This is a genomic window from Streptomyces speibonae (genome assembly GCF_984686075.1).
In genome coordinates, this window is record NZ_OZ480260.1 from 7430370 (window position 1) to 7486046 (window position 55677).

Sequence of the window (55677 nt, forward strand, 5' to 3'; positions counted from 1 at the left end):
CACCCGACTTGAAGCTCTTCAGCGTGAACGACTGAGAGATCGTGGCCTCCGGGAAGACGCCGACGATCTCACCCGACCGCAGCGACCGCAGCGCGTGCTCGTACGCCGCCTCGCCCTGCTCACGGTCCACCGGGATGTGCTTCATGCCGCGCATCAGCGGACCGGAGACGCGGTGGCGGAAGACCGACTCCTTCGCCATGAAGCGCACGAGCCGCTTCTGGGGGAGAGCGGCCAGGCCGTTGAAGACGAAGTCCAGGTAGCTGATGTGGTTGCTCACCAGCACGGCGCCGCCCGTGCGCGGGATGTTCTCCGAACCGCGGCAGTCGATCTTGAGGTCCCACACCTTGAACAGGGCGCGGGCGAAACCGACGACGGGCCGGTAGACGAGTTCTGCCATGGGCGGGTAGGGACCCTTCCTTACTCTGCCTGGGAAGGGGGCTCCCAGTCGAAGTTACGGAGCCGTAGGTTTTACGGCTTGTCGCAGATGCTGCCCCAAGAACGGCCGGTGAACCAGTCCTGACGCCCCTCGACGGCGAGATTCTCGTCACGTCCGCCCCCGCCCACCTCGCTCTTTGTGCGGACCCCGGGAATGCGCGAGGCCCTTCAGGCGCTGGAAACGGCTGACGGGACAGCCAGGACGGGAGAGATCGAGTGCGGAGTCCGAGCGGAGCGGAACGGCCCGGGGCGAGTGCGCCGCCGGCGGAACTGCGAGCCGAACTGGGTGACCGGCTGGGCGAGCGCGCCACCCTGGTGCAGTTCTCCAGCGCCTTCTGCGCACCGTGCAGGGCGACCCGCCGTGTGCTCGACGAGGTGGCCGGCCTGGTGCCCGGCGTGGCCCACGTGGAGATCGACGCCGAGGCAAGCCTGGACCTCGTGCGCCGCCTGGGGATCGTCAGGACGCCGACCGTACTGGTCCTCGACGCGGCCGGCCGGGTCGTACGGCGCGCGACCGGGCAGCCGCGCAAGGCGGACGTCATCGCCGCCCTCGGGGAGGCGGTGTGAGCGCGGCCGGGACCACGGTGAGGCATCTCCCACATCACGGGACCGACTTGACGGTGCATGCCGCCCGTCGTCAGCCTGACCCCATGCCCACGGAACTCCTTCGCCCCCGGCGGGTACCCGGCCGCCCGGCGGCCGCCGCCCCTGCCGCGCGCGTGCGCCGGCCGGGACGGTGAGCAGCCGCGAACCCGCTCGACGTCTCCCGCGGAAGGACAGTTCCATGACGGCCCCGTCCGGCCTCGGCACCGCCCTGCCCGCCTCGCCCGACCTGTTGCGCTCCGTCTTCCGCAGGCATGCCGCCGGTGTGGCGGTGATCACGGCGCGCGGCCACCGGGGCCCGGTCGGCTTCACCGCCACCTCGCTCGCCTCGGTCTCCGCCGAGCCCCCGATGCTGTCCTTCGGGATCGGTACGGGCGGCTCCAGCTGGCCCGTGATCGCCACGAGCGACCACGTCGGCGTGCACCTTCTCGGGGAGCACCAGCAGGAGCTGGCGGCGACCTTCGCGCGCAGCGGCGCCGACCGGTTCGGCCCGGCCACCGCCTGGCGGGAGGGGCCAGAGGGCGTCCCCGTCCTGGACGGCGTTCCGGCCTGGATGGTGTGCGAGGTCGTGGCGCGCGTGCCCGCCGGCGACCACCGGATCGTGGTCGCCGAGGTTTTGCTGGGCGACCCCTCAGGACACGGCCGTCCGCTCGTCTACCACCAGGGACGTTTCCGCGCGCTGCGCGACTGAGCCGGAGCCCTCCCTGGTCGCGGACCCGTCGAGTTCCGGTTACGCTGCGTTGCGAAGGTCACAGTTCAAAGCGCTTGCTTAGCGGGAAAGAACTGGGTGTACTGACGAGTAATGTTCGTTCGGAGCGTGGGCCGCCCCGACCGGGATCGCCCGCTTCAGGCGCCTATGCTGCCTGAAGGCAGGCAGCCAGAAATGACGATGCAGTAGGAGAGCCGGCGTGAGCTTGAGGATCGTTGTCACTGTGAAGTACGTGCCCGACGCCACTGGCGACCGGCACTTCGCCGATGACCTGACCGTCGACCGTGACGATGTGGACGGTCTGCTCTCCGAGCTGGACGAGTACGCGGTGGAACAGGCGCTGCAGATCTCGGAGAACTCCGACGACGACGTGGAGATCACCGTGCTCACGGTGGGCCCGGAGGACGCCAAGGACGCGCTGCGCAAGGCGCTGTCCATGGGCGCCGACAAGGCCATCCACGTCGAGGACGACGATCTGCACGGCACCGACGCCATCGGCACCTCCCTGGTCCTGGCCAAGGCCGTCGAGAAGGCCGGGTACGACCTGGTCATCTCCGGCATGGCCTCCACCGACGGCACCATGGGTGTTGTGCCGGCGCTGCTCGCCGAGCGTCTGGGCGTGCCGCAGGTGACCCTGCTGTCCGAGGTGTCCGTCGCGGACGGCACGGTCAAGGGCCGCCGGGACGGAGACGTCGCCTCCGAGCAGCTCGAGGCCTCCCTCCCCGCGGTGGTGTCGGTCACCGACCAGTCGGGCGAGGCCCGTTACCCGTCCTTCAAGGGCATCATGGCGGCCAAGAAGAAGCCGGTTCAGTCCTGGGACCTGTCCGACCTCGACATCGACGAGGACGAGGTCGGCCTGGAGAACGCCTACACGGCTGTCGAGTCGGCGGCCGAGCGTCCGGCCCGCACCGCGGGCACGATCGTCAAGGACGAGGGCGAGGGCGGCAAGCAGCTCGCCGAGTTCCTCGCGAGCCAGAAGTTCATCTGAGCCGCACGGCTCGGCTCGCTTCCCGCCCCCTCACCCTTCGCAAGCAGGAGAGAAGAAGTCCCATGGCTGAAGTTCTCGTCTACGTCGACCACGTGGACGGCGCCGTCCGCAAGCCGACCCTGGAGCTGCTGACCCTGGCCCGCCGCATCGGCGAGCCGGTCGCCGTCGCGCTGGGCAACGGCGCCGCCGACACCGCCGCCACGCTCGCCGAGCACGGCGCGGTCAAGGTCCTCACCCACGAGGCCGCCGAGTACGCCGACTACCTGGTCGTCCCGAAGGTCGACGCCCTCCAGGCCGCCCACGAGGCGGTCTCCCCGGCCGCCGTGCTGTTCTCGTCCTCCGCCGAGGGCAAGGAGATCGCCGCCCGCCTGGCGCTGCGCATCGGCTCCGGCATCATCACCGACGCCGTCGACCTGGAAGCCGGCGACGAGGGCCCGGTGGCCACGCAGTCGGTGTTCGCCGCGAGCTACACCACCAAGTCCCGTGTCTCCAAGGGCACCCCGGTCATCACGGTCAAGCCGAACTCGGCCGCCGTGGAGCCGGCCCCGGCGGCGGGCACGGTCGAGGCCCTGTCGGTGACCTTCTCCGACCAGGCGACCGGCACCAAGATCACCGGCCGCACGCCGCGCGAGTCGACCGGCCGCCCGGAGCTGACCGAGGCCGCGATCGTGGTCTCCGGCGGCCGCGGTGTCAACGGCGCGGAGAACTTCGCGATCATCGAGGCCCTCGCCGACTCGCTCGGCGCGGCCGTCGGTGCCTCGCGTGCCGCCGTCGACGCCGGCTGGTACCCGCACACCAACCAGGTCGGCCAGACCGGCAAGTCGGTCTCGCCGCAGCTGTACATCGCCTCCGGCATCTCCGGCGCGATCCAGCACCGGGCCGGTATGCAGACCTCGAAGACCATCGTGGCCATCAACAAGGACGCCGAGGCCCCGATCTTCGACCTGGTCGACTACGGCATCGTCGGCGACCTCTTCGACGTCGTCCCGCAGCTGACCGAGGAGATCAAGTCCCGCAAGGGCTGATCACCCCCCGTGTCCCGTCCGGGCCCCCGCGACCGCTCCGGTCGCGGGGGCCCGGCGTGTCACACGGTCAGCGTCGCCCGGACCGGGAGATGGTCGCTGGGGAACCGGCCGTCCACCGCGAAGGTGCTGACGGACGCCCGGTGCACCGTGACGCCCTCGGTGGCCAGGATCCAGTCGATGCGCTCACCGTCCGGCACCGGCGGCCGGTAGCCGTGGTACGTCCCGTACGCCGGCCCGCGTTCCGCGGCCGCGTCCCAGGTGTCGACGAGCCCGGCGCCGAGCAGCGTGTCGTACACCGGGTTGCCGTGCGCGGCGGCGTTGAAGTCCCCCGTCACCACGACCGGCAGCGAGCGGGCCGGCGTGGCGACGCGCTCGGCGATGAGGGCGCCGGCCCGCTCCCGCGCGTACTGGCTCGCGTTGTCCAGGTGGGTGTTGAGGACGTACAGCTCCCGGCCGTCCCGCCGCAGATCGCGGAAGCGCACGCAGGTGGCCATGCGGACGGAGGCGCCGCCCCAGGTGTTCGAGCCGATCACGTCCGGGGTGCCGGACAGCCAGAAGTGGTCGTACTCCAGCGGTGCGAGCCGCCCGGTGTCGTAGAAGACGGCCATGAACTCGCTCCGGCTGCCGCCGGCCCGTCCGGTGCCGATCCAGTCGTAGGACGGCCCGAGGTCGGCCTCGATGTCGCGCAGCTGCTGGTACAGGCCCTCCTGGGTGCCCAGGACGTGCGGGCGTTCGCGGCGCAGCAGCCGCCGCATCACGGGTCTGCGGGCGGCCCAGCTGTGCGGCTCGGCCGTGCTCGCGTACCGCAGGTTGAACGACATGACGTCCAGGGAGCGGTCCGGGCGCTCGTCCGCCGAGGCGGGAGGGGCGGACAGTGCTGTACTGGACAGCGGAAGGGCGGCCGCGGCGGCGAGCGCGCCCATCAGCACCGGACGGCGTGTGACACGGCGGTGAGTCGGCACGGACAAACGGTCCCAGACAGACGTGAACATGACCAGAGGGCGTGCGGGCCGGACCACGGGACGGTGTTGACCGGCGAGGGGTCCCCCGCTAGCTTCATTTCAACGAATTGTTGAATCCGTAGCGCGGAACTCCGGGAGGATGTCGCATGGGCCAGGGCCGGCAGGAGCGGGTGTCGACGAGTCTCCCGGAGGCCGTCACCGAGGAGATCGGCGCCCTCCTCGCGCCGGCCGACGCCGAACTCGAGCGCCGCTACCCCGGGGACCCCGGCACCCGCCAGCCCGTCCACACCGTGTACGTCCCCGCCGACACCTTCGCCGCCGACACCCTGCGCACCTGGGGTGACCGGGCCCTCGCCGCGCTCGACGAGCACGCCCCCGACGCCGCCTCCTTCGCCGCCGTGCTGGGGCTGGACGACGCCCTGGCCGAGGACGTTTACGGACGGGTCCGGGTCAAACTCGAGCGCGAGCCCGTCGAGGACCTGCGGATCGACTTCGAGGACGGGTACGGCAGCCGCCCCGGCGCGGAGGAGGACGCGGACGCGGCCCGCGCGGCCCGGCTCGTCGTCGAGGCGGACGCGGCGGGCACCGCCGCTCCGTACACAGGCATCCGCATGAAGTGTCTGGAGGCCGCCGTCCGCGACCGGGGCATCCGCACCCTCGACATCTTCCTCACCGGCCTGCTGGAGGCCGGGCGCCTGCCGGACGGGCTGGTCCTGACCCTGCCCAAGGTCACCTCCCCCGAGCAGGCCGCCGCCCTGGCCCGGCTCCTCGACGCGTTCGAGAAGGCGCGCGGTCTCGAGCCCGGCCGGATCGGCTTCGAGATCCAGATCGAGACCAGCCAGGCGATCCTCGCCGCCGACGGCACCGCCACCGTCGCCCGCATGATCCAGGCCGCCGACGGGCGCGCCACCGGCCTGCACTACGGGACCTTCGACTACAGCGCCTGTCTCGGCGTCTCCGCCGCGTACCAGGCGAGCGACCATCCGGCCGCCGACCACGCCAAGGCCGTCATGCAGGTCGCCGCCGCGGGCACCGGCGTACGTCTTTCGGACGGCTCCACCAACGTCCTGCCCGTCGGCCCCACCGCCCAGGTCCACGACGCCTGGCGCCTGCACTACCACCTCACCCGCCGCGCCCTGGTCCGCGCCTATTACCAGGGCTGGGACATGCACCCCGGCCACCTCCCCACCCGGTACGCGGCCGTCTTCGCCTTCTACCGCGAGGGCTTCGAACGGGCCGCCGCCCGCCTCGCCCGGTACGCCGGCCACGCCGGCGGCGACGTCATGGACGAGCCGGCCACCGCCAAGGCCCTCGCCGGTTACCTGCTCCGCGGCCTGGACTGCGGCGCCCTGGACCTCGCGGAGGTCGCGCGGGAGACAGGGCTGACCCGCGCCGCCCTGGAAGGCTTCGCCTCGCCCCGGCGGGGCGGCCTGACCGCTTCGGCGCAGTAGCCGGCGCACCCCCGCCCATTTGCCTCACCTATCGAATCTCGATAGATTTCCATCGTGGTTCGAGTGAAGGAGAGGCGATGGGACGGCTGACCGTACTCGCGCTGCGTGCCGTGATCGTGACGCTGCTGGCGGGTTCGCTGGGCGTGCAGGCGGTGATGCTCCCGCTGCTCGCGAGCGACCTCGAGGGACTGGACCCCGAGTACCGCCACCTGCGCACCCCGCTCGTCCTCATCGTGTTCCTCGGGCTGGTGACGGCACAGACCGTCCTCGTCTGCGTCTGGCGCCTGGTGACGATGGCACGGCGGGGAACCGTCTTCTCCCACGCCGCCTTCCGCTACGTGCACATCGTGATCGGCGCGTTCGCCGCCGCGGCCCTGCTGGTGTTCGCCCTCGGCGCGGTCCTGGCGCCGGGCGAGGCCGTGGCCCCGGGCATCGTACTCCTGCTCGGCGGTGCAGGCCTCGGGGTCCTGGGCATCGCGCTCATCGTGCTGGTCCTGCGGATGCTGCTCGCCCAGGCCGTCGCGCGCGACGTCGAGGCCTCCCGGATGCAGGCCGAACTGGCCGAGGTGATCTGATGCCGATCGCCGTCGACATCGACGTGATGCTGGCCAGGCGGAAGATGTCCGTGGGCGAACTCGCCGAACGCGTCGGCATCACGCCGGCCAACCTGGCGGTGCTCAAGAACGGCCGCGCCAAGGCGGTGCGCTTCGCGACCCTCGCCGCCCTCTGCGAAGCGCTCGACTGCCAGCCCGGCGACCTGCTGCGCTTCGTACCCGAGGAGACTCCGGCACCGGCACCCGTCCGTTCCCCCTAGGCTGTACGCCACGCACAGTAGGCGGTTCGGAGAACGGGGCGGCAGTGTCAACGGGGGAGTACGGACAGGAGTATGGACAGCCGGACGGGATCGGCCGGCTGCTGGCGGGCCGGTACCGGGTCACCGCCCGGCTCGGCCGCGGCGGCATGGGCGTGGTGTGGAAGGCGGCCGACGAAGTCCTCGGCCGCGAGGTGGCGGTCAAGGAACTGCGCACCTACAGCGACGCCGCCGGACCCGAACTGGCCGACCTCGGACTGCGAATGCAGCGCGAGGCGCGGGCCGCGGCCCGGGTGCGCCACCCCGGTGTGATCGCCGTCCACGACATCGCCGAGGTGGACGGCCGCCCGCTGATCGTGATGGAGCTCATCGACGGACCGTCCCTGGACGACGTGCTCCGCGACCGCGGCACCCTCGATCCGCGCGAGGCGGCCCGGATCGGCGCCGAGGTGATGGACGCACTCGCCGCCGCCCACCGGGCCGGTGTGCTGCACCGTGACGTGAAGCCCGGCAACATCCTGCTCGACCGCTCGGGCCGGATCGTGCTCACCGACTTCGGCATCGCCACCATGGACGACCCCGGCGACGGCGCGGCCACCCAGCTCACCCGCAGCGGGGAGATCGTCGGCTCCCTCGACTACCTGGCGCCCGAACGCGCACAGGGCGCCGTGCCCGGACCGGCCTCCGACGTATGGGCCCTGGGCGCCACGCTCTACGCGGCCGTGGAGGGCGCCTCGCCCTTCCGCCGCACCTCGACGTTCTCCACGCTCACCGCCATCGTGACCGAGCCGCTGCCCGAGGCACGCCGGGCCGGTCCGCTCGCCCCCGTCCTCGGGCAGCTGATGGACAAGCGGCCCGAGGCCCGGCCGGAGGCAGCGGAGGCAGGTGAACTCCTGGCGGCCGTCGCCACCGGAGCGGATGTGCCGACGGCCGCGCTGCGCCCCTCGGCACCCGCGCCCGCGGCCGGACGGACCGAGACGGAATTCGCCGTCCCCGCGGTGCCCCCGGGCTTCGGCCCGCCCGCGCCGGGAAGCCCCGCACCCGCTGCCGGCGCCGCGCACCCGGTCCCGGAAACCTCCTCCGCGCCCACGAGCCCCATGAGCGCCCCCTCGGCCCCCCGCCGCAGGCGCCGCGTCCTGCTCGCCGCCCTGGCCGTCACCCTCGTCGTCACCGCGGCCGGCGTCACGGCCGCCGTCGTCAACTCCTCGGGCGACGACACGCGCGAGGACGCGCGCGGCGGCTCCGCCCGCACCGACGCCCCGGCCACCCCCACCACGTCCGGCGACACGGACGCCGGTGAACCCCTGGAGCCCGGAGCGGACGCGGAGCGGAGCACGGAACCGGGCACGGAGCCGTCGAAGAAGCCGGGCGCGCAGGACGGTGCCGCCGACCGCACCGGCGGCCCCGCCACCCCCGACGCCGGGGAGAAGACCCCGGAGCGCGGCGGATCCGGCGAGAAGGACGACACCGGGGACGGCGCCGGCGCACCGGGCGGCGACGGCGGCAACGACATGCAGGAGCCGGTCTGCCACCCCATCGGCGGCGGCAAGTACAACTGCCACGTCTGGCGCACCGCCACGTCCCACACCGCCTCCGGCACCGAGGTCGGCGTCCTCAACACGGGCACCAACTACTTCTACTGCCAGCAGAACCTGGGCCGCCGGCAGAGCGAGGGCGAGTGGACCAACATCTGGTGGGCCAGGACCGACGACGACAGCGGCAACACCGACGTCTGGGTCAACGACGTCTACATCAGGGGCGGCGCCAACGACGCACCGGTGCCCGGACTTCCGTACTGCTGATTCCCCGCGTACCGCTCCAGGCCGCAGGCGGTCACCATCTTCTGCTCGGCGAACAGGCGGGTGCCCCGCGCACACAGCTCCCGGTCCGCGCGGGCCCGCGCGGAGAACTCCTCGGGCGAGGCACCGAACAGTTCCCGCAGGCCGGGGACGTCCGCCAGCAGTTCGGTGAGCAGCGGCCGCTGGCCCGGATGGGCGCGCGGGGCGCCGGTGCCGTCGCGCAGCACACCGTGGCGGTTGACGTACGCGTGCGCGCCGGGCAGCACCGAGCCGTCGGCGAGCTCGATCCGCACGTCCGGCGCGGGCAGCCAGGCGCGCCGGAAGTTGCCGTCCGGCCGTGGCACGCCCTCGCTGGCGTCGATCACCCCGAGCTGCCGGGCGTCGAGCCAGAGGACGAACAGCTCGCACACCGCTCCGGGAGCGGCGACCGGCGAGTTGGACACATAGCCCATGCGGCTGACGTGCGCGGAGACGCCGATGCCGACCCCCGTCACCCGGGCGCGCACCATCGGCAGCGGCGTGATGATCCCCGACTCGGCCATCTTGTGCCGCAGCTGACCGGGGCTGGCGTTGGAACCGACCGCCAGCACCGGGACACGGTCCTCGTACACCAGCCGGTCCAGCGGCAGCAGCCGGGGCCCGTCGAGCAGCCCCGAATCGCGCGGCCAGGCCCCCGGGTACAGCAGCGGATGCTCACGCGGCACCTTGTCCAGGCCCAGCGCCACCAGCGTGCGGTCCTCCTCCACCGGCACCGCCCGCTCAGTCCGCGGGGGGCAGCTCGCCGGAGCCGCGGGTGATCAGCCGGGTGGGCAGCTCGATGCGCTCCGGGGCGATGAGGGCACCGTCCAGCTGGCGGAACAGCCGCTCGGCGGCGGTCCGGCCGAGGGCGGCCGCGTCCTGGGCGACGACCGTGACGCCCGGGCTGAGCAGATCGGCCAGCTCGATGTCGTCGAAGCCGACCAGGGCGACCGGCCGGGTGTGCTCGGCCAGCACCCGGATCACGGTGACCGTCACCCGGTTGTTGCCCGTGAAGATCGCGGTGACCGGTTCCGGGCCGGAGAGCATCTCCCGGGCGGCCCGGCGGACCCGCTCCGGGGCGGTGACGCCCAGCGACATCCAGGAGTCCGCCACCGTTATCCCCGCGTCCTCCATGGCGGTCCGGTAGCCGCGCAGACGCTCGGCCGCGGTGTGGATCCGGGGCATGTCGCCGATGAAGCCGATCCTGCGGTGGCCGTGCGCGATCAAGTGGCTCACCCCGTCGCGGGCACCGCCGTAGTTGTCCGACACGACGACGTCCGCGTCGATGTGCCCGGCCGGGCGGTCGACGAAGACCGTGGCGACGCCCGCCTTGATCTCCGGCTCCAGATAGCGGTGGTCGTCGCCGGCCGGGATCACCACCAGCCCGTCCACCCGCCGGGCGCACAGCGCCAGCACCAGCTCCTGCTCGCGGTCGGCGTCCTCCGCGCTGGAACCGTTGATCAGCAGCGCGCCGTGGGCGCGGGCCACCTCCTCCACCGCACGGCTCAGCGGCCCGTAGAAGGGGTCCGCGAGGTCCTCCAGGACCAGGCCGATGCTGGCGGTGCGGCCCTTGCGCAGCACCCGGGCGCTGTCGTTGCGGCGGAAGCCCAGCGCCTCGATCGCCTCCTGGACGCGGCGCTCGGTCTCCGGCGTGACCCCCGGCTCGCCGTTGACCACCCGGGAGACCGTCTTGAGCCCGACGCCGGCTCGGGCCGCCACGTCCTTCATCGTCGGACGGTTGCCGTAACGGGTCCCTGGGATGCGTTCGGTGCGGCGGGTCGTCTCCGGCACGGTGTCCTGTCCTGTCCTGTCGGCTACGGGGATGCGTAGGGCCATGGGGTTGTATGAGGATGTGGCGTCGAGCATAGAGCCTGGACAACGTTGTCAGGCTCGTAGACACTGTCCCACGCACACTCCGGCCCGCACATCACCGCAGGACGGGCCGCCGCCGGTGCTCCATGTGTTGCCTCCTGGTCGCGCATGGTCGTTCTCAGGATTTCAGATGTTCTTCTATGTTTGACGGGGAGATCCGACACTGATGCACACCGACCTCGTGGCTGCGCTCGACATCGGCGGTACCAAGATCGCCGGCGCTCTGGTGGACCGCCAGGGCCGGATCCTGGTCCGCGCCCAGCAGCCGACGCCCGCGCGCGAGGACGGTGAGACCGTGATGGGCGCGGTCGGGACGGTGCTCGGCGAACTCACCGCCTCCCCGCTGTGGGGGCGCGCCGGCGCCGTCGGCATCGGCAGCGCCGGACCCGTGGACGCCTCCGCGGGCACGGTGAGCCCGGTGAACGTCCCCGGCTGGCGCGACTACCCGCTGGTCGCCCGGGTCCGGGAAGCGGCCGGGGGCCTGCCGGTGGAGCTGATCGGTGACGGGGTCGCGATCACGGCCGCCGAACACTGGCAGGGCGCCGCCCGCGGTCACGACAACGCCCTGTGCATGGTCGTCTCCACCGGCGTCGGCGGCGGCCTGGTCCTCGGCGGCCGGCTGCACCCCGGGCCCACCGGCAACGCCGGCCACATCGGACACATCAGCGTGGACCTCGACGGCGACCTGTGCCCCTGCGGCTCGCGCGGCTGTGTGGAGCGGATCGCCAGCGGCCCCAACATCGCCCGCCGCGCCCTGGAGAACGGCTGGCGGCCCGGCCCCGACGGCGACCCCTCGGCAGCCGCGGTCGCGGCGGCCGCCCGTGCCGGGGACCGGGTGGCCGTCGCCTCCTTCGAACGGGCGGCCAGGGCGCTGGCCGCCGGCATCGCGGCCACCGCGACGCTCGTGGAGATCGACATCGCCGTCATCGGCGGAGGCGTGGGCAAGGCGGGCGAGATCCTCCTCGCCCCCCTGCGCAAGGCCCTCACCGAGTACGCCACCCTGTCCTTCGTCCAGCGCCTGGCGGTGGCGCCCGCGCAGATGGGCACCGACGCGGGTCTGGTGGGCGCCGCGGCGGCCGCCCTCAGCAGGGCGGACACGGCGGTCGCGGAACTGGGAGCGGCGGCCGGCACCGTTTCGTGAGGGCCTTCGCGGCCCCGCGCGAAGCCGTGCGTGACCCCGGGGCGGTATCCGCAGTTGAGCCGGGTATGAAGAAGCGCAGCATGCTGGCCATCGCCTCCCTCGCCACCGGTTTCGTCGTCGCGGCCGTCACCCCGTCGCACGCGCTGGGCGACAGCCTCGGGGGGATCGACGTCGAGGACACCCTCAGCACCCTCGACAAGACCGTCGCGGAGGACAACACCCTGGACCTGGACCTCGACCCCGGCCGGGACTGACGCTCCCGCCGCGCGGGCGTACGGCGCCGGCACCCCTCGGCGGGAGGGGTGCCGGCGCCGCTCCATGCCTTCTCAACTGGATCTGGTTTCCGTGGCAGGGTGGAGCGGGCAAGCCACAGGGGGCCAACAGAAGAGGGGGAAACGTGATCGTCTGGATCAACGGCGCGTTCGGTGCGGGCAAGACCACCACCGCGCGTGAACTGATCGAGCTGATCCCGAACAGCACGCTCTTCGACCCCGAGGTCATCGGCGGAGCGCTGGACCGGCTGCTCCCGCCCAAACGCCTCGCCGAGGTCGGCGACTTCCAGGACCTCCCGATCTGGCGACGTCTCGTGATCGACACCGCGGCCGCGATGCTCGCCGAGCTCGGCGGGACCCTCGTGATCCCCATGACCCTGCTGCGTCAGGAGTACCGCGACGAGATCTTCGGCGGCCTCGCCGCCCGCCGGATACCCGTCAGACATGTCCTGCTCGCCCCGGCGGAAACGATCCTGCGCGAGCGTATAGCCGGCCGGGAGGTCCCCGCGGACCTCCCCGACGGCGAGGTGCGTGTCCGCCAGTGGGCCTACGACCACATCGAGCCGTACAAGGCGGCCCTCGCCGCCTGGCTGACGGCCGACGCCTACCCGGTCGACAGCGGCAGCCTGACCCCGTACGTCACGGCCCTGCGGATCGCCGAGGCGGTCGGCAGCGGGGCCGTTCCCCCCTGCGACATCGTGCAGACACCCGAGCCCACCGCCGAGACGGTCGCCGCCGGGGTGCTGCTCTTCGACGAACACGACCGGGTACTGCTCGTCGACCCGACCTACAAGCCCGGCTGGGAGTTCCCCGGCGGCGTCGTCGAACGCGGCGAGGCGCCCGCGCGCGCGGGGATGCGCGAGGTCGCGGAGGAGACCGGGATCCAACTCGACGAGGTGCCCGCGCTGCTGGTCGTGGACTGGGAGCCGCCGACACCGCCCGGGTTCGGGGGGCTGCGGCTGCTCTTCGACGGCGGGCGGCTCGACTCCGCCGAGGCCGGACGGCTGCTGCTGCCCGGGCCGGAGCTGCGCGCCTGGCGCTTCGTCTCCGAGGCCGAGGCCGCGGACCTGCTGCCGCCGGTCCGCTACGAACGGCTGCGCAGGGCCCTGCGGGCACGCGAACGCGGCAGAGCGATGTATCTGGAGGCGGGAGTCCCGGTCGGCTGACCGCCGCCCCGCCCAGGCCCATTCGCCCTCCGCCCTCTGGGGCCGGTGGCCCGGCCCGGTCTCTGTGCCCGGCCCGGTCTCTGTGCCCGGTCTGGCTTCTGTCGCTCGGTCTGGCTTGTGTGGCTCGGCCTGGTCTCTGTGCCCGGTCTGGCTTCCGTGGCCCGGTCCTGTCTCTTTGCCCGGCCTGGCTTCCGTGGCTCGGCTCGGCCTCCGCGGTCCGGCCCAGCCCCAATCGGATTGTGCCGCGCACCGGCGACGGCCCGGCCGCCCCGGTGTCAGGCGCGCGAGCGAGGCCCTTGTCCCCGTCCCGCACGGACGGGGACAAGGGCCTCGCCCGTGCGACGGGTCAGTGCGCGCCGGACGCGTACGTGCGCAGGAACAGGGCCTCCGCGACCGACAGCCGCTCCAGCTCGTCCGGCGACACGCTCTCGTTCACCGCGTGGATCTGCGCCTCGGGCTCGCTCAGGCCGATGAGCAGGATCTCCGCCTTCGGGTAGAGGGCGGCGAGGGTGTTGCACAGCGGGATCGAGCCGCCCTGACCGGCGTACTGCAACTCCTGGCCCGGGTAGGCCACCGCCATCGCCTCGGACATGGCCCGGTAGGCGGGGCTGGTGGTGTCCGCGCGGAACGCCTGCCCCTGCCCGATGTGTTCGGTGCGCACCCGGGCACCCCACGGCGTGTGCGACTCCAGGTGCGCCCGGAGCAGCGCGGTCGCCTCGCCCGCGTCGACGCCCGGCGGCACCCGCAGGCTGACCAGCGCGCGGGCGCTCGCCTGCACCGAGGGCGTGGCGCCGACCACCGGCGGGCAGTCGATGCCCAGCACGGTGACCGCCGGACGCGCCCAGATGCGGTCGGCGACCGTGCCGGAACCGATCAGCTCCACACCGTCGAGCACCTTGGCGTCCTCGCGGAACTGCTCGTCGTCGTACTGCAGTCCGTCCCACGCGCTGTCGGCGTCCAGCCCGTCCACGGTCGTGCTGCCGTCCTCGCCGCGCAGCGAGTCCAGTACGCGCACCAGCGCCGCCAGCGCGTCCGGCGCGGCACCGCCGAACTGGCCGGAGTGCAGATTGCCCTCGAGGGTGTCCACGGACACCCGCACCAGCGTCATGCCGCGCAGCGTGGTGGTGACCGTCGGCAGGCCGGCCCGGAAGTTGCCCGTGTCGCCGATCACCACGGTGTCGGCCGCCAGCAGGTCGGGGTGTTCCTCGGCGTACCGCTCCAGACCTCCGGTGCCCTGCTCCTCGGATCCCTCCACGATCACCTTGACGTGCACGGGGACGCCGCCGTCGGCCTTCAGGGCGCGCAGCGCCAGCAGATGCATGATGACGCCGCCCTTGCAGTCCGCGCTCCCGCGCCCGTACCAGCGGCCGTCGCGCTCGGTCAGCTCGAACGGCGGAGTGGTCCAGGCGGATTCGTCCAGCGGCGGCTGCACGTCGTAGTGCGCGTAGAGCAGCACGGTCCGTGCGCCCTCCGGGCCGGGCAGGTACCCGTACACCGACTGTGTGCCGTCCGGGGTGTCCAGCAGCGCCACGTCCTGGAAGCCCTCGGCGGTCAGCGCGTCGGCGATCCAGCGGGCGGCGCCCTCGCTCTCGCTGCGCGGGAACTGGTCGAAGTCCGCCACCGACTTGAAGGCCACCAGTTCGCTGAGCTCCTCCTTGGCCCTGGGCATCAGCGAGGCGACGGTCGCGGCGACCGGATTCGACGACATGGGCACGCTCCTTGTGGGTGCGACGTTGTCCTACTGCGTACTTCTTCGGTACTGACATGATCGTGCGGTGTGCGTGAGGACCCGTGTACGGGGCATTCACGACGCCGATCCTCCCACAGTGGCCCCAGTCGATCGCCGCCGTAGGATGCGGGGGGACAGAGCGGCAGGCGGCTGGATCGGGAGCAGTAGACCATCGTGAGCAGCGAGAACTCTTCAGCGGACGACGTGCGGCAGGTGTGGGACGTCGTCGTGGTGGGCGCGGGACCCGCGGGGGCCTCGGCCGCCTACGCGGCGGCGGTCGCGGGACGGCGCGTGCTGTTGCTGGAGAAGGCGGAACTGCCCCGCTACAAAACGTGCGGCGGCGGCATCATCGGCCCCTCGCGCGACTCCCTACCGCCCGGCTTCGACCTGCCGTTGAAGGACCGGGTGCACGCGGTGACGTTTTCCAACAACGGCCGCTTCGGCCGCACCCGCAGGTCCCGCCAGATGCTGTTCGGGCTGATCAACCGGCCCGAGTTCGACCAGCAGCTCGTCGAGCACGCGCAGAAGGCGGGCGCCGAACTGCGCACGGGTGTCGCCGTGCAGCGGGTGGAGCAGCACGGCTCGGCCGTACCGGACCGGCGCACGGTCGCCGTCGTCCTGCAGGGCGGCGAGACGGTGCTGGCGCGGGCCGTGGTCGGCGCGGACGGCAGCGCGGGCCGCATAGGAGCCCATGTCGGGGTCAAGGTGGACCAGGTGGACCTGGGACTGGAGGCGGAGATCCCGGTGCCGGAGACCGTCGCCGAGGACTGGAAGGGGCGGGTGCTCATCGACTGGGGCCCCATGCCGGGCAGTTACGGCTGGGTCTTCCCCAAGGGCGACACGCTCACCGTCGGTGTGATCTCGCGGCGCGGTGAAGGCGCCGCGACCAAGCGGTACTTGGAGGACTTCATCGGGCGGCTCGGCCTCGCCGGCTTCGAACCGAGCATCTCCTCGGGCCACTTGACCCGCTGCCGGGCCGACGACTCGCCGCTGTCGCGCGGCCGGGTGCTGGTGTGCGGGGACGCCGCCGGGCTGCTGGAGCCGTGGACCCGCGAGGGTATCTCCTTCGCGCTGCGCTCGGGCCGGCTGGCGGGGGAGTGGGCGGTGCGGATCGCCGAGGCCCACGACGCGGTGGACACGCGCCGCCAGGCACTCAACTACGCCTTCGCCGTCAAGGCGGGGCTGGGCGTGGAGATGAGCGTCGGCAAGCGGATGCTGGCCGCGTTCGAACGGCGCCCCGGGGTGTTCCACGCGGTCCTCACCGGGTTCCGCCCGGCCTGGAAGGCGTTCAAGGACATCACGCAGGGCTCGACGACGCTCGGCGAGCTGGTCAGGACCCATCCGATGGCCCACCGCGCCCTGCTGGCGCTGGACCGGCGTCCGGCGCAGGAGGAGTCCGGCTCCTGACGGTGGGGCGGAGCGGCCCTTCCCTCCGGGGAGGGGCTCAGCTCCCGGCCGTGATCCGGAAGACCGGGTGGTCGGGGGCGATGCGGCGCAGTTCGGCGTCGGAGGAGTCGGGGCCGACCCCCTTGAAGAAGATCCCGACCTCCGCCTTCCACCGCTTGAGGTAGGCGCGCAGCAGCGGCGGCTTGTCGTCGTCGGCCACCTCCGTGGCGGTGAAGACCTCGGCGTGCTTGCCGAGGCGCAGTTCGCCGCCGCCGGCCGCGCGCATGTTGTGCGTCCACTGGACGTGGCCGCGCGGCGCCACGAGGTAGCGCTCGCCGTCGACGGTGAGCACATTGACCGGGGTCGTCCGCCACTGGCCGCTCTTGCGGCCGCGGACGGCGAGGACGCGCGAGCCCCAGACGCTCAGTCCGCGGCGGGTCAGCCAGGCGACGAGCCGGTTGATGACGTTGTTGGTGAACCAGCCCGGCTTCTGCACGTGCGTGGACATGGGGACTCCCGTGGGTGTGGATGGAGAGCACTGCTCGGTTTCGAGAGCAGTGATCTCGTTCGATGGTGCCAGTCTGCCGGAGAACGGTGCTCCAAAGCAAGAGCGGTGCTCTCTTTCGTGTGCGTTGCTCTCCATTGTGTGCAGTGCTCTCACGCTGTGGAACACTGCCCTCATGAGCAGCACACACGGGGCCCGCGCCCGGGCCAGGATCGAAGTGACCGCGGCCATCAAGGAAGAGGCCCGCAGACAGCTGGCGAAGGAGGGAGCCACCAAGCTCTCCCTGCGGGCCGTGGCACGCGAACTCGGCATGGCGTCCTCCGCCCTCTATCGCTACTTCCCCAGCCGTGACGACCTGCTCACCGCCCTCATCATCGACTCCTACGAGTCCCTCGGCGAGGCGGCCGAAGCGGCACGCGACGCGGCCGCCGACGCCGGGCCCGTCCGGCGCTGGACCGTCCTGTGCGAGGGCGTACGCACCTGGGCGCTCACGCATCCCCACGAGTACGCGCTGATCTACGGCACGCCCGTGCCCGGCTACAGCGCCCCCGAGACGACCGTCCCGGCCGCCGCCCGCGCCGTCCTCGTCGCCCTCGGCATCCTCCGGGACGCGCAGTCGGGGCCCGGTCTGGCCCCGCCCTCGCTGCCGCCCGAGCTGAAGCCCGAGGCCGCGCGGATGGCCGCCGACATCGCTCCCGACCTGCCGCCCGAGGTGGTGATGACGGCGCTCGCGGCCTGGGCCCAGATGTTCGGGCTGATCGGGTTCGAGCTGTTCGGGCAGTTCAACCGGGTCGTGGAGGACCGCGACACGTTCTTCCGCCATGTGGTGGGGCAGCTCGCCCGGACGGTGGGTCTGGTGGATCCGCGGCAGGAAGCCGCGACCTGAGGGACCACACGCCGGCCCGCGGTCGTAGAGGGCCTACGGCCGGGATGTACTTCGCCGGGAGTACGTGTGATCACCACGCCGGGTTGACGCCGCCCGGGGTGTCCGGCGTCTAGCGTGGCGGACATGGACGAGCAGCGTGGACCCGGCGCCGGCCCGCCGGGGCGGTGGCGCCACGGGCGGCCGCCCCGCTGGTGGCGGCACGGCCCGCCCGGGTGGACCCGCTGGGTCGACGAGCAGGACGGGTACGGCGAGGCCGAAGGCGACGGCGGCGGCCGCCGTCGCCCCCGGTGGCCCTGGCGCTCCACCTTGCTGGTCACGGTGTTCGTGCTGGTCGGTTCCAACTTCGCGGCCCATGCCCAGGAGGGCGAGCGGGTCGCTCTGGACCTCGGCGGGCGGATCCTGCTGTTCGTGGCGGGCGCGCTGCTGCTGTGGCGCAAGCGTCACGCCGTGCTCGTCCTGTTCAGCACGGTGGCCGCGGTCCTGGGCTACGTGGCGGCCGGATACCCGCACGGGCCGGTGTTCTTCACCGTCGCCGTGGCCTGCTTCAGCGCCATCGTCTCGGGGCACCGGCACGCGGCCTGGGCGGCGATGGCGACGTTCTGGGCGGGGCACCTCCTGATCACCCACGTCCTGTACCGCCACCTGCCGCCCCCCGGTGACGGGGCCGCCTCCTGGACCCAGGGGCTCGTGATCGCCACCTGGCTGGTGGCACTCGTGGCGGTGTCGGAGCTGGCCCGGACCCGCCGTGAGCAATGGGTACGGGAGCGGGCCGAACGGGCCCAGGCGGCACGGCGCCGCGCCGACGAGGAACGGCTGCGGATCGCCCGGGAACTGCACGACGTGCTCGCGCACAGCATCTCCGTGATCAATGTGCAGGCGGGCGTGGGTCTCGCGCTGCTGGACAGCGACCCGGAGCAGGCCCGCAACGCGCTCGGCACCATCAAGGCCAAGAGCAAGGAGGCGCTCGGGGAGGTGCGCCAGGTGCTCGACACGCTGCGCGCCCCCGGCGCCGCCCCCCGCGCCCCCGCCCCCGGCCTCGACCGGCTGCCCGAACTGGTGGAACAGGCACGCGGCGCGGGACTCACCGTGACCGTCGAGGGGGAGATCCCGGAACTGCCCCCGGGCGCGGACCTGGCCGCCTTCCGGATCGTCCAGGAGGCCCTCACCAACGTCGTACGGCACTCGGGCTCGCGCGAGGCGCGGGTGTGCGTCGAACGGGACGGGGGCCGGCTGCGGCTGCGCATCGACGACGACGGGCCCGCCACCGGCGCCGACGCGGGAGGCAGCGGGAACGGACTGGCCGGGATGCGGGAGCGGGCCGCCGCGCTGGATGGCACCATCGAGGCGGGCCCGCGCCCCGACGGCGGATTCCGGGTGCTCGCCGTACTGCCGCTCGAGGTCAAGGAGGACCGTTGATCCGCGTACTGCTCGCCGACGACCAGTCACTGGTCCGGGCAGGGTTCCGCGCGCTGCTGGACGCGCAGCCGGACATCGAGGTCGCCGGGGAGGCGTCGGACGGCGAGGAGGCCCTGCGGCTGATCCGCGAACTGCGGCCCGATGTGGTGCTGATGGACATCCGCATGCCCGCGCTCGACGGTCTGGCCGCCACCCGGCGCGTGACGGAGGACCCGGACCTGGCCGGGGTGAAGGTGGTCATGCTCACCACCTTCGAGCTGGACGAGTACGTCTTCGAGGCCATCCGCTCGGGAGCCTCGGGCTTCCTGGTCAAGGACACCGAGCCGGAGGAACTGCTGCGGGCGGTGCGGGCGGTGGTGGACGGGGACGCCTTGCTGTCGCCCGGGGTGACCCGCCGGCTCATCGCGGAGTTCGCGGCCCGGTCCAAGGAACCGGCGGCCGCCGACGCCCTGGCCGAGCTCACCGAGCGGGAGCGGGAGGTCATGGCGCTGGTGGGCATCGGCCTGACCAACGAGGAGATCGCCCGGCGGCTGGTCGTCAGTCCGCTCACGGCCAAGACCCACGTCAGCCGCACCATGGTGAAACTCGGCGCCCGCGACCGGGCCCAACTGGTCGTGCTGGCCTATGAGTCGGGGCTGGTGCGGCCGGGCTGGCTGGGCTGAGCCGCGCGGCGGAACCGGACCAGCACGGCGACCGTGCGGACCGCGAACAAGGCCGTGGCGAGCACCAGGCCGGCGCCCGTCAGCGACACCTCGACGGCCTCGGGCAGGGCGAAGAGCAGTGCCGGTCCCGCCACGGCGCCCAGGACGACCGCCGCGGCGAACGCCGCGCTGCACAGCGCGTACCCGATCTCGACGGTGATCGCGTCCCGTTCCGCCTGGGTCCGCCGTCCCCCGTGAACCGTCATGCCCGCCCCCTGGTGTCGCTCACCCGCGGAGTCAACCAGGCGTGCCCCCGACGGACAAGCGACCCGCCGGACACACGGTGGAGACGGACCGCCGGATGCCCAGGACCGGGCGTCGCAGCGTTCCTCCTCCGCCCACCGCACCGCGGACTTGGCCCCGATCAGGGACCCGCCCCGGCGGCGGGTGCCGCGCAGGCCCAAGAGCGGGATCAGGAGGTCGGTGAGGGCGAAGCCGGAGCCGACGAGCGGCATGGTCGGGTTCAGACGACGGCGGACGTCTCCCGCCAGAGCGCGGCGAGCTCAGGGTCCCCGGACAGCGCGGGGACCGGCCGCCGATTCCACAGCGCGAGATACAACTCCTCGGCCTGACCGGTCAGCTCACAGTCCGCTTCCTCGGCCGCGTCCCGTGTGGTCACGGGCGGTTCCGGCGACAGCCGCACCGTCCACACCGCGTCGGCGTCGGTGGTGCGCACCCTCAGGACCTTCGGCTTCTCGCTGCGCACCCGGCTCTTGCGCCGCGCGTGGAAGCCGCGCAGCAGCTCGTCGATCCCGTCCACCGCGAACCGGATGCCGAACGGCGTCGGAGCGCCGCCGCGGGCGGACTCCGCGTCGAACCGGTGCACCGCCGTCTCGTGCGCCTGGCGGCGGGCCCAGAAGGCGAGCGCCGACGGCGGCCCGGGCAGGAAGGTGAAGCACTCCACGTCGGGCGCGGCACCGGTCAGGGTGTCCACCAGCCGGCGGTGCGCGGCGCGGTACCAGGCCACGAGCTCGGCGCCGTCCAGGTCCGGATGCTCGCCCATCGGCCGGGGCGCGAGGTGGCCCTCGGCCACGAAGGCCGCGGCCCACCGGTGCACCACGCCGGTGTGCCGGAGCAGGTCCCGTATCTCCCACCCGGGGCAGGCCGGAACGGAGGCGCTCGTGCCCGCCTCCTCCGCCGCGGCGGCCAGCAGCCGGCCCTCTTCCTCCAGGACGTCCACGAACCAGGCAGTATCCATGGGAGGAGTCTGCCGTACGGCCCGGGATCTACGGCAGCGGCGTCCCGCCCGTCGCATTGACGACCTCGGCCGTGATGTACGAGGCCTCCTGCGAGGCGAGGAAGACATACGCGGGGGCCATCTCGGACGGCTGGGCCGGCCTGCCGATGGGCGCCTGCTTGCCGAACTCCCGGGTGTCCGGCAGCGTCGCCGGGATCAGCGGCGTCCACACCGGACCCGGCGCCACGGCGTTGACCCGGATGCCCCGCTCGATCAGCATCTGCGCCAGCCCCTGCGTGAACGTGACGATGGCACCCTTCGTGGTCGCGTAGTCCAGCAGGTGCGGGCTCGGCTTGTACGCCTGCACGGGGCCGAGTTGATGATGCTGCTGCCCTCCCGCATGTGCGGCAGGGCCATCTTGCACAGCCAGAACATGCCGTACAGGTTGGTCCGCAGCACGCGGTCGAACTGCTCCGTGGAGATCGCCTCGATGCCGTCGGGCTGCGACATCTGGTACGCCGCGTTGTTCACCAGGATGTCGATGCCGCCGAACTCCGACACCGCGCGGTCGATCAGTGCCCGGCAGTTCTCCTCGTCCCGCACGTCGCAGACGACGGGCACGGCCCGCCGGCCGGCCTCCTCCACCCACCGCGCGGTCTCGGCGGCGTCGTCCTTCTCGCTGTCCAGATACGTGAAGAGCACGTCCGCGCCCTCGCGGGCGAACGCCAGGGCCACCGCCCGGCCGATCCCGGAGTCCCCGCCCGTGATCACGGCCCTGCGGCCCGTCAGCCGGCCGCTGCCCCGGTAGGAGTCCTCGCCGTGGTCCGGCGGCGGGTCCATCGGACCGGTCCAGCCGGGATGAGGCTGGTCCTGGGAGGGAAAATCGGGCGTCGGGTGCTGCTCGGCGGGGTGCTGCTGTTCGGTCACAATCTCTCCCGTCTCCGTGGGGCGGTCACGCGGTCGGCGCCCGCGACGGAGGGCCGGCGGACGCGGAACACCGGGTACCCCGGCACCGGCATCCGATCCGTGCGCCACCGGTCCGCGTCGCTGCCCGGACGGCCGTACGGGGCGGCCGGTCAGCCCGGGCTCACGCGGCGGGTGGCGAAACCGATGGCGGTGGCCACCGCGGCCAGCAGCGCCACGCTGGTCAGGGCCGCCGGAAGGCTGAACCAGTCGGCCATGAAACCGATCGCGGGCGGGCCGAGGAGCATGCCGCCGTAGCCCAGGGTGGAGGCGGTGGCCACCCCGCTGGGGCCCGCCAGGGCACCCGCCCGTTCGATGGCCACGGGGAAGAGGTTCGCCAGCCCGAGGCCGGTGACCGCATAGCCGAGCAGGGCCGCCCACAGAGACGGGGCGAGCGCGCCGAGCAGCATGCCGGCCGCGGCCGTCGACCCGCCCGCGAGGATCGTACGGGTACGGCCCAGCCGTTCGAGGAGTGTCGTCCCGGACAGGCGTCCGATCGTCATGGCGAGCGCGAAGAGGGAGTACCCGACGGCGGCCGCGCCCGGTGAGGCATCGAGGTCCTCCTCGAGATGGAGCGCACCCCAGTCGGCCAGCGCGCCTTCCCCGTAGGCGGTGCACAGCGCGATCAGTCCGAAGACCACCACCAGCGCGCGGGTGCGCCGGTCCGGCCTGCGCGGGGCCGACGGCTCGGGCCGTCCGGCGTCCGCCGGGGTGAGCGGCTCGCACCGCAGCAGCGCCCGCCCCGCGACCGCCGTCACCAGCAGGCCGACCAGGCCGAGCCCCCACAGGTGCCGGGTCGGTGACAGGGAGCCCGCGACCAGCGCGCCCAGGCCGGCCCCGGTCATGCCGCCCAGACTGAAGGCGGCGTGGAAGCTGGGCATGATCGGCCGCCGCAGCGCGGCCACCAGATCGACGGCGGCGCTGTTGAAGGCGACGTTGATCCCGCCGTAGGCCGCGCCGAACAGCAGCAGCACGGTGCCGAGGGCGAGGGCGGAATGGGTCAGCGGCGGCAGGCCGACGCTGAGGCAGAGCACCACCGCGCAGATGACGGTGACCAGGTGGCTGCCGTACCGGCGGCACAGCCGGCCGGTGAGCGTCATGGTGACGACCGCCCCGGCGGAGACGCCGAGGAGGGCGAGGCCCAGCGCGCTGGCCGAGGCGCCGGTCTGTTCCTTGATGGCGGGGATGCGCACGACCCAGCCGGCGAAGACGAAGCCGTCGAGGGCGAAGAAGGCGGTCAGGGCGAGACGGAGACGTACGAGGTCGGTACCCGGCACCACGCTGTGCGAACGGGTTTTGTTTATTAGCGGCACAAAGTCAGGCTAGGCGGCGACCGGGCCGGGAGCAAGGAGCGCGGGGAAGCGGAGTGCGGGGAAGCGGAGTGCGGGGAGCGGAGTGTCGGGGAGCGGACCGGACCGCGAGCGTGGCGGGCGCGCGCCGGTGAAGCCGTACGGGTGGGGGTCGTTAACCCGTGTGATCGTCCCGGATGGTGGGACCGGGTGGCATGGCCAACCGTGGATCTTGCCGGAGACGGGATATCCGTGCTGACGCGGAGTCAGCTGCCCGGCCTCCCGCGGAAGGACTGATCGATGCGCTCTGCCCGCATGGTGTTCGCCGCTGCCACGGCCACGGCGGCACTCGCCCTCGCCGCGCCCGCGGCCCACGCCGACTACGCCGGTGACGAAGGCCACGACAAGTCTTCTTACAGCAAGGAGCACGACAAGGAGAGCAAGCACGACAAGCCGCACGGCGGTATGCACACGGGCGGCGGGGCCCTCGCCGTCGTGGCCGAGGACGACTGGGGCACCGCCAAGGACCCGAAGTACGACCCCGAGACGTACAAGAACAAGGGCGACTCCCAGAGCGAGGACTCCTGGAGCGGCAAGCACAAGGAGGGGAACCACGAGAAGCCGCGCGGCGGCATGCACACCGGTGGCGGCGGTCTCGCCCAGCCCGGTGTCACCGCGGGCGGTCTGGCCGCCCTCGCGGTCCTCGGCACCGGCGCCTACGCGCTGCGCCGTAAGAAGATCACCGGCGACGTGGCCTGAGCCGTGCCCGGCGGCATAGCGGCCGGGGCCGTCGTACGCGCCGCGCGCGTCATGACGGCCCCGCTCGCTGCGCCGCGTGCCGTGGTGCCGCACCGCATGTCGTCAGATCCCGCTGCCCGTCATGTCGTGACAGTCCCGTTGCTCGGCCCTTCGCGTGTCGTCCCCGCCGTCCTGCCCGAACGAGGTGGTTCCCCCGATGCCGGCCACTCCCCCCACGCCCCCCGAAACCGATCCGGCGTCACCGGTGCGGCGGAGACTGCGCGCCGTCATGACGGCCGTCTTCTGGAGCGGGGCCAGCCTGGTGCTGGCCACGACGCTGATGGGCGGCGGTGAGAGTCCCCCCGACGACGCCCACGGCCGGCAGGCTCCCCCCGCGGTCACCGCGGCTCCGTCCGCCTCCTCCTCGACCGACCCGGCCGCGGGCGAGCCCGCCCCCAGTCCGTCGGCCACCAAGCATCTGCCGCGCTCCGAGCCGACCCGGCTGCTCATCCCCGGCATCGGCGTCGACGCGCCGTTCACCGACCTCGCCCTCAACAGCAAGGGCCAACTCGAACCGCCCCCGGCCGACAACACCAACCTGGTCGGCTGGTACGCCAAGGGCGTCTCCCCGGGGGAACGCGGAACGGCGATCATCGCCGGGCACGTGGACACGGCGACGTCCGCGGCCGTGTTCGTCCGGCTCAGCGAACTGGAGAAGGGGGACCGCTTCCGGGTCCTGCGCGCCGACGGCAGCAAGGCCACGTTCGTGGTGGACGCGACGGAGTCCTTCGACAAGGACGACTTCCCCGACGAACGCGTGTACGCCGACACGCCCGACGCCCAGGTCCGGCTCATCACCTGCGCCGGCGACTACGACCGTTCCGTCAAGGACTACACCGAGAACCTGGTGGTCTTCGCCCACCTCGTCTGAGCCTGCCGGGGCGGCCGGGGTACGGCAGCCCCGGCAGCCCCGGCAGGCCCGCGGGCCGGCCGGATGGGACGGTGTCCGGTCAGGTCCGTGCCGCCTTCCGGTTCCGGGGCAGGGCCTTGCGTGCCAGCGGCCAGGCGAGGAGGAGGACCACGACCGCGTACACGATCACCGAGAACGGCGTGTTGACCAGACCCGTGACACTGCCGTCGCTGATCTGCAGGGCGCGGCGCAGCTGCTGTTCGGCGGCCGGGCCGAGGATCACCCCGATGATGGCGGGCAGCACGGGCAGCCCGTAGCGCCGCATTCCGAAGCCGATCAGACCGATGATCAGCAGGATCACCAGGTCGATCACCTCACCGCCGACCGCGTACGCGCCCACCGCGGCGAAGAACATGATCCCCGCGTAGAGATACGGCCGCGGAATGCGCAGCAGCTTCGCCCACACCGGGGCCAGTGGCAGATTGAGGGCGAGCAGCAGCACCATGCCGACGAACAGCGAGGCGATCAGCCCCCACACCAGGTCCGGCTCGCGCTCGAAGAGCAGCGGGCCCGGCTGGATGCCGTACTGCTGGAACGCCGCCAGCATCACCGCCGCCACCGCCGTGGTCGGCAGACCCAGGGTCAGCATCGACACCAGCGTGCCCGCCGCCGAGGCCGAAGCCGCCGACTCCGGACCCGCGACACCCTCGATCGCCCCCTTGCCCCACTCGTCCTTGTGCTTGGACAGCCGCTTCTCCGTGACGTACGACAGGAACGTCGGGATCTCCGCACCGCCCGCCGGGATCGCACCGAACGGGAAGCCGATGAACGGACCGCGCGCCCAGGACTTCCAGGTGCGCCGCACGTCCGCGCGGCCCAGCCACGGCCGGCCCACCGGAATCGGGTCCGGCGGCCGGCGCCGCAGATGCGCGGCGACCCACAGCGCCTCACCGATGGCGAACAGCCCCACGGCGACAATCACCACGTCGACGCCGTCCGCGAGTTGCAGCGAACCGAACGTCAGCCGCTGCTGGCCGGTCATCTGGTCCAGGCCCACCAGGCCGATCGTCAGACCGATCAGCAGCGAGGCAAGACCGCGGATCCGTGACGAACCGAGCACGGACGTCACAGCGATGAACGCCAGCACCATGATCGCGAAGTAGTCCGGCGCGCCGATGTCCACCGCCAGGTCGGCGACCGTCGGGGCGAGAGCGACCAGCAGCACCGTGCCGACCATGCCGCCCGCGAAGTGCCCGATCGCGGCGGCCGCGAGGGCCTGGGCACCGCGCCCCGACTTGGCCATGGGGTTGCCCTCCATGGCCGCGACCACGGCCGCGCTCTCCCCGGGCGTGTTCAGCAGGATCGACGTCGTCGAACCGCCGAACATCGCGCCGTAGTAGATGCCCGCGAACATGATGAACGCGCCGGTCGGTTCGAGCCCGTACGTCACCGGCAGCAGCAGGGCCACCGCCATCGCCGGGCCGATGCCGGGCAGCACGCCGATCGCCGTGCCGAGCAGCACGCCGACCGCCGCCCACAGCAGATTGAGCGGGGTGAGGGCCGTACCGAAGCCGTCCAGGAGGGAGTTGAGGGCGTTCATGTCACAGCACTCCCATCAGCGGACCGCCGGGCAGCGGCACTCCGAGCAGGTTGTTGAACACGGCGTAGGTGACGAGGGAGACCACCGCCGCGATCAGCGGGTCGCGGTCCGCTCTGCGGCTGCCGAGCGCGAAGGCCGCGCCCCAGAACAGCAGCGCGCCCGCGGCGGGGAAGCCGAGCGGCTCGATGAGCACGGCGGAGCCCAGGAACACACCGGCCAGCAGCAGCACCGTGTGCCAGTCGGCGGGTTCGGACAGATCGATGTCCTCGCCGCCCTCGGCCTCGCCCCGGCCGCCGCGCAACACGTCGACCGCGAGGAGGGCGGCGACAACGAGCAGAGCGGTGCCGACGACGAAGGGCACGGTCTTCGGGCCGACCGGGCCGCGCTGGGTGATGTCGACGTCCATGGTGAACGCGTCGGTCAGGACGAGCACGCCCAGGGCCAGCAGGAGGACGCAGACGCCGAGCTCGGAGTGGTCGCGGAGCCAGGAGCGGGGTGCGGTGGTGCCGGGAGCGGTGGTGCCGGGTGGGGTTCCGTCGGGGGTGTCGTCGGGCGTTTCGTCGCGGGTCGTCGGCGTCGTCACAGTCCCAGCTCCTTCAGTACGGAGACCACACGCTCGTCCTCGGCCGCCAGGAACGTCCCGAATTTCTCGCCGGTCAGGAACGCGTCGTCCCAGCCGTTGCGCTTCATCGACTCCTGCCACTCCTTCGAGCCGTGCAGCTCCTCCAGCAGGCGCACGAGCTTGTCGCGCTCGGCGTCGCTGAGGCCGGGCGGGGCGACGATCCCGCGCCAGTTGGTGAAGTTCACGTCGTAGCCCGCCTCCAGCAGCGTGGGCGCGTCCAGGCCCGCGACCCGCTTCGGTCCGGTGACCGCGAGCAGCCGCAGCTCACCCGACCTGATCTGGTCGAGGTACTCACCCACGCCGGACACCCCGAAGGCGACCTTGTTGCCGAGGATCGACGCGAGCAGCTCGCCGCCGCCGTCGAAGGGGATGTAGTTGACCTCCTTCGGCAGGATCCCGGCGGCCCGCGCCATCAGCATCGGCGCGAGGTGATCCGGCCCGCCGGGGGAGGACCCGCCGCCCACCGGGAGCTTGCCGGGGTTCTCCTTCCAGGCACCGATCAGGTCGTCGATCGTCTTGTACGGGGAGTCCTTCCCGACCACCACGACGTCCTGCTCCTCGGTGAGCCGGGCGATGGGCGTCGTGTCGCCGAGGGTCTTCGGGGCGTCGTTGGAGCGGACGGCGCCGACCACGCCCAGGCCCATCGACATCGCCAGCTTGCCGTTGCCGTGCTCGCTCACCAGCCGGCTGAGACCCACCGTGCCGCCGGCCCCGGGCAGGTTGAACACCTCGACGGAGTGGGTGAGGCCGGCGTCCTCGGCGTTCTTCGCGGCCGTGCGGGCCGTGATGTCGTAGCCGCCGCCGGGCGAGTTGGGGACCATGAAACGCAGGCCCGGGATCTGTGTGCCGCTCTCGGAGCCGCTGCCGGTCGTGAACAGCGCGGGGCCCACGAGTACGAGCACGGCGGCCCCGAGCAGGGCGAGGGGTGTGCGCAGGCGCACGAGTGCCACCACCTGTCGGTCGGTTCTCTGGGATCACGCCAGGCCCTGTGGGGGAGGGTGACGCGGGCCACATGGTGCCCGCGCGCGGGCGGGCTGTCGTCCTTGCGGAACCAATGGAGGTTGTGGTCATTGCGTCAGCGGTGGTGGGTCGGTGGTGCACGTCTCTTTTCCCTGCCGCGGGCGGGGGCCATGATGGGCGGCTCCGGGGGGTCTTGTTGTTTGTTGCTTGTGGCGTGGTGGCGTGGTGGCGTGGTGCGAGGGAGCGGGAACGGAGTGGGAACGATGAGCAGTACGCGGGCTGGGCTGTCCGGGGCCGTCGATGCCGACGCCATCGGGGTTTTGGTGGTCGACGACGACTTCAGGGTGGCCCGGGTGCACCGCGCGTACGTCGAACGCCTCGACGTGTTCCGGGTCGTCGGTGTCGCCGGCAGCGGTGAGGAGGCCATCGCCGCGGTGGACGAGCTCCGGCCCGACCTGGTGCTGCTCGACCTCTATCTGCCCGACGTGTTCGGGCTCGACGTCATCCCGCGGCTGCGCACCGCCGGGCACGACTGCGACGTGATGGTCATCAGCGCCGCCCGTGAGGCGGACGCCGTGCGGGGTGCCGTGCGGCAGGGCGTCGTCGACTATCTGCTCAAGCCGTTCGACTTCGAGGACCTGCGGGGGCGGCTCGAGCGGTACGCGGTTCAGCGTGGGCGGATGCTGGAGACGGTGGTGCGGGGGCAGGCGGACGTCGACCGGGTGCTGGCGGGGGCGGCCGCCGTGCCGGCGTCGCCTGTGCTGCCCAAGGGGATGAGCTCGGAGACCGCGGAACTGATCGAGCGGACCCTGCGGGAGGCGGACGGCAGCCTGTCGGCGACCGAGTGCGCCGGACTGACGGGGGTTTCGCGGGTCAGCGCCCGGCGGTATCTGGAGTACTTCCACACCGTGGGCAGCGTGGAGGTGTCGTTGCGGTACGGGGCCACGGGGAGACCGGAGCGGCGGTATCGGTACCGGGTGCTGGGGGTGGGACCGAGCGGGCCCGGTCGACGGGGCGGGGGGCTGCGGGCGCGGGTTTAGTGTGGGTGGTCGTATGCCTGCGGCGCAGGTGCGGGTGGGGTGGGGGTGCGCGTAGCGCCCACGGTGGGTGGGTGGTGCGGGGGCGGGTCGGGGGTGTACGTCCTCGGTCTGGCGCGATGGGGCTTGTTGGTGGGGCTGAGCGGCGCGGACGCGCCAGCCACTGCGGGCGCACACCCCCGCCCCGCCCCCTCCCGCCACCGGCGAGTGCCGCACCTCGCCGGCTGCGCGCCGCCCCTCCCCGCCGTTCGCGCCTACCGCGCCCCGCCGGCCGCGCGCCGCCCCTCCCCGCGATCCGCGCCATCCGCGCAAGCCGCGTGAGCCGCGTGAGCCGCGGGCAGTCGTGCCTCCCCCAGTGCCTGAAGGGCCTGGGAGGTACCCCCAGGGCGATGGGGGTCCCCCCGCTCATGGGGGTACCTCCCGCTCGAGCGGAGCCGAGAGTGGGGGAGGCATCCCGCAAGCGCCGGGCTGCGCAGACACCCCCCGGCCGGCACCAGCGCAGGGCACCTGCAGAAGCGCCGGGTGTGCAACACCCCCGGCCGGTGCGCACGGCACGGAGCTGCGCCTGCAACCCCCGTGGCCGGCACCGGCGTACGGAGTCGCACAACCCCCGGCCAACAGGCCGTGCTTACCGGCGGCGGGCGAACGACGCCGGCAGCCGCGCCGACGCAACCGCCAGCGCCGTCGCCGCACTGGCGATCCCCAGCACCGCCCCGGCGGCCACGTCACCCGGATAGTGCACTCCCGTATGGATACGCGAGTATCCGACCGCCCCCGCCAGCGCCCCCAACGGCACCGACGCCGCAGGCATCACCGTCCCCACCGCGGTGGCGAAGGCGACCGCGGACGCCGTGTGCCCGGAAGGGAACGACGCCGACGTCGGCATCGGCACATGCCGGTCCACGGTCACCCGCGCCGCCTCCCGGTCCGGCCGGTCCCTGCGCACCAGCCGCTTGCCCAGCAGATTCGCCGACGCCGACGCCACGGCGATCGCGCCGACCCCCGCGAGCGCAGCCCTGCGTGGCCGCGACCCGGCCAGGGTGAGCGCTCCGGCGATGGCGAAGGAGATCTTGGAGTGGTCGGCCGCGTGGGAGAGACGGCGCAGTGCCCGGTCCAGCGTCGGCGTCGGCGTCGCGGCGACCGCCGCGTACAGGGCGCCGTCCACGGCCCTGAGGTCGCCCAGCACCGCGGACGCTGCTCTGCGCAGTCCGTCGGCGGGGGGTACGGGCCTGGTGAGCGGACGGGTGACGTCCGTGGGGGTGGGCTCGCTCATCTGTCTCTCCCGCGATGACATCCTGGAGTGCCCACGGTACGCAAGATCCATCCGAGGAGCCCGCCCACCCCTGCTTCAGCCGGCGCGGAAGGTGCGCAGGCGCAGGGAGTTGCCGACCACGAAGACCGACGAGAACGCCATGGCGGCACCCGCGATCATGGGGTTCAGCAGTCCGGCCGCGGCGAGCGGCAGGGCCCCCACGTTGTAGGCGAACGCCCAGAACAGGTTGGACCGGATGGTGCCGAGGGTGCGCCGGGCGAGGCGGATCGCGTCCGGGGCCGCCCGCAGGTCTCCCCGCACCAGAGTCAGGTCACCGGCCTCGATCGCCGCGTCCGTGCCGGTGCCCATAGCCAGTCCCAGGTCCGCCTGGGCCAGCGCCGCCGCGTCGTTGACCCCGTCGCCGACCATCGCCACCGAACGGCCCTCGGACTGCAGCCGCTTGACGACGTCCACCTTGTCCTGCGGCAGCACCTCGGCGATGACGTCCTCCGGCGCGATACCGACCTCGCGGGCGACCGAGCGGGCCACCGCCTCGTTGTCCCCCGTCAGCAGCACCGGCCGCAGTCCGAGTCCGCGCAGCCTGCGGACGGCCTCGGCGCTGGTCTCCTTCACGGCGTCGGCGATCTCCAGCACCGCTCGCGCCTCCCCGTCCCAGGCGACCAGGACGGCGGTGTGTCCCGCCGCCTCGGCTCTGTCCTTGAGCCGGGCCAGTTCGTCGGGGAGGTCCAGCGACCACGCGCGGAGCAGTCCGTCCCGGCCGACCAGGACGGCGTGTCCGTCGACCAGACCCTGGACGCCCAGTCCCGGCACGTTCGCGAAGTCCTCCGGTGCGGGCAGCTCGCCCAGCTTCTCCCGCGCGCCGTCGGCCACGGCGCGGGCGATCGGGTGCTCGGAGGCGTGTTCCAACGCGCCCGCGAGACGCAGTACTTCGGCCTCGTCCTCGGTGGTGTGCACGGCGAGCAAGGTCATCCGGCCCGTGGTCACCGTGCCGGTCTTGTCCAGGACCACCGTGTCGACGCCGCGCGTGGACTCCAGGACCTCCGGGCCCTTGATCAGGATGCCGAGCTGGGCGCCGCGTCCGGTGCCGACCAGCAGCGCGGTGGGAGTGGCCAGGCCGAGTGCGCAGGGGCAGGCGATGATCAGGACCGCCACGGCGGCGGTGAACGCGGCCGTCAGGCCGGCGCCGTTGCCGAGCCAGAAGCCCAGCGTGCCCAGGGCCAGGGCGATGACGACGGGCACGAAGACGGCCGAGATGCGGTCGGCGAGGCGCTGCGCGGCCGCCTTTCCGTTCTGCGCGTCCTCCACCAGCTTGGCCATGCGGGCCAGTTGGGTGTCCGCGCCGACCCGCGTGGCCGTCACGACGAGCCGCCCGCCCACATTGACGGTGGCCCCGGTGACCGGGTCCCCGGGGGCCACCTCCACCGGGACCGACTCGCCCGTGAGCATCGAGGCGTCCACCGCGGAGGAGCCCTCCACGACGGTTCCGTCGGTCGCGATCTTCTCGCCGGGGCGTACCAGGAAGCGGTCGCCCGTCCTGAGTTCGGTGACGGGGATCGTCTTCTCGGGTCCGTCGGCGGGCAGGACGGTGACGTCCTTCGCGCCCAGCTCCAGAAGGGCGCGGAGTGCCGCGCCCGCCTTCCGCTTCGCGCGTGCCTCGAAGTAGCGGCCGGCCAGGATGAAGGCGGTCACCCCCGCGGCTGCCTCCAGATAGATGTTCCCCGCGCCGTCCCCGCGGGCGATCGTCAGCTCGAAGGGGTGGGTCATCCCGGGCATGCCCGCGGTGCCGAAGAAGAGGGCCCACAGGGACCACAGGAACGCGGCCGACGTCCCCACCGAGATCAGCGTGTCCATGGTGGCCGCGCCGTGCCGCGCGTTGGTGAACGCCGCCCGGTGGAACGGCCAGGCCGCGTAGGTCACCACGGGCGCGGCCAGCGTCAGGGACAGCCACTGCCAGTACTCGAACTGCAGCGCCGGGATCATCGCCATCGCCACCACCGGCACCGCCAGTGTCACCGCTGTGACCAAGCGCTGTCTGAGGGGGCGGAGTTCGTCGGGTTCGCCCTGCTCCGGCTCGGGCGCCGACGGCTCCTGGGCCGTGTATCCGGTGGCCTCGACCGTGGTGATCAGGTCGCGGACGGTCACCTCGCCGTCGTAGGAGATCCGCGCCTTCTCGGTGGCGTAGTTGACGGTGGCGGTGACGCCCTCCATACGGTTGAGCTTCTTCTCGATCCGGGCGGCGCACGAGGCACATGTCATCCCGCCGATCGCGAGTTCCACTTCGGCGGCGGCTCCGGGGGTGGATGTACGGGCGGTCATGCGGGCTCCTGGGTGTATACGGGGTGGGGGTATCGCGTCCGGCTTCCTCATGTATACCCCTGGTGGGTATTCGGGGCAAGGTGGGGGGTGGCTTGACTTGATACCCTAGGGGGGTATCTTGAGCTGTGTGGATCGGCTCCTCGGGGAGTCGACGGTCCTGTTTCGGAGGAGACGGTCATGAACACCGGACTGAAGATCACCGCGTTCGCAGCCGCCCTGGCTGCCACCTTCGGCACGGCGTACGGCGTCGGTGAGGCGATCGATCCGGTCGTCGCCGAGCCCGCGCCGCCGAAGCACGAGAAGCGGCACGAACCGCCTTCGGCACAAGCGCACGGTGCCGGTGGGCTGCAGATCTCCGAGAGGGGTTACACCCTGGAGCTGGAGACTCCTCGTGTCGCCGCCGGGCACCGCGCCGGCCTGCGCTTCACGGTCCGGGACGACCGGGGACGGGCCGTGACCGAGTACCGTCGCGAGCACGACAAGGAGCTCCATCTGATCATCGCCTCGCGCGATCTGCTCACCTACCGCCATCTGCACCCCACCCGGGCGGCGGACGGCACCTGGACCACCTCTGTCGAGCTTCCCCGGGCCGGCGGCTACCGGGTCTTCGCCGACTTCACCCCGGCGCGCGAGGGCGCGGAGAACCTCACCCTCGGAGCCGACCTCGCCGCCTCCGGTTCCTATCGGCCCCAGGAGCTTCCCCCGGCCGCCGACATCGCCCGCGTGGACGGCTACGAGGTCGAGCTGGAGGGGTCACTGCGGCCCGGCCGGGCGAGCGAACTGCGGCTGAGCGTCTCGCGTGACGGCAAGCCCGTCACCGACCTCCAGCCCTACCTCGGCGCCTACGGGCATCTGGTCGCCCTGCGTTCCGGAGACCTCGCCTACCTGCACGTACACCCCCACGGCGAACCCGGCGACGGCACGACCCGGCCCGGCCCCGAGGTCTCCTTCACGGCCAGTGCGCCCAGCGGCGGCAGGTACCGGCTGTTCCTCGACTTCCAGCACGAGGGCGTGGTGCGTACCGCGGCGTTCACGGTCGAGGCGGGGGAGCGGGGCGAGGTGAGCGCGCCGGAGCACTCCGACGACGGTCACGGGCACTGAGTCTCAGCCCAGGGCGCGGTCCAGGTTGAACGCGGCGCTGATCAGGGACAGGTGCGTGAACGCCTGGGGGAAGTTCCCCTGTTGCTCACCGGTGTGGCTGATCTCCTCGGCGTAGAGGCCGACATGGTTGGCGTAGGTGAGCATCTTCTCGAAGGCGAGGCGGGCCTCGTCGAGCCGGCCGGCCCGCGTCAGCGCCTCGACGTACCAGAAGGAGCAGATGGAGAACGTGCCCTCGTCGCCGCGCAGGCCGTCGGGGCTCGCGTTCGGGTCGTAGCGGTAGACCAGGGAGTCCGACACCAGCTCCGCGGTGAGGGAGTCCAGCGTGGACAGCCACTTCGGATCGGTCGGCGCGATGAACATCGCCAGCGGCATCATCAGGACCGACGCGTCCAGCACGTCCCCGTCCTCGTGCTGCACGAACGCCTGCCGTTCGTCGGACCAGTAACGGCTCATGATCCGCCGGTACACGGTGTCCCGGGTCGCCCGCCAGCGGGGGAGATCGGCGGGCAGGCCCCGCCGGTGGGCCATCCGGATGGCCCGCTCGATCGCCACCCAGCACATCAGGCGCGAGTACAGGTAGTTCTTCCGTCCGCCGCGCGTCTCCCAGATGCCCTCATCGGGCTGGTCCCAGTTCGCACACACCCAGTCCACCAGCGCCGTCACATGGTCCCACTGCTCGCTGGAGACGGACTCGGCCCACTTGTCGTACAGGTAGATGGAGTCGACCAGCGCCCCGTAGATGTCGAGCTGCAACTGCTCGGCCGCCGCGTTCCCGACACGTACGGGCGCCGAACCCTGGTGGCCCTCCAGATGGTTCAGTTCCGTCTCGGACAGGTCGGTGCGGCCGTCGATGCCGTACATGATCTGCAAGGGGCCCGAGGCCTTGCGGTCACCCGGGCTGATGTGCAGGGAGACGAACGTCATGAACCCCTTGGCCTCCTCGGTGAACCCCAGGCGCAGCAGCGCGTACACGCAGAACGCGGCGTCGCGCACCCACACGTACCGGTAGTCCCAGTTGCGTTCGCCGCCGAGCTGCTCGGGCAGACTGGTCGTCGGCGCGGCCACGATCGCGCCCGTCGGCGCGTGCGTGAGCAGCTTCAGCGTGAGGGCCGAGCGGTGCACCATCTCCCGCCACCGCCCCTTGTACCGCGAGGACGCCAGCCAGCGCCGCCAGTACGCCACCGTCGCGTTGAACTCCCGCTCCGCCTCCCCGCACTCGCACCGGTACGGCGACGCGTCCTCGGCGCACTGATCCAGCGTGAGCACCGCCGTCTCGCCCTCGGTCAGCTTGAAGTCGGCCCGTACGTCCGTGCCGTCGGCCTCCAGCGGGACGGTGGCCGTCAGCGCCAGGCACAGGTCACGGCACGAGAAGACCGCGATGTCTCCGGTCAGCCGCACCGTGTGCGGCACGGCGCCGTAGCCGAAGCGCGGTGCCACCCGCGTGCGGAACGGCACGGACCCGCGGACGCAGAGCACCCGGCGGATCAGCCGGTGCGGGCGCCGCGCGGACGACTCGCCGTCGATGGGAATGAAGTCCTGCACCTCGCCGATCCCGTCCTCGGTGAAGAACCGGGTGATCAGGACGTTGGTGTCGGGGAAGTAGAACTGCTTGGTGTGCGCCGGCACGGCCGCCGCCAGCTGGAAGGAGCCGCCCCGCTCGGCGTCCAGCAGCGCGGCGAAGACACTCGGCGAGTCGAAGGACGGACAGCAGTACCAGTCGATGGTGCCGTCGGTTCCCACCAGCGCCGCGCTGCGCAGATCGCCGATCAGTCCGTGGTCGGCGATCGGCGTGTACCGCGGCTTGTGTCCGTTGGCCGTCCCGTCCATCGCAGCCTCCCGGGTGCGGCGCGCCCTGTCTGGTATGCGTCACTTCGTCCAGGGTAGGTCCGCGGGCGGGCTTCACGCCGTGACGACCCGCAGCCCCGCCTCCTCGAAGCGGCGTACGGTCTCCGGATCCGCCGTCGAGTCCGTGACCAGTGTGTCCACCGACTCGGCCGGACAGATCCGGGCGAACGCCCGCCGGTCCAGCTTGCTGGAGTCGGCGGCCACGATCACCCGCTCGGCCCGCTCGCACAGCCGCCGGTTGATCGCGGCCTCCGCCTCGTCATGGGCCGCGGCCCCGTGCTCGGCGTCGAAGGCCACCACGCCGAGCACCGCGACATCGAGGGTGATCTGCCCGAGGACCCCGTCCGCGAGCGGGCCGACCAGCTCGTAGGACTGGGCCCGGGCCACTCCGCCGGTCAGCACGATCTTGAACTGGGGGCGCACGGCCAGTTCGTTGGCGATGTTCAGCGCGTTGGTCACCACGGTCAGCGCGGGCGACCCGGAGGTGAGATCGCCCCGTGCGGCGAGTGCCCGCGCCACCTCCGTCGTGGTCGTCCCGCCGGTCAGTCCCACCGCCTCACCCGGCGCGACGAGATCCGCCACCGCCTTGGCGATGCGCTGCTTCTCCGAGGCGTGCCGCGCCGACTTGTAGCGCAGCGGCAGCTCGTACGACACCCCGTGCACCACCGCGCCGCCCCGGGTACGCACCAGCATCTGCTGCTCGGCCAGCTGGTCGAAGTCGCGCCGGATGGTCGCCGCCGACACCCCCAGCTCCCCGGCCGCCTCCTCGACGTCCAGCCGGCCGCGCTCGACGAGCAGCTCCAGCAGTGTCTTCCAGCGGGCGTCCCGTGACATCGCCCCTCCCGTTCCTCCGGTCCCCGGCCACCCTAACCCCCGTCTGATGCTTGATTCCATTTGAAAGAGCGCCCTACCTTGCAAGAACGCGCAGTGAGAGGGCTGCTGCCGCTCGCCCGGGCTCCGGACGCCGGGTTCGGCTCCCTGATGTACGACGCCTCGCGGCTGCCCTACGCGCGGCTACCGCACGGCCGGACGGGAGGCGATGGCCCGGACGGTGGCGATGCTCAGGGACGTCAGCGCTTGACGGCCCTGAGCACCACGAACTTCCGGTCGCTTGCCACCACTTCGCCGTTGCCGAACAGCCGCCGCAGCTTCACGTGGTACCCCAGGTGCCGGTTGCCGATCACCCACAGCTCGCCGCCCGGGCGCAGGGTGCGGCGGGCACCCGTGAACATGCGCCAGGCGGTGGCGTCGGTGGTGGCCTGGTGGGAGTGGAACGGCGGGTTGTTGAGCACCAGGTCGACGCTGCCCGACGGTACGCCCGACAGACCGTCGCCGACCCGGAACTCGGCCTGCCCGCGCACGCCGTTCGCCCGGTACGTGGCCTCCGCCGAGGCCACCGCCTGGAAGGACTCGTCGACGAACAGCACCTCGGCCCGCGGATCGGCCAGCGCCATCGCCGTGCCGACGACGCCGTTGCCGCAGCCCAGGTCCACCACCCGCCCGCCGCGGCCGGCGGGCAGATGCGTGAGGAAGAAGCGGGTGCCGATGTCGAGGCGGTCCGCGCAGAAGACCCCGGCGTGGTTGACGACCGTCCGGCCCGAGACCGGGCCGATGCCGTCGGGGAGCGTGTAGCGGTACGGCCAGGGGTTGACGGGGCGTGCCGTGGCGGGATCGGGCGTGCAGAAGATCAGCCGTGCCTTCTTCTCGGCGAGCGAGGTCCTGGTCGGGCCGAGGATCCGCTCGAAGAGGTTCAGCGTCGAGGTGTGGATCTCCTTCACCATGCCGGTGCCCACGACGACCGTTCCCTCGTGCACCGCGGGTGCCAGCCGCAGCAGCTGGTCCTCCAGCAGGGCCAGGCTCTTCGGCACCCGCACGAGCAGGACGTCGATCCGCTCCGGCGGGGGATCCTGCGTGGTGAGCAGCCGTACCGTGCCGGGCTCCACCGCGTTGCGGGCCAGGTTGGCGCGGGTCGCCTCCTGCCCGAGCCAGGAGTCGGTGATCTGCGTCGGCCGGTGCTCCGCCAGCGCCGTCACCAGCGCGCCCCAGCGGTCGCCGACGACCACGACCGTGCCGGACAGCGGGACCTCCCGGTCGGCGAGATGTCTCAGGAGGTAGGCGTCGGACGCGTCCCAGGCGCGCAGCCGGTCCCGCGGGTCCTCGGGGAACCGGGCCAGCACCCGGTCGCCCCACGGCGTCGTCATACGGTCGTTCATCGTCCGGCCAGGCTATCCGAGCGGCGACGGGCAGCCGTCGGGGAGGATGGCAGGCATGGACGCCGAGCTGTTCCCCCGGGCACGGACCGAGATCGCGCCGGGCGCGGTGCACGTGCCGGACTGGCTCGACGCGCGGGACCAGCGGGAGCTCCTCGAGGCGTGCCGTGGGTGGGCCCGGCCGCCCGCCGGGCTGCGCACCGTGCGCACCCCGGGAGGCGGCACCATGACCGCCCGGCAGGTGTGCCTCGGGTGGCACTGGTATCCGTACGGCTACGCCCGCACCGTCGTCGATGGTGACGGCGCGCCGGTGAAGCCGTTCCCCGCGCGGCTCGGCGCACTGGGCCGCCGCGCGGTGACCGACGTGCTGGGCGCGGACACCGCGGGGGAGGCCGCATACGACATCGCCCTGATCAACTTCTACGACGCCGGCGCCCGCATGGGCATGCACCGCGACAGCGACGAGAAGGCGCGGGCGCCCGTGGTGTCGCTGAGCCTCGGTGACACCTGCGTCTTCCGCTTCGGCAACCCCCGGACCCGCGGCCGCCCCTGGACGGACGTGCAGCTGCGCAGCGGCGACCTGTTCGTCTTCGGCGGGCCGTCCCGGCTCGCGTACCACGGCGTTCCCCGGGTGTACGCGGGCAGCGGGCCGCCGGAGTTGGGGCTGTCGGGGCGGCTGAACATCACGCTGCGGGTCAGCGGCCTGTAGTCCGTGCCGTCTGCGGATCATGGGAGACTCGCCTTCATGAGCGGGAAGGCGGACCCCCGGCCGGCGGGGGAAGGGACCACCTCGAGGACGCGGCTGGACCGGGGGCGCGGCGCGCTCGGACCCGCGCTGGAGCTCGTGCACACGGGCCGCGCGCCGACCCGCGCGGTGCTCACCGCCGAACTGGGTGTGACCCGCGCGACGGCGGGTGCGGTCGCCGCCGAACTCGAGGCGCTCGGGCTGATCCGGGTCGACGCCCGGCCCGGTGCGGCGGCCGGTTCGCAGGGGCGCCCCTCGCACCGGCTCTCCGTCGCCGAGGACGGCCCCGTGGCGCTCGCCGCGCAGGTGCACGCCGACGGTTTCCGCGCGGCCCTCGTCGGTCTCGGCGGCCGTATCGTCGCCACCGCGCCGGGCTGCGAGGTCGTCGACGCCGACCCGGCCAAGGTCCTCGGATCCGTCGTCGAGACCGGCGCCGACCTGCTGCGGGAGACCGGGCGGCGATGCGTGGGCGCCGGACTCGCGGTGCCCTCGGCGGTGGCCGAACCGGAAGGGCTCGCCCTCAACCCCCTGCACCTGGCCTGGCCCGCGGGCGCCCCGGTGCGGGAGATCTTCGCCGAACAGGTGCGCGCGGCCGGTCTGGACGGGCCCGCCTTCGCGGCCAACGACGTCAACCTCGCCGCCCTCGCCGAACACCGGCACGGCGCCGGGCGCGGCTCCCGCGACCTGCTGTGCGTGGCCACCGGTCACCGCGGTGTCGGCGGCGCGCTCGTCCTCGACGGCCGTCTGCACTCCGGCAGTTCGGGACTCGCGCTGGAGGTCGGGCACCTCGCCGTCAACCCCGCGGGCCGCCCCTGTCACTGCGGCAGCCGCGGCTGTCTCGACATCGAGGCGGACCCGCTGGCGCTGCTGACCGCGGCGGGCCGGGCGCCGGGACCCGAGATGTCCCTGCTCCGGCAGGCCGACGAGCTGATCCGCCGGCACTACGACGACCCGGACGTGCGCATCGCGGCCGAGACCCTCATCGACCGGCTGGGCCTGGGCCTGGCCGGACTGGTCAACATCCTCAACCCCGACCGGATCATCCTCGGCGGACTGCACCGCACCCTGCTGGAGGCCGACCCCGAGCGGCTCCGTGCGGTCGTCGCGGACCGCAGCCTGTGGGGCCGCAGCGGCGGCGTGCCCATCCTCCCCTGCACCCTGGCATACAACAGCCTGGTCGGCGCGGCGGAACTCGCCTGGCAGCCGGTGCTGGACGATCCTCTGGGAGCACTGACGTAGAACGCCCGCCGTACGACGCACAGAAAGCCGACCCACATGACCGAGCAGCTCACCGTCAGCGTCCTGGGCACCGGCATCATGGGCGCGGCCATGGCCCGCAACCTCGCCCGCGCCGGCCACACCGTCCGGGTCTGGAACCGCACCCGCGCCAAGGCCGAACCGCTCGCCGCCGAGGGCGCCCACGTCGCCGCCGGCCCCGCCGAGGCGGTCGAGTCGGCCGACGTCGTCCTGACCATGCTGTACGACGCGGCGGCCACCCTGGAGACGATGCGCCGGGCCGCCCCCGCCCTGCGCCCCGGAACCGTCTGGTCCCAGTCCACCACCGCGGGGCTCGAGGGCGTCGCCGACCTGGCCGCCTTCGCCCGTGAGCAGGGCCTGCTCTTCTACGACGCCCCGGTCCTGGGCACCCGCGAGCCCGCCGAGGCCGGCCGGCTGACCGTGCTCGCCGCCGGTCCCGCCGACGGCCGGGACCGGGTGACCCCCGTCTTCGACGCCGTGGGCGCCCGTACGGTGTGGACCGGCGAGGACGGGGCGGCCGCGAGCGCGACCCGTCTGAAGCTGGTCGCCAACAGCTGGGTCGTCGCGGTCACCGCCGCCGCCGGGGAGACCCTCTCCCTGGCCGAGGCCCTGGACGTGGCGCCGGACGCCTTCTTCGACCTCATCGCCGGCGGCCCGCTCGACATGGGCTATCTGCGCGCCAAGTCCGCACTGATCCTCGAGGGACGGCTCAGCCCGGCCCAGTTCGCCGTGACGACCGCGGCCAAGGACGCCAGACTGATCGTGCGGGCCGGTGAACAGCACGGCGTGCGCCTGGACGTCGCCGCCGCGAGCGCCGAACGACTGGAGCGCGCCGCCGGCCTGGGTCACGGCGAGGAGGACATGGCCGCGGCCTACTACGCCGGCTTCGACGCCGGGCCCGCCGCCTGAGCAGGAACGACGACCCCCACCGTCCAGCACACCGAGGAGCCCCTGGTGTCCAAGCCCCCACTCCCGCCCGAGGCCGAGGAACTGTTGCGCAGGCCCAACCCCTGCGTCATGGCCACACTCCGCTCCGACGGCGCGCCCGTCTCCACCCCCACCTGGTACCTCTGGGAGAACGGCCGCGCCCTGCTCAACTTCGACGAGGGCCGGGTACGGCTCCGGCACGTCCGCCGCGATCCCCGCGTCACCCTCACGGTGCTGGCCAGTGACGACTGGTACACCCACGTCACCCTGATCGGGCGGGTCGCCGAGCTGTACGACGACACGGACCTGGCCGACATCGACCGGCTGGCCCGGCACTACGTGGGCGGGCCGTACCCGGACCGCGAGCGTGGCCGGGTCAGCGGCTGGGTCGAGGTCGAACGCTGGCACGGCTGGGGCGCGATGAAGGACAGCGCCCAGCCGGGCTGACCCGGAGCCGGCCGGCCCCGGGCGCGTTCACCACTGGCGCCCCCGGGGCAGCCGGTCCCGCTCCGGTTCCGACAGGTGCAGCACCTGGAAGACCTCTCCCTCGGCGTCGGGCGTGGCCCGCCCCCGGAGCGAGAAGAGCACCAGTTCCCAGCGCGTGGTGTCCACGGCGGCCGCCGCGAGCACCACGCCGTCCAGGCCGGCCAGCCGCCGGCACTCCCGCGCCGCCTCCTCGGCCACCTCGCCGACCGGCACCCCGTCCGGCACCGGCCGCCGGTGGCGCACCGCCACGGCCGCGGGACCGGCCGCGGCCACCCCCTCCTCGTACGCCAGACCGGACCACTGCCGGGCGGGGGGACGGCCGAAGTCGTCGGCGATCCCCTGGAAACCGCCGCCCCACAGGAACGCGTTCATGCCCTCCACGGTGCGCCACAGGTAGAACGGCGCGTACTGATTGACCGGCGAACCGTGCACCCCGCGCTCACGCACCAGATACGCCTTGACGCCGAGGCCCGGCCAGGTGTCGAGCAGATGCCCGCGCCGGGCCACCCGGTCCCGGACGATCCCCATGTCGTAGTCGGCGGGCAGGGTGAGTTCGTACTGCAGGGCATGCACACAGGCCTCCTCGAGGCGGGTCGGGCCGGGTCGTCGGGTCAGTGCTCGCGCGGCGCGAGCAGGGAGAGGAGTCCGCGCACCCCCGCGTCGAACGCGGCGGGGGAGCCGGACGCACGGGCGAGCACATAGCCGCCCTGGACGGTCGCGACGACCGCCGCCGCGATCTCCCCGCAGTCCAGGTCCGGCGCGAACTCGCCCCGCTCCCTGCCCTCGTCCACCAGCGCGGCGAGCCGTGCGCGCAGCCACTCCAGGGTCTCGGTCACCGGGGCGCGCAGCGCGTCGTCGGTGATCACATCGGGGTCCATGGTGAGCCGCCCCACCGGACAGCCCCGCAGCACGTCGCGCTCGCGCAGGAGGTAGGCCTCGATACGCTCGTACGGCGTTCCCGGCCCGTCCAGCAGCGCCGCGGCCGTGGCCCGCATCTCCTCGGCGGTGCGCCGGATCGCGGCCAGCGCGAGGTCGGGCTTGCCCTTGAAGTGGTGGTACATGCTCCCCTGGCCGGCGCCCGCGCGGGCCAGGATCGCCTTCGGGCTGGTACCGGTGTAGCCGCGCTCCCACAGCAGCTCGCGCGTGGACTCGATCAGTCGCTCCGAGGTGCTCATGACGGCACTGTACATACCAGTAGGTACAAACGAGCGCGGGCCCGGCCGAGCGGGGAGCAGCAGCCCGCCGCCCGGCTACTCCCCGGGAGGTACGCACAGTGCCGCTGGCCGTACGACGACCGCGACCCCCTCGCGGGACGACCCTCGAGATGTCGCAAGGAACGACGAGACATCGCATCCGAGGAGTTGAACGATCATGCAGACCCTGGCGCACTTCGGCGACGGCGGGCCCGGCCCGTGGATCCTGCTCTTCCCCTTCTTCTGGGCCCTGGTCATCGGCGGCGGCATCGCGCTGCTGCGCCGCACGGCGTGGCGCGGACACCGCGGTCGTGGACTCGGGCGGCCCACGGAGCGGGACGACTCCCCGATCACGGTGCTCGGCCACCGCTTCGCCTCCGGCGAGATCGACGAGGACGAGTACTGGCGCCGGCTGTCGGTCCTGGACGAGGAGTTCGGCCGGCACGGCAAGGGCGGTGCGCGATGACCGCCACGGCCACCGGCACCCGGACCGCCGCCCGGGTCGTCGACGCCGTCAAGGTGTACGGCACCGGCGACACCGCCGTACGGGCCCTGGACGGGGTGAGCGTCGCCTTCCCGGCCGGCCGCTTCACCGCGATCATGGGCCCCTCGGGGTCCGGCAAGTCCACCCTCATGCACTGCGCGGCGGGACTGGACACCCTCACCTCCGGCGCCGCCTGGATCGGGGACACCGAACTGGGCGCCCTCGACGACCGCCGCCTCACCCTGCTGCGCCGCGACCGGGTGGGTTTCGTGTTCCAGGCCTACAACCTGGTGCCGACCCTCACCGTCGCGGAGAACATCACCCTGCCGCTCGACCTCGCGGGCGGCGGGGGAGACCCGGAGTGGATCGACGCACTCGTCGACGTGGTCGGTCTGCGCGGCCGGCTGCGGCACCGGCCCGCGGAGCTGTCCGGCGGACAGCAGCAACGCGTCGCCGTGGCCCGGGCGTTCGCCGGACGGCCGGAGGTGGTCTTCGCCGACGAACCGACCGGCAACCTCGACTCGCGCTCCGGCGAGGAGGTGCTCGGGCTGCTCGGCCGCACCGTACGGCAGACCGGACGCACCGTCGTCATGGTCACCCACGACCCGGTGGCCGCGGCCCACGCCGACGAGGTGCTCTTCCTCGCCGACGGGCGGCTGGTCGACCGCATGGAGTCCCCGACCGCCGACGCGGTCCTGGACCGGATGAAAGCCTTCGAGGTGCCCTCATGAACACCTCCGTACGCCTGAGCGCGGCCTCCCTGCGCGCCCACAAGCGGCGCTTCGCCGGGACCTTCCTCGCCGTCTTCCTGGGGGTGGCCTTCCTGGCCGGAACCCTCGTCATGGGCGACACCCTGCGTGCGAGCTTCGACACCATGTTCGGCAACGCGGCCCGCGGCACCGACGCCGTCGTCCGCAGCGCCGACGCCATCACCACCCCCGGGGACAGCCAGGGGGTGCGGCAGCCGGTCGACACGGGACTGGTGCGCACCGTCGAGCGGGTCCCGGGCGTCGCGGCGGCCGCGCCCGACATCCAGGGCGCCGGCCAGCTGGTCGGCTCCGACGGCGAGCCGATCGGCGGCCAGGGGCCGCCCACCCTCGCCGGCAACTGGATCGACGACCCCGAACTCAACCCCTACCGCCTCGCCGAGGGCCATGCCCCCGAGCGGTCCGGGGAGGTCGTGGTCAACCGCGGCACCGCCGAGCGGGGCGGGCTGGAGATCGGCGACACGACCGTGCTGCGCACCCCCGACCCGGTCCGGGTGACCATCGTCGGACTCGCCACCTTCGGCGGCGAGGACGGCATGGCCCAGGTGACCTTCACCGGCATGACCCGCGCCGACGCGGAGCGGTACCTCACCGCACGGCCCGGCGAGGCCGCGGGCATCCTGGTACGCGCCGGACCCGGGGTGAGCCAGGAGGAACTGGTCGACCGGCTGGCTCCCGTGCTGCCCCAGGGGGTCGAGGCCATCACCGGCCAGGACTCGGCCGAGGAGAACAACGAGATGATCTCCGGTCAGTTCCTCGGCGTCTTCACGCTCTTCCTGCTGGTGTTCTCCGGCATCGCCCTGCTGGTGGCGACCTTCTCCATCCACAACACCTTCGCGATCGTCGTCGCCCAGCGCACCCGTGAGAACGCCCTGCTGCGGGCGCTCGGAGCCTCGCGGCGGCAGGTCACCGCGGCCACCCTGGCCGAGGCGGCCGCGGTGGCCGTGACCGCCTCGGCGGCCGGACTGGCGGGCGGTATCGGGATCGCGGCGGCCCTCCAGGCGCTCTTCCCGGCGATCGGCTTCCCCTTCCCCGGGGGCGCGCTGGTCATCGGCCCGGTCTCCCTGCTGCTCCCGCTCGCCGTGGGCATCGTGGTCTGTCTGGGCTCCGCCCTGCTGCCCGCCGTGCGCGCCGGGCGCACCGCACCGCTGGCCGCGCTGCGCGAGACGGCCGTCGACATCTCCGGCGCCTCCCGCACCCGCGCGGTCACCGGGGCCGGCCTCGCGGCCCTCGCCGTCGCGGCCACCCTCACCGGTGTCCTGGTGACGCCCTCGGTCTGGCTGGCCGGAACCGGCGCCGTCCTGGCGCTGCTCTCCTTCGTCGTCCTCGGACCCGTCGCCTCCGCCACCGCCGTCCGGGTCCTCGGCACTCCGCTCGACCGGCTGCGCGGCGTCACCGGATCGCTGGCCCGGCGCAACGCCCTGCGCAGCCCGAAGCGGACGGCGGCCACCGCGAGCGCCCTGATGATCGGCGTCGCCGTGGTGTCGCTGTTCACGGTGTTCGGTGCTTCGCTGAAGGCCACGATGGACCAGACCGTCTCACGGTCCTTCGCGGGCGACGTCGCGGTCAGCGCGCCGTCCTTCGGGGCGGGCGGGAGCGGGCTGAGTCCGCGGCTGGCCGGCGCGGTGGCGGAGCTGCCCGAGGTGGACACGGCCGTCGGGCTGGGCCGGGGCGTCGCCGAAGTCGACGGCGACGGACGGGCGTTGACCGTCACCGACCCGGTCGCGCTGCAACGCACCTTCGACCTCGGCGAGGTCACCGGGTCGCTGGAGGGGTTGGGTACGGACGGCATCGCCGTCACCGAGGGGGAGGCCGAGCGGCTGGACGTGGCGCCCGGCGACACGACCCGGCTCACCTTCACCGACGGCGCGGAGCGGGTGTTCACGGTCCGCGCGGTGTACGGGCAGTCCGAACTCGCCGGTGACTACGTCATCACCCGCGAGGCCTGGGCGCCGCACCGCACGCAGGACGCCGACACGCTGGTCGCCGTCACCTTCGCCGACGGCGTGGCGACGGACACCGGCAAGGCCGCGGTGCGGCAGGTCGCCGACGACTACGGCAACCCCGAGGTGCAGACCCGTGACGAGTACGCCGCGTCCTCGGCGGGCGGCATCGACATGATGCTCACCCTGGTGTACGCGCTGCTCGCCCTGGCCGTGCTCATCGCGCTGCTCGGCATCGCCAACACCCTGACCCTGGCGATCCACGAACGCACCCGCGAACTGGGGCTGCTGAGGGCCGTCGGGCAGACCCGGGCCCAGGTACGGGCGATGGTCCGCTGGGAGTCGGTCCTGGTCGCCGCGTTCGGTACCGCGGGCGGGCTGGCGCTGGGCGCCTTCCTCGGCTGGGTCCTGGTGGAGGCCTCCGACGGCGCGAGCGACAGCGCCTTCGCCTTCGCGATGCCGCCCGTGCAGCTGGGAGTGGTGGCCCTGGTGGGCCTCACGGCCGGTGCCCTGGCAGCCCTGCGCCCCGCCACCCGGGCCGCCCGCCTGAACCCCCTCCGGGCCATCTCCACGGAGTGACGGTTCCCCGCCCCCGGGGGGTGTGGGTGGTGCGGGGGCGGGGTGGGGGTGTCCGTCCTCGGACTGGCGCGACTGGGCTTGTCGGTGGAGCTGAACGCCGCGGACGCGCCAGCCACTGCGGGCGAACACCCCCACCCCACCCCCTCCCCGCCGTCGGCGCCTGCCGCACTCCGACTGGCCGCGGGCAGTCGTGCCTCCCCCAGTGCCTTAAGGGCCTGGGAGGTACCCCCAGGGCGATGGGGGTCCCCCGATCGAGCGAAGCCGAGAGTGGGGGAGGGTGGGCGACGGGGGTACCTCCCGCTCATGGGGGTACCTCCCGCTCGAGCGAAGCCGAGAGTGGGGGAGGCACCCCGTAAGCGCCGGGCTGCGCGACCCACCCCCGGCCGGCGTCGACGCGGCCGGCGTTCATGCACCGGCCGACACCGACACCCCCCAGCCGCACCCGAGTTGCTCAGCCCGGCACGGTCGACCGTGCCGGTTCGGCCTCCCGCACATCCACCCCGTGCTCGACCAACGCGACCTCCGCGAACGGCGGATCCGCCGGCTCCACAGCCGTCAGCCGCGGCCGCCGCCCCCACACCCCCGCCCCCGGCTCACCGGGCGCGGGCAGCGTGAACCACACCACCTTGCCGGACTCCCCGTCCGGCACGGCCCCCCAGCTCTCGCTCATCGCGGCCACCATCGCCAGCCCCCGCCCGCACGTGGCGAGCGGCCCGGCGTCCGCCATGACGGGAAGGCGCGGATCGTGGTCGTACACCGAGACCTTGAGCCGTTCGAGCAGCAGCTCCATCTCGACGGTGCAGGTCTTGTCGGGCTGGGCATGCCGGTGGACGTTGGACAACAGCTCTGTCACACCGAGCGAGGCCCGGTCTATCAGCGATTCCATGTGCCAGTAGCGCAACTGCGCAGATACGATTCTGCGGACCTGGCCGATCCGCGACGGCAGGGCTTGGAGCTCCACCGTGCAGTGCCTGCTTGGGTGACTGATCACGGCTGCGACTCCCCGACGTGAGGTCCGGAAGAACACGGAGTTCGGATCCAGCAGGTCGCCTGCGTGACATGGCCGCCTGCTGTCGTGGCCGGCGGGCTGGTTCGCAGCGTTATCGCCGGTAAACCCAGAGTGACGTGAGACCAGCGTGGCGCAGTGGATGGGGTGGCGCAACTCGCGGACATCTCAGGCGCCGCGGCCCGATGCCCGGCGGACGGCTTCGATGAAACGGCGCGCGGCCGGCGGCCCGGGCTCCCCTGGAGCGGGATCGTGCTCGGCGAGGGTGAGCAGATACCGGTGGCCGTTGAGGTCCGCCAGTGCCCGGTCCTCGGGAGCGAACCACGGCCTGGTCGCGCGCACCGCCTGCACCGGCGCGCTGTCTATCTCGCTGCCGTAGCTGGTGAGCAACTCCAGCCGGCCGTCGCTGATCCGGACCTGGCCGGCCCGGGTGAGTGACCGCAGCCGCCTGCCGATCCGCACGCCCGTGGCCCTGAACTCCGGCTCCGCCATGCCACCCGCCCCCTCGTGTGCGTCGGCGTACCGGACCGTGATCCGGGCCGGCTCCTGCCAGATCCAGTGTTCCCTTGCTTCCGCCGGTGCAGTCTGCCCCCAGCAGTCGCCGAGCACCAGTACGTGCGCCCCCCTTCGCCGGGGCGCGGGAAGCACTCGCGCCAATGCGCCCCTGCGCCCCTGCGCCCCCCCAGGCCCTCAGGGGGTCTTTGGGCTTCCCAAAGGACTGTTTATGCAGGTGGGAGGTGGTGCGGAGGGTGCTTATGATCGGAGTGGCGGCCGCGCGGGACCCCGTCGGCGCTCAGCGTAAGGAGCCCTGTCGTGAGCACCCCCCACCAGACCCTGACCGGCGTCACCCTTGACGTCGACCACAGCGACCCGGCCTACCGGGGCTGGCTGAAAGAGGCCGTGCGCCGGGTCCAGGCCGATGCCAACCGCTCGGCGGACACCCATCTGCTGCTCTTCCCGCTCCCCGAGCGATGGGGGATCGATCTCTATCTGAAGGACGAGTCCACCCACCCGACCGGCAGCCTCAAGCACCGGCTGGCCCGTTCGCTCTTCCTGTACGGGCTGTGCAATGGCTGGATCCGTCCGGGCCGCCCCGTGATCGAGGCGTCCAGCGGTTCGACGGCCGTGTCCGAGGCGTACTTCGCGAAGCTCATCGGCGTGCCCTTCATCGCGGTCATGCCGCGCACGACGAGCGCCGAGAAGTGCCGCCTGATCGAATTCCACGGCGGACAGTGCCACTTCGTGGACGACCCCCGCACGATGTACGAGGCGTCCGCCGCCCTCGCGGCGGAGACCGGCGGCCACTACATGGACCAGTTCACCTACGCCGAACGGGCCACGGACTGGCGGGGCAACAACAACATCGCCGAATCGATCTTCCACCAGCTGCGGTCGGAACGGTTCCCCGAACCGGCGTGGATCGTCGCCACGGCCGGCACCGGCGGCACTTCGGCGACCCTCGCCCGCTACGTCCACTACATGCAGTACGACACCCGCATCTGTGTCGCCGACCCGGAGAACTCGTGCTTCTTCCAGGGCTGGACCACCGGCGACGCGGAGGTCGCCTGCGACAGCGCCTCCCGCATCGAGGGCATCGGGCGACCCCGGATGGAGCCCAGCTTCGTGCCCGGTGCCATCGACCGGATGATGAAGGTGCCCGACGCGGCCAGTGTCGCCGCCGTACGGGCCCTGGAGCGCGTCATCGGCCGCAAGGCGGGCGGCTCCACCGGCACCGGACTGTGGAGCGCCCTCAAACTCGTCGCGGAGATGGTCGCGGAGGGACGGCACGGGAGCGTGGTGACACTGCTGTGCGACCCGGGGGACCGGTATCTGGACAAGTACTACTCGGACGCCTGGCTGGCCGGCCAGGGCCTGGACATCGCCCCGTACGCGGCCGCGATCGAGTCGCTGCTGCACACCGGTGTCTGGCCCGCCGGAGACCTAACCCGCGAGCCGGCCGTCCAGTGAGGCCACCGCGGCGCGGAAGGCCTGCCCCAGGCCCGGCCGGGCCGCCCTGAGCGCGTACCGGAACGGCGCCGCGCCGTCGGCCGCCATCGTCCACCGCACCCGCGTCCCCGTCCCGGCCGGCGCGAGCCGCCACTCCTCGACCAGGGCGCGGGCACCGGGCACATTGGTCACGTCGACGCGGTAGGCGTACACCTCGGGCGCCTGCGCCACGAGGACGGTCTCGCGGAACCGGGCTCCGCCCCGCAGCCGGATCTCCCGGCCCCGGCCCCCGTCGAGGGGCCGGGCCAGCATGACCGGTCCGAACCACTGCGGCCAGCCGGTCACGTCCTCTGCCAGCGCGCGGAAGACCGCCTCCGGCGTGGCGGAGATCTCCCGGCCGAAGACCAGCCGCACCGGCGCGGTCCCGGCGAACTCGTGCCCCACGGGGCGCAGACGGTGGGCCATGGGCATATCCCCCTTGACGGATACCGGCTTCCGGACGGACGGGCGGGTGCGGGGGTGCCGCGCGGTCACTCCTCGGCGGCCTCCGCGGCCGCCTCGGGCTCGCCCGCCACCACCAGGTGCCGCAGCTGCTCGGACACCTGCGCGCGTGCCTCCGCGGGCAGCCCGGAGTCCGTGACGAGGGTGTCGACCTGCTCCAGGGAGGCGAAGGAACTCAGCCCCACCGTTCCCCACTTGGTGTGGTCGGCGACCACCACCACGCGGCGGGCCGACTGCACCAGCCGCCGGTTGGTCTCGGCCTCCGCGAGGTTCGGCGTCGACAGGCCCGCCTCGACCGATATCCCGTGCACCCCGAGGAACAGCAGGTCGAAGTGGAGCGCCGCGATCGCCTGGTCGGCCACCGGCCCCACCAGCGAGTCGGACGGGGTGCGCACACCGCCCGTCAGGACGACGGTGGCCGCGCCCTGCCGGGGACCGGCGGTGCGCTGCGCCGCGTGGAAGACGTCGGCCACCCGCACCGAATTGGTGACCACCGTGAGGTCGGGGACATCGACCAGCCGGTGCGCCAGCGCGAACGTCGTCGTACCGCCCGACAGCGCGATCGCCGCGCCCGGGGAGACCAGCTCGGCCGCCGCCCGCGCGATGTCCTCCTTGGCGCTCAGCTCCAGGCCGGACTTGGCCTCGAACCCGGGTTCGTGCGTGCTCGCCTCGACCACCGGGACCGCGCCGCCGTGCACCTTCTCCAGCACGCCCTGCCGGGCCAGCGCGTCGAGGTCCCGGCGGACCGTCATGTCCGACACGCCGAGCTTGCGGGTCAGCTCGTTGACCCGGACGCCGCCCCGGCGCCGGACCTCGTCGAGGATCAGGGTGCGTCGCTGCTCCGCGAGCAGGTTCTGATTCTCGCTCACGTACGCTCCGGTCCTTTCGCCGCACGGCCGTCCGACACGCCTCGCGCACCCGCCGTGACGAGAGGATCCCCTCCCGGCACCGGTGCGCGGACGTCCCATCCTCCCATGCCGCGCCGCGTGCGGCGCCACCGGTGGCTCGCCGCGCACATGTCACTCATGTCGCTGGGGGCGCTTGCCCGTCGCACGGATCGGGGAAATTACGTGACGAGAGGTGCGAGCCGTTCCGGCGCGGGAGATCCTTGTGCCCGCACGGACGGAGCCGACGGGGCGTCACGGGGGAAGTGCTGAGCGGTGGAGACAACGCAGGGGAACAGACCGGCCGAGCGGCCCGAGGACGCGGGCAGCAGGCCGCAGGAGTCCGGAGCCGCACTGGAACTCCTGGTCCACGGGGTGGGCGGCACCACCCCCGAGGCCATGCTCGACGACCCGCGCACGGTCCGGGTCACCGGTGACGACATCGCCGCCGTGTTCCGCCGCGCCGACGACGCCGACGCCGAACAGCGGCCCGACAGCCGCCGCGAGGGGCCCGTCCCCGAGGCGTACGTGTGGTGCAACCTCACCTCCGGGAACGGCACCCGCGCCCTGTGGCTGCTGCTGCTCCCCTTCATGGTGGTCAACCTCGCCCACTGGATGCGCCCCACGGCCCGGGACCGCAGGCGCACGGTCCGGCTGTACGGGTTACTGGTCCGGCTGATCGGGCTGAGCCTGACGGTGCTGCTCGTCGCGGCCGCCTGCGAGGTCGCCCTCGACCTGACCGCATGGCAGTGCGCGGGCACCCTCGCGTGCACCGAGCGGCACTCCTGGCTGGGCTTCCTCTCACCCGAGGTCTCCGACGGCGGCTGGTGGAGCCTGCCGGGCCGCCGGCTCGCCCTCGCCGCACTGGTGCCCGCCGCCCTCACCGGCCTGCTCTGGTTCCTGTCCCTGCGCACCTGGAGCGCGTACGAGTCCCAGCAGCCGATGCGGCACGACCCCGAGCCCGAGGAGGACGGCGGGCCCACCGCGCTGAGCCGGCCCGGCTTCTGGTACGGCCGGCGCCTGGTCGCCCGGCTGCGCGCCGCGCACACCGCCGCCGGACTGCTCACCGTCGCCGCCGCCGTCGGCTCCGCCGCCGCCCGGTACGACCGCGAGCCGGGCGGCCCCGCCGTGCTGCACGTCCTCGGCCTCCTCCTGGAGGCGCTCCTGGCCGTCGGGGCGGGCGCCGTGGTGTGGGTGGTCTGCCGCCGGGGCCGCAGCGAACGCCGGCTGGACGACGACCTCGACCGGCACCTGGTGCGGGTGCTGCCCCTCGCCGCCCTTGTCCTGCTCGCCCTCGCCGTCGTGTACGCCGGATGGGAGCGCCCCGGCTGGCAGTCGGCGGGCCGGCTCCCGGCCGACGCCACCTTCGGCGGCCTCGCCCTGGCCCAGGGCCTGCTGGTGATCGTCCTGGCCGGGGTCGCCCACACCCTGCACCGCAGCGCCCCCGACCGGCGCGCCGCGATGCGGGGCCTGGCCGGACCGGCGGTCGCCATGCTCGCCTGCGCGCTCGGCGGCGTCATGTCCGGCGGTGTCTCGCAGCGGGTGTCCGACTGGCTGGACGGCACCAGGACGTCGATGCCCGGCCCGCCGGTGCTGCTGACCTGGCAGGCGTCCGTGATCCCGCCGCTGCTCGTGCTGCTGCTGGTGCTGTGCGGCTGGCTCGCCCGGCGCGCCGTGCGGCTCGCCCGCGCGGAGCGCGCCGCCGTGGAGCGCGAGTACCCCGGCGAGACGGGCGACCCCGGCCGCACCCGCCGTATCGCCTCCATGCGCGCCATGGCCGCTCTCACCGACCGCGGGCCGCGCATCCTCGCCGTCACCTCCGCCGCCACCCTGCTGCTGGGCGCCGGCGCCCTGGCCGGCGCCTTCGCCACCGACAAGACACCCGGAGAGGCGGCACAGGGCTCGTACGCCGTCGTCCACGGCGCAGCCGAGACCGCGCAGGCGCTGGGCTCCTGGCTGATAGGACTCGGCTTCATACTCTTCGTCACCTGGGGCCGCCGCGCCTACAAGGACGCCTCCGCGCGGCGCACCATCGGCATCCTCTGGGACGTCGGCACCTTCTGGCCGCGCGCCGCGCACCCCTTCGCGCCGCCCTGCTACGCCGAACGCGCCGTACCCGACCTGACCTGGCGGATCGCCACCTGGACCCGCTCCACCGGCGGCCGGCTCGTGCTCTCCGGCCACTCCCAGGGCAGCGTCCTCGCCGCGGCGGCGGCCTGGCAGCTCCCGCCCTCCACCCGCAGACGCGTCGCCCTGCTGACCTACGGCTCCCCTCTGGAGCGGCTGTACGGCCGCTGGTTCCCCGCCCACTTCGGCCCGGACGCGCTCGCCTTCCTGCACCAGGAGGTCGACTGCTGGCGCAACCTCCACCGGCGCACCGACCCCATCGGCGGCCCGATGCGGCTGCCCGGTGACCTCGGCCCCGACGTGGACCGCCCCGCGCTCCGCGACCCCCTGGCCTACGGCCGCACCGAGGCCCACCCGCTGCCCGCGCCGATCCTCGGACACTCCGACTACCAGGCCGATCCGGCGTTCGCCGAGGAACGCCGCCGGCTGCTCGCCCGGCTGCGGCACGAGGTGCCGGCTCCCCGCACCACCGGGAAGCCCGGCGGCCCCTCGCGGTGAGCGGCAGGCTCAAGGCAGCGCGGGCAGGTCCTCGGCGTACAGGAGCGTCAGGTCGTCGGTGGTCGGCTCCTCGAGCTGGGCGACGCGGCTCGCATGCCGCTCGACCATAGCCTCGAAGGTCTGCCGCGCGGTGCGCCCGTTGCCGAACGCGGGACCCTTGGGGATCTCGGTGAAGTACGTCAGCAGAGCCTCACCGGCGCCGGGCGCCAGCCGGTACTCGTGCTCCTCGGCCTGCTGCCGCACGATCCGCAGCAGCTCCTCGGGCCCGTAGTCGCCGAAGGTGATCGTCCGTGAGAAGCGGGAGGCGACGCCCGGGTTGACCGACAGGAACCGCTCCATCTCGGCCGTGTAGCCCGCCACGATGACCACCACCGCGTCCCGCTGGTCCTCCATCAGCTTCACCAGGGTGTCGATGGCCTCCTTGCCGAAGTCCCGCCCGGCGTCCTCCGGCGACAGCGCGTACGCCTCGTCGATGAACAGCACACCGCCGCGCGCCTTCTCGAACGCCTCCTGCGTGCGGATCGCCGTGGAGCCGATGTGCTCGCCGACCAGGTCGACCCGGGACACCTCCACCAGATGCCCCTGCTCCAGCACTCCCAGGGCGGCGAGGATCTCTCCGTACAGGCGGGCGACCGTGGTCTTGCCGGTGCCGGGGGAGCCGGTGAACACCAGGTGCCGCTTGACCGAGGCCGCCTTCAGCCCCGCCTGCTGACGGCGCCGCCCCACCTCGATCATGTCGGTGAGGGCGCGCACCTCCCGCTTGACGCTCTCCAGGCCGACCAGCGCGTCGAGTTCCCCGAGCACGGCCTTCGCGGTACGGGTCTCCCGCTCCGGCTCGGGGGCGGGCGCCGGCACGGGCGGTGCCGGCGGGGGCGTCCGCGCGGCGGGCACGGTGCCCAGCAGCCCGGTGGAGTGGCCCGTCGTCTGCATGGCCGGCTCCGGGGCGGCGGACTCCCGCAGGCCGGCGCTCTCGTCACTCGTGCAGTCCTCGACGAGCGGACCGCCCGAACCGGACGCCTGGTCCGCGCCCTCGGCGAACTCGTAACCGCCGCGCGCACAGCGCTCCGTACGGCACTTGCGCAACGTCGTGCGGCTGCCGTCGATCACGTGGAAGCCGTAGCCGCCGCTGCCCGTGACGCGGCAGTTGACGAAGGTGCCCCGGCCGCCGGCGGACACGTACACGCCCGCCTCGGCGGGGGAGTCGACCGTGCAGCGCTCGACGGTCGGATCGGCGCCCTTGGTGACGATCACGCCGGTCTGGGTGCCGTCCAGGGTGCAGTTGTCGAGGGTGCCGCCGCTGCCGTGGTCGCGGAACCAGGCGCCGGTCGCCGCCTCGCGGATCCGGCAGTCGTCGAGCTGTGCGGTGGCGCCGTCGCTCACCGACACGGCCGTGTTGCGCACCTGCGACAGATCACTGTCGACGACGTCGGCGCGCGAGCCGCGGTCGAGGACGAACAGCGCGTCCGGCACGTCGTGCACCCGGCAGGAGTCCAGTACGGCGGTGGCGCCGTCGCTCACCCACACCGCCGGGTAGTCGCCGGTGCTGTCGAAGATCTCGCACTGGTTGGCGTCGACGCGGGTGCCCGGGTCCCACACCGACAGCCCGTTGCGGCCGAAGTGCCGCACGCTGGTGCGGGTCAGGGTGAGCACCGAGCGGGACCGCAGGTCGACCGCGTTCTCCGGGATGTCGTGGATCCGGCAGTCGGCCAGGGTCAGCACCGCGTCGGTGTCGAGCGTGACACCGTCCCCCGTGGTGCGGTGCACATCGCAGTCGGTGAGGTGCGCGGTGGCGCGGCCGGTCACCTGGACGCCGCTGCCCCGCACCTCGTAGACCTCGCAACCCACCGCTTCCAGGGCGGAGTTCTCCCCGGTCGCGGTCAGTCCCGAGCCCGCCGCGTGGTGCACCCGGCAGCGCTCGAACCGGGGGTGTGCGCCGCCGCGCACCGCGACTCCCGCCTGCCCCGCGGCGACCACCTCGCACTCCTCGAACACCCCGCCCCCGCCGTCCAGTACGGCGATGCCGACGCCCGCCGGATTGTCGACGGTGCACCGGCGCACCGTGGGCCGGGCGGCGCCGCGCACCTCGACGCCCGCCGCGGACCGGGTCACCACCCGGAGGTCGCGCAGCTCGGGGGTGCCCTCCTCGACCAGCACGGCGGGTGCCGTGGCGTCCTGGCCCTCGACATGCAGATCCTGCACCACCGCCGAGGCGCGCACGGTCAGCGGAACGCCGTCCGCGGGCGCGATCCGCACCGAGCCGGCTGAGCCCTCCGGCCCGCGCAGGGTCACCGCCCGCTGGACGACGAGGTTCTCCCGGTAGGTGCCGGGGGCGACGGTGAGCACGTCGCCTTCGGCCGCGGCCTCCAGGGCGGCGGCGAGCGATGCGTACTCACCCGTGCGGCGGCGCCACCGCGATG

51 protein-coding genes and 2 pseudogenes (2 of these 53 running past the window's edge) are annotated in these 55677 nt (G+C 73.1%); 28 read left to right on the forward strand and 25 right to left on the reverse strand.

Annotated elements, in window-relative coordinates; all coding sequences use genetic code 11:
* Positions 1-397, reverse strand: partial view of a lysophospholipid acyltransferase family protein gene (locus AC5L3C_RS33395; RefSeq protein WP_125508848.1) — the 5' portion only. 332 nt of this gene lie to the left of the window's left edge; 397 of the gene's 729 nt are visible here — the first part of the coding sequence; its start codon is at positions 395-397; its stop codon lies off the left edge, out of view.
* A 254-nt stretch (positions 398-651) separates the two neighbouring features.
* On the opposite strand from AC5L3C_RS33395, the gene AC5L3C_RS33400 reads away from it, so the two are divergent.
* From AC5L3C_RS33400 to AC5L3C_RS33415, 4 genes are all read left to right on the forward strand, one after another.
* Positions 652-1002, forward strand: coding sequence for a TlpA family protein disulfide reductase (locus tag AC5L3C_RS33400; protein ID WP_493652853.1), 351 nt, complete (start codon positions 652-654; stop codon positions 1000-1002).
* A gap of 217 nt (positions 1003-1219) precedes the next feature.
* Positions 1220-1729, forward strand: a complete 510-nt coding sequence (locus AC5L3C_RS33405; RefSeq protein WP_493652854.1) for a flavin reductase family protein — start codon at positions 1220-1222, stop codon at positions 1727-1729.
* A gap of 217 nt (positions 1730-1946) precedes the next feature.
* Positions 1947-2735, forward strand: coding sequence for an electron transfer flavoprotein subunit beta/FixA family protein (locus AC5L3C_RS33410; RefSeq protein WP_493652855.1), 789 nt, complete (start codon positions 1947-1949; stop codon positions 2733-2735).
* 62 nt (positions 2736-2797) lie between these two features.
* Entirely contained in the window at positions 2798-3760 is a 963-nt protein-coding gene (locus tag AC5L3C_RS33415; RefSeq protein WP_493652856.1) for an electron transfer flavoprotein subunit alpha/FixB family protein, read from the forward strand.
* Positions 3761-3819: 59 nt separating this feature from the next.
* Here AC5L3C_RS33415 and AC5L3C_RS33420 read toward each other — a convergent pair whose 3' ends face one another.
* Positions 3820-4722 carry an endonuclease/exonuclease/phosphatase family protein gene (locus AC5L3C_RS33420; RefSeq protein WP_493652857.1) on the reverse strand — a complete coding sequence of 301 codons (903 nt, stop codon included), beginning with the start codon at positions 4720-4722 and terminating at the stop codon, positions 3820-3822.
* Positions 4723-4868: 146 nt separating this feature from the next.
* Between AC5L3C_RS33420 and AC5L3C_RS33425 the strand changes: the two genes are divergently transcribed.
* The 4 genes from AC5L3C_RS33425 (at position 4869) to AC5L3C_RS33440 (ending at position 8786) form a co-directional block, all read left to right on the forward strand.
* Positions 4869-6173 (forward strand): DUF6986 family protein, encoded by a 1305-nt coding sequence (locus AC5L3C_RS33425; protein ID WP_493652858.1) that lies wholly within the window; start codon positions 4869-4871, stop codon positions 6171-6173.
* Positions 6174-6250: 77 nt separating this feature from the next.
* Positions 6251-6748: a DUF2975 domain-containing protein gene (locus tag AC5L3C_RS33430; protein WP_125508860.1), complete on the forward strand. Its 498-nt coding sequence runs from the start codon at positions 6251-6253 to the stop codon at positions 6746-6748.
* Entirely contained in the window at positions 6748-6987 is a 240-nt protein-coding gene (locus AC5L3C_RS33435) for a helix-turn-helix domain-containing protein (protein WP_125508861.1), read from the forward strand. The genes AC5L3C_RS33430 and AC5L3C_RS33435 overlap by 1 nt, the downstream gene beginning before the upstream one ends.
* A 44-nt stretch (positions 6988-7031) precedes the next feature.
* The gene (locus AC5L3C_RS33440; RefSeq protein ID WP_493652859.1) at positions 7032-8786 is read left to right on the forward strand and encodes a serine/threonine-protein kinase; all 1755 of its coding nucleotides are present in this window, start codon (positions 7032-7034) and stop codon (positions 8784-8786) included.
* Here AC5L3C_RS33440 and AC5L3C_RS33445 read toward each other — a convergent pair.
* Together AC5L3C_RS33445 and AC5L3C_RS33450 are read right to left on the reverse strand one after the other, a co-directional pair.
* Positions 8732-9535 carry a hypothetical protein gene (locus AC5L3C_RS33445; protein ID WP_493652860.1) on the reverse strand — a complete coding sequence of 268 codons (804 nt, stop codon included), beginning with the start codon at positions 9533-9535 and terminating at the stop codon, positions 8732-8734. The two genes, AC5L3C_RS33440 and AC5L3C_RS33445, sit on opposite strands and share 55 nt — an antisense overlap.
* 7 nt (positions 9536-9542) lie before the next feature.
* On the reverse strand, positions 9543-10637 hold the full coding sequence (locus tag AC5L3C_RS33450) for a LacI family DNA-binding transcriptional regulator (RefSeq protein ID WP_493652861.1): 1095 nt from the start codon (positions 10635-10637) through the stop codon (positions 9543-9545).
* 202 nt (positions 10638-10839) lie between these two features.
* Here AC5L3C_RS33450 and AC5L3C_RS33455 point away from each other — a divergent pair, with 202 nt between their 5' ends.
* The 3 genes from AC5L3C_RS33455 to AC5L3C_RS33465 all read left to right on the forward strand — a co-directional run bounded on the left by AC5L3C_RS33455 (position 10840) and on the right by AC5L3C_RS33465 (position 13252).
* Complete coding sequence (locus AC5L3C_RS33455) at positions 10840-11814, forward strand: ROK family protein (protein ID WP_493652862.1); 975 nt, start codon at positions 10840-10842, stop codon at positions 11812-11814.
* Between the two features lie 65 nt (positions 11815-11879).
* Complete coding sequence (locus AC5L3C_RS33460) at positions 11880-12068, forward strand: hypothetical protein (RefSeq protein ID WP_125508867.1); 189 nt, start codon at positions 11880-11882, stop codon at positions 12066-12068.
* Between the two features lie 143 nt (positions 12069-12211).
* On the forward strand, positions 12212-13252 hold the full coding sequence (locus AC5L3C_RS33465) for an NUDIX hydrolase (RefSeq protein WP_125508869.1): 1041 nt from the start codon (positions 12212-12214) through the stop codon (positions 13250-13252).
* A gap of 346 nt (positions 13253-13598) precedes the next feature.
* Here the strand turns inward: AC5L3C_RS33465 and AC5L3C_RS33470 are convergent, their stop codons facing one another.
* Complete coding sequence (locus AC5L3C_RS33470; RefSeq protein ID WP_493652863.1) at positions 13599-14960, reverse strand: dipeptidase; 1362 nt, start codon at positions 14958-14960, stop codon at positions 13599-13601.
* Positions 14961-15155: 195 nt separating this feature from the next.
* Between AC5L3C_RS33470 and AC5L3C_RS33475 the strand changes: the two genes are divergently transcribed.
* Positions 15156-16388, forward strand: a complete 1233-nt coding sequence (locus AC5L3C_RS33475; protein WP_493652864.1) for a geranylgeranyl reductase family protein — start codon at positions 15156-15158, stop codon at positions 16386-16388.
* 37 nt (positions 16389-16425) lie between these two features.
* Here AC5L3C_RS33475 and AC5L3C_RS33480 read toward each other — a convergent pair whose 3' ends face one another.
* Positions 16426-16875 carry a nitroreductase family deazaflavin-dependent oxidoreductase gene (locus AC5L3C_RS33480; RefSeq protein WP_493652865.1) on the reverse strand — a complete coding sequence of 150 codons (450 nt, stop codon included), beginning with the start codon at positions 16873-16875 and terminating at the stop codon, positions 16426-16428.
* Positions 16876-17047: 172 nt separating this feature from the next.
* Between AC5L3C_RS33480 and AC5L3C_RS33485 the strand changes: the two genes are divergently transcribed.
* The 3 genes from AC5L3C_RS33485 to AC5L3C_RS33495 all read left to right on the forward strand — a co-directional run bounded on the left by AC5L3C_RS33485 (position 17048) and on the right by AC5L3C_RS33495 (position 19836).
* Positions 17048-17758 (forward strand): TetR/AcrR family transcriptional regulator, encoded by a 711-nt coding sequence (locus AC5L3C_RS33485; RefSeq protein WP_493652866.1) that lies wholly within the window; start codon positions 17048-17050, stop codon positions 17756-17758.
* Positions 17759-17881: 123 nt separating this feature from the next.
* Positions 17882-19174, forward strand: a complete 1293-nt coding sequence (locus AC5L3C_RS33490) for a sensor histidine kinase (protein ID WP_493652867.1) — start codon at positions 17882-17884, stop codon at positions 19172-19174.
* The gene (locus AC5L3C_RS33495; protein WP_493652868.1) at positions 19171-19836 is read left to right on the forward strand and encodes a response regulator; all 666 of its coding nucleotides are present in this window, start codon (positions 19171-19173) and stop codon (positions 19834-19836) included. The genes AC5L3C_RS33490 and AC5L3C_RS33495 overlap by 4 nt, the downstream gene beginning before the upstream one ends.
* Here the strand turns inward: AC5L3C_RS33495 and AC5L3C_RS33500 are convergent.
* From AC5L3C_RS33500 to AC5L3C_RS33515, 4 genes and pseudogenes are all read right to left on the reverse strand, one after another.
* Positions 19797-20081 (reverse strand): DUF6332 family protein, encoded by a 285-nt coding sequence (locus tag AC5L3C_RS33500; protein ID WP_493652869.1) that lies wholly within the window; start codon positions 20079-20081, stop codon positions 19797-19799. The genes AC5L3C_RS33495 and AC5L3C_RS33500 overlap by 40 nt on opposite strands.
* Positions 20082-20338: 257 nt before the next feature.
* Positions 20339-21073, reverse strand: coding sequence for a maleylpyruvate isomerase family mycothiol-dependent enzyme (locus AC5L3C_RS33505; RefSeq protein ID WP_493652870.1), 735 nt, complete (start codon positions 21071-21073; stop codon positions 20339-20341).
* Between the two features lie 28 nt (positions 21074-21101).
* Positions 21102-21979 (reverse strand): annotated as a pseudogene (locus tag AC5L3C_RS33510) (SDR family oxidoreductase).
* Positions 21980-22128: 149 nt separating this feature from the next.
* Positions 22129-23292: an MFS transporter gene (locus AC5L3C_RS33515; protein ID WP_493652871.1), complete on the reverse strand. Its 1164-nt coding sequence runs from the start codon at positions 23290-23292 to the stop codon at positions 22129-22131.
* Positions 23293-23604: 312 nt separating this feature from the next.
* On the opposite strand from AC5L3C_RS33515, the gene AC5L3C_RS33520 reads away from it, so the two are divergent.
* Together AC5L3C_RS33520 and AC5L3C_RS33525 are read left to right on the forward strand one after the other, a co-directional pair.
* The gene (locus AC5L3C_RS33520) at positions 23605-24063 is read left to right on the forward strand and encodes a hypothetical protein (RefSeq protein WP_493652872.1); all 459 of its coding nucleotides are present in this window, start codon (positions 23605-23607) and stop codon (positions 24061-24063) included.
* A 196-nt stretch (positions 24064-24259) separates the two neighbouring features.
* Positions 24260-24973, forward strand: coding sequence for a class F sortase (locus AC5L3C_RS33525; RefSeq protein WP_493652873.1), 714 nt, complete (start codon positions 24260-24262; stop codon positions 24971-24973).
* 79 nt (positions 24974-25052) lie between these two features.
* On the opposite strand, the gene AC5L3C_RS33530 is transcribed toward AC5L3C_RS33525, so the two are convergent.
* From AC5L3C_RS33530 to AC5L3C_RS33540, 3 genes are read right to left on the reverse strand one after another with little or no spacing between them, the layout of a single operon-like run.
* A complete protein-coding gene (locus AC5L3C_RS33530; RefSeq protein ID WP_493652874.1) occupies positions 25053-26552 on the reverse strand; it encodes a tripartite tricarboxylate transporter permease in 1500 nt (499 codons plus the stop codon).
* Position 26553: 1 nt separating this feature from the next.
* Complete coding sequence (locus AC5L3C_RS33535) at positions 26554-27135, reverse strand: tripartite tricarboxylate transporter TctB family protein (RefSeq protein ID WP_493652875.1); 582 nt, start codon at positions 27133-27135, stop codon at positions 26554-26556.
* Positions 27132-28115 carry a Bug family tripartite tricarboxylate transporter substrate binding protein gene (locus AC5L3C_RS33540; RefSeq protein ID WP_493654130.1) on the reverse strand — a complete coding sequence of 328 codons (984 nt, stop codon included), beginning with the start codon at positions 28113-28115 and terminating at the stop codon, positions 27132-27134. The genes AC5L3C_RS33535 and AC5L3C_RS33540 overlap by 4 nt, the downstream gene beginning before the upstream one ends.
* Before the next feature lie 282 nt (positions 28116-28397).
* Between AC5L3C_RS33540 and AC5L3C_RS33545 the strand changes: the two genes are divergently transcribed.
* The gene (locus AC5L3C_RS33545) at positions 28398-29174 is read left to right on the forward strand and encodes a response regulator (RefSeq protein ID WP_493652876.1); all 777 of its coding nucleotides are present in this window, start codon (positions 28398-28400) and stop codon (positions 29172-29174) included.
* Positions 29175-29799: 625 nt separating this feature from the next.
* Here AC5L3C_RS33545 and AC5L3C_RS33550 read toward each other — a convergent pair.
* Complete coding sequence (locus tag AC5L3C_RS33550; protein WP_125508905.1) at positions 29800-30444, reverse strand: phosphatase PAP2 family protein; 645 nt, start codon at positions 30442-30444, stop codon at positions 29800-29802.
* Between the two features lie 75 nt (positions 30445-30519).
* Positions 30520-32760 (reverse strand): heavy metal translocating P-type ATPase, encoded by a 2241-nt coding sequence (locus AC5L3C_RS33555; protein ID WP_493652877.1) that lies wholly within the window; start codon positions 32758-32760, stop codon positions 30520-30522.
* 177 nt (positions 32761-32937) lie between these two features.
* Between AC5L3C_RS33555 and AC5L3C_RS33560 the strand changes: the two genes are divergently transcribed.
* Positions 32938-33861 carry a DUF8832 domain-containing protein gene (locus AC5L3C_RS33560; RefSeq protein ID WP_493652878.1) on the forward strand — a complete coding sequence of 308 codons (924 nt, stop codon included), beginning with the start codon at positions 32938-32940 and terminating at the stop codon, positions 33859-33861.
* A 3-nt stretch (positions 33862-33864) separates the two neighbouring features.
* On the opposite strand, the gene AC5L3C_RS33565 is transcribed toward AC5L3C_RS33560, so the two are convergent.
* From AC5L3C_RS33565 to AC5L3C_RS33575, 3 genes are all read right to left on the reverse strand, one after another.
* Positions 33865-35688 carry a glycoside hydrolase family 15 protein gene (locus AC5L3C_RS33565; RefSeq protein WP_493652879.1) on the reverse strand — a complete coding sequence of 608 codons (1824 nt, stop codon included), beginning with the start codon at positions 35686-35688 and terminating at the stop codon, positions 33865-33867.
* Positions 35689-35760: 72 nt separating this feature from the next.
* Positions 35761-36540, reverse strand: coding sequence for a DeoR/GlpR family DNA-binding transcription regulator (locus tag AC5L3C_RS33570; protein WP_125508913.1), 780 nt, complete (start codon positions 36538-36540; stop codon positions 35761-35763).
* A gap of 236 nt (positions 36541-36776) precedes the next feature.
* Positions 36777-37907 carry a methyltransferase gene (locus AC5L3C_RS33575; protein ID WP_493654132.1) on the reverse strand — a complete coding sequence of 377 codons (1131 nt, stop codon included), beginning with the start codon at positions 37905-37907 and terminating at the stop codon, positions 36777-36779.
* Between the two features lie 67 nt (positions 37908-37974).
* Between AC5L3C_RS33575 and AC5L3C_RS33580 the strand changes: the two genes are divergently transcribed.
* The 4 genes and pseudogenes from AC5L3C_RS33580 (at position 37975) to AC5L3C_RS33595 (ending at position 41292) form a co-directional block, all read left to right on the forward strand.
* Positions 37975-38625 carry an alpha-ketoglutarate-dependent dioxygenase AlkB family protein gene (locus tag AC5L3C_RS33580; protein ID WP_493652880.1) on the forward strand — a complete coding sequence of 217 codons (651 nt, stop codon included), beginning with the start codon at positions 37975-37977 and terminating at the stop codon, positions 38623-38625.
* A 36-nt stretch (positions 38626-38661) separates the two neighbouring features.
* On the forward strand, positions 38662-39900 hold the full coding sequence (locus AC5L3C_RS33585) for an ROK family protein (RefSeq protein WP_493652881.1): 1239 nt from the start codon (positions 38662-38664) through the stop codon (positions 39898-39900).
* 33 nt (positions 39901-39933) lie between these two features.
* Positions 39934-40827: pseudogene (locus AC5L3C_RS33590) on the forward strand (NAD(P)-dependent oxidoreductase); the annotation flags it as partial.
* A gap of 45 nt (positions 40828-40872) precedes the next feature.
* Positions 40873-41292 (forward strand): PPOX class F420-dependent oxidoreductase, encoded by a 420-nt coding sequence (locus tag AC5L3C_RS33595; RefSeq protein WP_164555767.1) that lies wholly within the window; start codon positions 40873-40875, stop codon positions 41290-41292.
* 27 nt (positions 41293-41319) lie between these two features.
* On the opposite strand, the gene AC5L3C_RS33600 is transcribed toward AC5L3C_RS33595, so the two are convergent.
* Positions 41320-41904 carry a DUF4865 family protein gene (locus tag AC5L3C_RS33600; RefSeq protein ID WP_493652882.1) on the reverse strand — a complete coding sequence of 195 codons (585 nt, stop codon included), beginning with the start codon at positions 41902-41904 and terminating at the stop codon, positions 41320-41322.
* Between the two features lie 38 nt (positions 41905-41942).
* Positions 41943-42521, reverse strand: coding sequence for a TetR/AcrR family transcriptional regulator (locus AC5L3C_RS33605; protein ID WP_493652883.1), 579 nt, complete (start codon positions 42519-42521; stop codon positions 41943-41945).
* 181 nt (positions 42522-42702) lie between these two features.
* Here AC5L3C_RS33605 and AC5L3C_RS33610 point away from each other — a divergent pair, with 181 nt between their 5' ends.
* Genes AC5L3C_RS33610 through AC5L3C_RS33620 form a run of 3 tightly spaced genes read left to right on the forward strand, consistent with a single transcriptional unit; the run spans position 42703 to position 46297 of the window.
* The gene (locus tag AC5L3C_RS33610) at positions 42703-42990 is read left to right on the forward strand and encodes an SHOCT domain-containing protein (RefSeq protein ID WP_493652884.1); all 288 of its coding nucleotides are present in this window, start codon (positions 42703-42705) and stop codon (positions 42988-42990) included.
* Positions 42987-43739, forward strand: coding sequence for an ABC transporter ATP-binding protein (locus AC5L3C_RS33615; RefSeq protein ID WP_125508929.1), 753 nt, complete (start codon positions 42987-42989; stop codon positions 43737-43739). The genes AC5L3C_RS33610 and AC5L3C_RS33615 overlap by 4 nt, the downstream gene beginning before the upstream one ends.
* Positions 43736-46297 (forward strand): ABC transporter permease, encoded by a 2562-nt coding sequence (locus AC5L3C_RS33620; protein WP_493652885.1) that lies wholly within the window; start codon positions 43736-43738, stop codon positions 46295-46297. Before AC5L3C_RS33615 ends, AC5L3C_RS33620 begins: the two co-directional genes overlap by 4 nt.
* A 451-nt stretch (positions 46298-46748) precedes the next feature.
* On the opposite strand, the gene AC5L3C_RS33625 is transcribed toward AC5L3C_RS33620, so the two are convergent.
* Together AC5L3C_RS33625 and AC5L3C_RS33630 are read right to left on the reverse strand one after the other, a co-directional pair.
* Positions 46749-47288 (reverse strand): ATP-binding protein, encoded by a 540-nt coding sequence (locus AC5L3C_RS33625; RefSeq protein WP_493652886.1) that lies wholly within the window; start codon positions 47286-47288, stop codon positions 46749-46751.
* Positions 47289-47471: 183 nt separating this feature from the next.
* A complete protein-coding gene (locus tag AC5L3C_RS33630) occupies positions 47472-47795 on the reverse strand; it encodes a hypothetical protein (protein ID WP_125508933.1) in 324 nt (107 codons plus the stop codon).
* Positions 47796-48116: 321 nt separating this feature from the next.
* On the opposite strand from AC5L3C_RS33630, the gene AC5L3C_RS33635 reads away from it, so the two are divergent.
* Positions 48117-49271, forward strand: a complete 1155-nt coding sequence (locus AC5L3C_RS33635) for a PLP-dependent cysteine synthase family protein (protein WP_493652887.1) — start codon at positions 48117-48119, stop codon at positions 49269-49271.
* Here AC5L3C_RS33635 and AC5L3C_RS33640 read toward each other — a convergent pair.
* Together AC5L3C_RS33640 and AC5L3C_RS33645 are read right to left on the reverse strand one after the other, a co-directional pair.
* Positions 49245-49715 carry an SRPBCC family protein gene (locus tag AC5L3C_RS33640; protein ID WP_493652888.1) on the reverse strand — a complete coding sequence of 157 codons (471 nt, stop codon included), beginning with the start codon at positions 49713-49715 and terminating at the stop codon, positions 49245-49247. The genes AC5L3C_RS33635 and AC5L3C_RS33640 overlap by 27 nt on opposite strands.
* Positions 49716-49780: 65 nt before the next feature.
* Positions 49781-50620, reverse strand: a complete 840-nt coding sequence (locus AC5L3C_RS33645; RefSeq protein WP_125508939.1) for a DeoR/GlpR family DNA-binding transcription regulator — start codon at positions 50618-50620, stop codon at positions 49781-49783.
* A gap of 414 nt (positions 50621-51034) precedes the next feature.
* Here AC5L3C_RS33645 and AC5L3C_RS33650 point away from each other — a divergent pair, with 414 nt between their 5' ends.
* Positions 51035-53260, forward strand: a complete 2226-nt coding sequence (locus AC5L3C_RS33650) for a hypothetical protein (RefSeq protein ID WP_493654134.1) — start codon at positions 51035-51037, stop codon at positions 53258-53260.
* A gap of 9 nt (positions 53261-53269) precedes the next feature.
* Here AC5L3C_RS33650 and AC5L3C_RS33655 read toward each other — a convergent pair whose 3' ends face one another.
* Positions 53270-55677 carry the 3' portion of a right-handed parallel beta-helix repeat-containing protein gene (locus AC5L3C_RS33655; RefSeq protein WP_493652889.1) on the reverse strand. 37 nt of this gene lie beyond the right edge of the window, so only the last 2408 of its 2445 coding nucleotides appear in the window; its start codon lies beyond the right edge, outside the window; its stop codon occupies positions 53270-53272.

What these genes read in the sequence shown, in the direction of transcription:
- AC5L3C_RS33500 (WP_493652869.1), bottom strand. Translation starts at nt 20,081, where the DNA reads ATGACGGTTCACGGGGGACGGCGGACCCAGGCGGAACGGGACGCGATC.
- AC5L3C_RS33545 (WP_493652876.1), top strand. Translation starts at nt 28,398, where the DNA reads ATGAGCAGTACGCGGGCTGGGCTGTCCGGGGCCGTCGATGCCGACGCC.
- AC5L3C_RS33460 (WP_125508867.1), top strand. Translation starts at nt 11,880, where the DNA reads ATGAAGAAGCGCAGCATGCTGGCCATCGCCTCCCTCGCCACCGGTTTC.
- AC5L3C_RS33630 (WP_125508933.1), bottom strand. Translation starts at nt 47,795, where the DNA reads ATGGCGGAGCCGGAGTTCAGGGCCACGGGCGTGCGGATCGGCAGGCGG.
- AC5L3C_RS33405 (WP_493652854.1), top strand. Translation starts at nt 1,220, where the DNA reads ATGACGGCCCCGTCCGGCCTCGGCACCGCCCTGCCCGCCTCGCCCGAC.
- AC5L3C_RS33430 (WP_125508860.1), top strand. Translation starts at nt 6,251, where the DNA reads ATGGGACGGCTGACCGTACTCGCGCTGCGTGCCGTGATCGTGACGCTG.
- AC5L3C_RS33530 (WP_493652874.1), bottom strand. Translation starts at nt 26,552, where the DNA reads ATGAACGCCCTCAACTCCCTCCTGGACGGCTTCGGTACGGCCCTCACC.
- AC5L3C_RS33525 (WP_493652873.1), top strand. Translation starts at nt 24,260, where the DNA reads ATGCCGGCCACTCCCCCCACGCCCCCCGAAACCGATCCGGCGTCACCG.
- AC5L3C_RS33610 (WP_493652884.1), top strand. Translation starts at nt 42,703, where the DNA reads ATGCAGACCCTGGCGCACTTCGGCGACGGCGGGCCCGGCCCGTGGATC.
- AC5L3C_RS33490 (WP_493652867.1), top strand. Translation starts at nt 17,882, where the DNA reads ATGGACGAGCAGCGTGGACCCGGCGCCGGCCCGCCGGGGCGGTGGCGC.
- AC5L3C_RS33470 (WP_493652863.1), bottom strand. Translation starts at nt 14,960, where the DNA reads ATGTCGTCGAATCCGGTCGCCGCGACCGTCGCCTCGCTGATGCCCAGG.
- AC5L3C_RS33485 (WP_493652866.1), top strand. Translation starts at nt 17,048, where the DNA reads ATGAGCAGCACACACGGGGCCCGCGCCCGGGCCAGGATCGAAGTGACC.
- AC5L3C_RS33620 (WP_493652885.1), top strand. Translation starts at nt 43,736, where the DNA reads ATGAACACCTCCGTACGCCTGAGCGCGGCCTCCCTGCGCGCCCACAAG.
- AC5L3C_RS33605 (WP_493652883.1), bottom strand. Translation starts at nt 42,521, where the DNA reads ATGTACAGTGCCGTCATGAGCACCTCGGAGCGACTGATCGAGTCCACG.
- AC5L3C_RS33580 (WP_493652880.1), top strand. Translation starts at nt 37,975, where the DNA reads ATGGACGCCGAGCTGTTCCCCCGGGCACGGACCGAGATCGCGCCGGGC.
- AC5L3C_RS33520 (WP_493652872.1), top strand. Translation starts at nt 23,605, where the DNA reads ATGCGCTCTGCCCGCATGGTGTTCGCCGCTGCCACGGCCACGGCGGCA.
- AC5L3C_RS33615 (WP_125508929.1), top strand. Translation starts at nt 42,987, where the DNA reads ATGACCGCCACGGCCACCGGCACCCGGACCGCCGCCCGGGTCGTCGAC.
- AC5L3C_RS33435 (WP_125508861.1), top strand. Translation starts at nt 6,748, where the DNA reads ATGCCGATCGCCGTCGACATCGACGTGATGCTGGCCAGGCGGAAGATG.
- AC5L3C_RS33650 (WP_493654134.1), top strand. Translation starts at nt 51,035, where the DNA reads ATGCTCGACGACCCGCGCACGGTCCGGGTCACCGGTGACGACATCGCC.
- AC5L3C_RS33415 (WP_493652856.1), top strand. Translation starts at nt 2,798, where the DNA reads ATGGCTGAAGTTCTCGTCTACGTCGACCACGTGGACGGCGCCGTCCGC.
- AC5L3C_RS33450 (WP_493652861.1), bottom strand. Translation starts at nt 10,637, where the DNA reads ATGGCCCTACGCATCCCCGTAGCCGACAGGACAGGACAGGACACCGTG.
- AC5L3C_RS33585 (WP_493652881.1), top strand. Translation starts at nt 38,662, where the DNA reads ATGAGCGGGAAGGCGGACCCCCGGCCGGCGGGGGAAGGGACCACCTCG.
- AC5L3C_RS33560 (WP_493652878.1), top strand. Translation starts at nt 32,938, where the DNA reads ATGAACACCGGACTGAAGATCACCGCGTTCGCAGCCGCCCTGGCTGCC.
- AC5L3C_RS33565 (WP_493652879.1), bottom strand. Translation starts at nt 35,688, where the DNA reads ATGGACGGGACGGCCAACGGACACAAGCCGCGGTACACGCCGATCGCC.
- AC5L3C_RS33555 (WP_493652877.1), bottom strand. Translation starts at nt 32,760, where the DNA reads ATGACCGCCCGTACATCCACCCCCGGAGCCGCCGCCGAAGTGGAACTC.
- AC5L3C_RS33425 (WP_493652858.1), top strand. Translation starts at nt 4,869, where the DNA reads ATGGGCCAGGGCCGGCAGGAGCGGGTGTCGACGAGTCTCCCGGAGGCC.
- AC5L3C_RS33550 (WP_125508905.1), bottom strand. Translation starts at nt 30,444, where the DNA reads ATGAGCGAGCCCACCCCCACGGACGTCACCCGTCCGCTCACCAGGCCC.
- AC5L3C_RS33480 (WP_493652865.1), bottom strand. Translation starts at nt 16,875, where the DNA reads ATGTCCACGCACGTGCAGAAGCCGGGCTGGTTCACCAACAACGTCATC.
- AC5L3C_RS33570 (WP_125508913.1), bottom strand. Translation starts at nt 36,540, where the DNA reads ATGTCACGGGACGCCCGCTGGAAGACACTGCTGGAGCTGCTCGTCGAG.
- AC5L3C_RS33505 (WP_493652870.1), bottom strand. Translation starts at nt 21,073, where the DNA reads ATGGATACTGCCTGGTTCGTGGACGTCCTGGAGGAAGAGGGCCGGCTG.
- AC5L3C_RS33575 (WP_493654132.1), bottom strand. Translation starts at nt 37,907, where the DNA reads ATGACGACGCCGTGGGGCGACCGGGTGCTGGCCCGGTTCCCCGAGGAC.
- AC5L3C_RS33640 (WP_493652888.1), bottom strand. Translation starts at nt 49,715, where the DNA reads ATGGCCCACCGTCTGCGCCCCGTGGGGCACGAGTTCGCCGGGACCGCG.
- AC5L3C_RS33455 (WP_493652862.1), top strand. Translation starts at nt 10,840, where the DNA reads ATGCACACCGACCTCGTGGCTGCGCTCGACATCGGCGGTACCAAGATC.